At 67.8% G+C, this 56,423-nt stretch carries 49 protein-coding genes (2 of these 49 running past the window's edge); 26 read left to right on the top strand and 23 right to left on the bottom strand.

Translation table 11 applies throughout. The features are described 5' to 3' along the window. Both A37E_RS0119790 and A37E_RS0119785 read right to left on the bottom strand, forming a co-directional pair. Positions 1–414, bottom strand: partial view of an ABC transporter permease subunit gene (locus A37E_RS0119790; protein WP_038193425.1) — the 5' portion only. Its footprint begins 384 nt before the window's first position; 414 of the gene's 798 nt are visible here — the first part of the coding sequence; the start codon lies at positions 412–414; its stop codon lies off the left edge, out of view. 8 nt (positions 415–422) lie between these two features. Then, the gene (locus A37E_RS0119785; RefSeq protein ID WP_029558200.1) at positions 423–1,421 is read right to left on the bottom strand and encodes an ABC transporter substrate-binding protein; all 999 of its coding nucleotides are present in this window, start codon (positions 1,419–1,421) and stop codon (positions 423–425) included. Positions 1,422–1,701: 280 nt separating this feature from the next. Between A37E_RS0119785 and A37E_RS0119780 the strand changes: the two genes are divergently transcribed. The 4 genes from A37E_RS0119780 to A37E_RS0119765 all read left to right on the top strand — a co-directional run bounded on the left by A37E_RS0119780 (position 1,702) and on the right by A37E_RS0119765 (position 6,449). Then, entirely contained in the window at positions 1,702–2,601 is a 900-nt protein-coding gene (locus A37E_RS0119780) for an amino acid ABC transporter substrate-binding protein (protein ID WP_029558199.1), read from the top strand. A 91-nt stretch (positions 2,602–2,692) separates the two neighbouring features. Next, complete coding sequence (locus A37E_RS0119775; RefSeq protein ID WP_029558198.1) at positions 2,693–4,081, top strand: ethanolamine ammonia-lyase subunit EutB; 1,389 nt, start codon at positions 2,693–2,695, stop codon at positions 4,079–4,081. Next, complete coding sequence (gene eutC / locus A37E_RS0119770) at positions 4,078–4,854, top strand: ethanolamine ammonia-lyase subunit EutC (RefSeq protein WP_029558197.1); 777 nt, start codon at positions 4,078–4,080, stop codon at positions 4,852–4,854. The genes A37E_RS0119775 and eutC overlap by 4 nt, the downstream gene beginning before the upstream one ends. A gap of 92 nt (positions 4,855–4,946) precedes the next feature. Next, the gene (locus tag A37E_RS0119765) at positions 4,947–6,449 is read left to right on the top strand and encodes an amino acid permease (protein ID WP_029558196.1); all 1,503 of its coding nucleotides are present in this window, start codon (positions 4,947–4,949) and stop codon (positions 6,447–6,449) included. Positions 6,450–6,492: 43 nt separating this feature from the next. On the opposite strand, the gene A37E_RS0119760 is transcribed toward A37E_RS0119765, so the two are convergent. After that, positions 6,493–6,867: a hypothetical protein gene (locus A37E_RS0119760; protein ID WP_024279394.1), complete on the bottom strand. Its 375-nt coding sequence runs from the start codon at positions 6,865–6,867 to the stop codon at positions 6,493–6,495. Positions 6,868–7,178: 311 nt separating this feature from the next. Between A37E_RS0119760 and A37E_RS0119755 the strand changes: the two genes are divergently transcribed. The 4 genes from A37E_RS0119755 (at position 7,179) to A37E_RS0119740 (ending at position 10,468) form a co-directional block, all read left to right on the top strand. Then, positions 7,179–7,538 (top strand): hypothetical protein, encoded by a 360-nt coding sequence (locus A37E_RS0119755; protein ID WP_155982315.1) that lies wholly within the window; start codon positions 7,179–7,181, stop codon positions 7,536–7,538. Positions 7,539–7,711: 173 nt separating this feature from the next. Further along, a complete protein-coding gene (pabB, locus tag A37E_RS0119750) occupies positions 7,712–9,115 on the top strand; it encodes an aminodeoxychorismate synthase component I (RefSeq protein WP_038193421.1) in 1,404 nt (467 codons plus the stop codon). After that, positions 9,112–9,903 carry an aminotransferase class IV gene (locus A37E_RS0119745; protein WP_029558194.1) on the top strand — a complete coding sequence of 264 codons (792 nt, stop codon included), beginning with the start codon at positions 9,112–9,114 and terminating at the stop codon, positions 9,901–9,903. The genes pabB and A37E_RS0119745 overlap by 4 nt, the downstream gene beginning before the upstream one ends. A 10-nt stretch (positions 9,904–9,913) precedes the next feature. After that, the gene (locus tag A37E_RS0119740) at positions 9,914–10,468 is read left to right on the top strand and encodes a GNAT family N-acetyltransferase (RefSeq protein WP_029558193.1); all 555 of its coding nucleotides are present in this window, start codon (positions 9,914–9,916) and stop codon (positions 10,466–10,468) included. Here the strand turns inward: A37E_RS0119740 and A37E_RS0119735 are convergent. The 4 genes from A37E_RS0119735 to crtY are packed head-to-tail and all read right to left on the bottom strand — an operon-like array spanning position 10,443 to position 15,317. Further along, positions 10,443–11,708: a glycosyltransferase gene (locus tag A37E_RS0119735; RefSeq protein ID WP_029558192.1), complete on the bottom strand. Its 1,266-nt coding sequence runs from the start codon at positions 11,706–11,708 to the stop codon at positions 10,443–10,445. The genes A37E_RS0119740 and A37E_RS0119735 overlap by 26 nt on opposite strands. Further along, a complete protein-coding gene (locus tag A37E_RS0119730) occupies positions 11,705–12,646 on the bottom strand; it encodes a phytoene/squalene synthase family protein (RefSeq protein ID WP_029558191.1) in 942 nt (313 codons plus the stop codon). Before A37E_RS0119730 ends, A37E_RS0119735 begins: the two co-directional genes overlap by 4 nt. Beyond that, positions 12,643–14,160, bottom strand: a complete 1,518-nt coding sequence (locus A37E_RS0119725) for a phytoene desaturase (RefSeq protein ID WP_029558190.1) — start codon at positions 14,158–14,160, stop codon at positions 12,643–12,645. The genes A37E_RS0119730 and A37E_RS0119725 overlap by 4 nt, the downstream gene beginning before the upstream one ends. Continuing rightward, positions 14,160–15,317, bottom strand: a complete 1,158-nt coding sequence (gene crtY, locus A37E_RS0119720; RefSeq protein WP_029558189.1) for a lycopene beta-cyclase CrtY — start codon at positions 15,315–15,317, stop codon at positions 14,160–14,162. The genes A37E_RS0119725 and crtY overlap by 1 nt, the downstream gene beginning before the upstream one ends. A 242-nt stretch (positions 15,318–15,559) precedes the next feature. Between crtY and A37E_RS0119715 the strand changes: the two genes are divergently transcribed. Then, positions 15,560–15,967: a DUF983 domain-containing protein gene (locus A37E_RS0119715; RefSeq protein WP_029558188.1), complete on the top strand. Its 408-nt coding sequence runs from the start codon at positions 15,560–15,562 to the stop codon at positions 15,965–15,967. Positions 15,968–15,989: 22 nt separating this feature from the next. Here the strand turns inward: A37E_RS0119715 and A37E_RS0119710 are convergent, their stop codons facing one another. The 4 genes from A37E_RS0119710 to A37E_RS0119695 form a co-directional block, all read right to left on the bottom strand. After that, positions 15,990–17,396: a TRAP transporter large permease gene (locus tag A37E_RS0119710; protein WP_029558187.1), complete on the bottom strand. Its 1,407-nt coding sequence runs from the start codon at positions 17,394–17,396 to the stop codon at positions 15,990–15,992. 3 nt (positions 17,397–17,399) lie between these two features. Then, positions 17,400–17,981, bottom strand: coding sequence for a TRAP transporter small permease (locus tag A37E_RS0119705; protein WP_029558186.1), 582 nt, complete (start codon positions 17,979–17,981; stop codon positions 17,400–17,402). Between the two features lie 264 nt (positions 17,982–18,245). Then, on the bottom strand, positions 18,246–19,235 hold the full coding sequence (locus A37E_RS0119700; RefSeq protein ID WP_029558185.1) for a sialic acid TRAP transporter substrate-binding protein SiaP: 990 nt from the start codon (positions 19,233–19,235) through the stop codon (positions 18,246–18,248). A 200-nt stretch (positions 19,236–19,435) separates the two neighbouring features. Further along, positions 19,436–20,671 carry an N-acetylmuramoyl-L-alanine amidase gene (locus A37E_RS0119695; RefSeq protein WP_245279383.1) on the bottom strand — a complete coding sequence of 412 codons (1,236 nt, stop codon included), beginning with the start codon at positions 20,669–20,671 and terminating at the stop codon, positions 19,436–19,438. Between the two features lie 803 nt (positions 20,672–21,474). Here A37E_RS0119695 and A37E_RS0119690 point away from each other — a divergent pair. From A37E_RS0119690 to A37E_RS0119660, 7 genes are all read left to right on the top strand, one after another. After that, entirely contained in the window at positions 21,475–24,762 is a 3,288-nt protein-coding gene (locus A37E_RS0119690; RefSeq protein WP_029558183.1) for an Rne/Rng family ribonuclease, read from the top strand. Positions 24,763–25,189: 427 nt separating this feature from the next. Next, complete coding sequence (locus tag A37E_RS0119685; RefSeq protein ID WP_029558182.1) at positions 25,190–27,613, top strand: penicillin-binding protein 1A; 2,424 nt, start codon at positions 25,190–25,192, stop codon at positions 27,611–27,613. A gap of 359 nt (positions 27,614–27,972) precedes the next feature. Then, positions 27,973–30,465: an EAL domain-containing protein gene (locus tag A37E_RS0119680; RefSeq protein WP_029558181.1), complete on the top strand. Its 2,493-nt coding sequence runs from the start codon at positions 27,973–27,975 to the stop codon at positions 30,463–30,465. Between the two features lie 99 nt (positions 30,466–30,564). After that, positions 30,565–31,695, top strand: a complete 1,131-nt coding sequence (prfB, locus tag A37E_RS0119675; RefSeq protein ID WP_024279410.1) for a peptide chain release factor 2 — start codon at positions 30,565–30,567, stop codon at positions 31,693–31,695. A gap of 144 nt (positions 31,696–31,839) precedes the next feature. Beyond that, entirely contained in the window at positions 31,840–32,268 is a 429-nt protein-coding gene (locus A37E_RS0119670) for a Rieske 2Fe-2S domain-containing protein (RefSeq protein ID WP_029558179.1), read from the top strand. 155 nt (positions 32,269–32,423) lie between these two features. Continuing rightward, positions 32,424–32,963: a hypothetical protein gene (locus A37E_RS0119665; protein WP_029558178.1), complete on the top strand. Its 540-nt coding sequence runs from the start codon at positions 32,424–32,426 to the stop codon at positions 32,961–32,963. 304 nt (positions 32,964–33,267) lie between these two features. After that, a complete protein-coding gene (locus A37E_RS0119660; protein WP_156026388.1) occupies positions 33,268–33,759 on the top strand; it encodes a hypothetical protein in 492 nt (163 codons plus the stop codon). A 123-nt stretch (positions 33,760–33,882) separates the two neighbouring features. Here the strand turns inward: A37E_RS0119660 and A37E_RS0119655 are convergent, their stop codons facing one another. Next, positions 33,883–37,611 (bottom strand): vitamin B12-dependent ribonucleotide reductase, encoded by a 3,729-nt coding sequence (locus A37E_RS0119655; protein ID WP_029558176.1) that lies wholly within the window; start codon positions 37,609–37,611, stop codon positions 33,883–33,885. A gap of 626 nt (positions 37,612–38,237) precedes the next feature. Between A37E_RS0119655 and A37E_RS0119650 the strand changes: the two genes are divergently transcribed. The 6 genes from A37E_RS0119650 (at position 38,238) to A37E_RS0119625 (ending at position 45,182) form a co-directional block, all read left to right on the top strand. Further along, a complete protein-coding gene (locus A37E_RS0119650; RefSeq protein ID WP_029558175.1) occupies positions 38,238–39,584 on the top strand; it encodes an MFS transporter in 1,347 nt (448 codons plus the stop codon). Positions 39,585–39,675: 91 nt separating this feature from the next. Next, positions 39,676–41,151 (top strand): deoxyribodipyrimidine photo-lyase, encoded by a 1,476-nt coding sequence (locus A37E_RS0119645; protein WP_029558174.1) that lies wholly within the window; start codon positions 39,676–39,678, stop codon positions 41,149–41,151. 124 nt (positions 41,152–41,275) lie between these two features. Then, complete coding sequence (locus tag A37E_RS0119640; protein ID WP_029558173.1) at positions 41,276–42,304, top strand: cysteine synthase A; 1,029 nt, start codon at positions 41,276–41,278, stop codon at positions 42,302–42,304. A 67-nt stretch (positions 42,305–42,371) separates the two neighbouring features. Next, positions 42,372–43,244 (top strand): 3-mercaptopyruvate sulfurtransferase, encoded by an 873-nt coding sequence (sseA, locus tag A37E_RS0119635; RefSeq protein ID WP_051679195.1) that lies wholly within the window; start codon positions 42,372–42,374, stop codon positions 43,242–43,244. Between the two features lie 324 nt (positions 43,245–43,568). Then, entirely contained in the window at positions 43,569–44,132 is a 564-nt protein-coding gene (locus A37E_RS0119630; RefSeq protein WP_038194763.1) for an acetyltransferase, read from the top strand. A 39-nt stretch (positions 44,133–44,171) separates the two neighbouring features. After that, entirely contained in the window at positions 44,172–45,182 is a 1,011-nt protein-coding gene (locus A37E_RS0119625; RefSeq protein WP_156026387.1) for an NAD(P)-dependent oxidoreductase, read from the top strand. A 146-nt stretch (positions 45,183–45,328) separates the two neighbouring features. On the opposite strand, the gene A37E_RS0119620 is transcribed toward A37E_RS0119625, so the two are convergent. From A37E_RS0119620 to A37E_RS0119610, 3 genes are all read right to left on the bottom strand, one after another. Beyond that, positions 45,329–45,886 (bottom strand): HNH endonuclease, encoded by a 558-nt coding sequence (locus A37E_RS0119620; RefSeq protein WP_081837692.1) that lies wholly within the window; start codon positions 45,884–45,886, stop codon positions 45,329–45,331. A gap of 160 nt (positions 45,887–46,046) precedes the next feature. After that, positions 46,047–46,751 carry a prolyl oligopeptidase family serine peptidase gene (locus tag A37E_RS0119615; protein WP_051679464.1) on the bottom strand — a complete coding sequence of 235 codons (705 nt, stop codon included), beginning with the start codon at positions 46,749–46,751 and terminating at the stop codon, positions 46,047–46,049. A 13-nt stretch (positions 46,752–46,764) separates the two neighbouring features. Beyond that, entirely contained in the window at positions 46,765–47,415 is a 651-nt protein-coding gene (locus A37E_RS0119610; protein WP_038193417.1) for a DNA-3-methyladenine glycosylase, read from the bottom strand. A 57-nt stretch (positions 47,416–47,472) separates the two neighbouring features. Between A37E_RS0119610 and gluQRS the strand changes: the two genes are divergently transcribed. Continuing rightward, positions 47,473–48,393 carry a tRNA glutamyl-Q(34) synthetase GluQRS gene (gene gluQRS / locus A37E_RS0119605; protein WP_029558165.1) on the top strand — a complete coding sequence of 307 codons (921 nt, stop codon included), beginning with the start codon at positions 47,473–47,475 and terminating at the stop codon, positions 48,391–48,393. Here the strand turns inward: gluQRS and A37E_RS0119600 are convergent. From A37E_RS0119600 to rpoZ, 3 genes are all read right to left on the bottom strand, one after another. Next, a complete protein-coding gene (locus A37E_RS0119600; RefSeq protein ID WP_029558164.1) occupies positions 48,372–49,313 on the bottom strand; it encodes an AEC family transporter in 942 nt (313 codons plus the stop codon). The two genes, gluQRS and A37E_RS0119600, sit on opposite strands and share 22 nt — an antisense overlap. A gap of 11 nt (positions 49,314–49,324) precedes the next feature. Beyond that, positions 49,325–49,642 carry a hypothetical protein gene (locus A37E_RS0119595; RefSeq protein WP_051679194.1) on the bottom strand — a complete coding sequence of 106 codons (318 nt, stop codon included), beginning with the start codon at positions 49,640–49,642 and terminating at the stop codon, positions 49,325–49,327. Positions 49,643–49,989: 347 nt separating this feature from the next. Next, positions 49,990–50,379, bottom strand: a complete 390-nt coding sequence (rpoZ, locus tag A37E_RS0119590) for a DNA-directed RNA polymerase subunit omega (RefSeq protein WP_024279425.1) — start codon at positions 50,377–50,379, stop codon at positions 49,990–49,992. A gap of 215 nt (positions 50,380–50,594) precedes the next feature. Between rpoZ and A37E_RS0119585 the strand changes: the two genes are divergently transcribed. Further along, entirely contained in the window at positions 50,595–51,203 is a 609-nt protein-coding gene (locus tag A37E_RS0119585) for an NYN domain-containing protein (protein WP_029558161.1), read from the top strand. A gap of 20 nt (positions 51,204–51,223) precedes the next feature. Next, positions 51,224–51,880, top strand: coding sequence for a uracil-DNA glycosylase (locus A37E_RS0119580; protein WP_029558160.1), 657 nt, complete (start codon positions 51,224–51,226; stop codon positions 51,878–51,880). A gap of 18 nt (positions 51,881–51,898) precedes the next feature. On the opposite strand, the gene A37E_RS0119575 is transcribed toward A37E_RS0119580, so the two are convergent. The 5 genes from A37E_RS0119575 to dapA all read right to left on the bottom strand — a co-directional run bounded on the left by A37E_RS0119575 (position 51,899) and on the right by dapA (position 54,861). Beyond that, complete coding sequence (locus A37E_RS0119575; RefSeq protein WP_029558159.1) at positions 51,899–52,471, bottom strand: peroxiredoxin; 573 nt, start codon at positions 52,469–52,471, stop codon at positions 51,899–51,901. Beyond that, positions 52,468–52,872, bottom strand: a complete 405-nt coding sequence (locus A37E_RS0119570; RefSeq protein ID WP_038193415.1) for a VOC family protein — start codon at positions 52,870–52,872, stop codon at positions 52,468–52,470. Before A37E_RS0119570 ends, A37E_RS0119575 begins: the two co-directional genes overlap by 4 nt. A gap of 13 nt (positions 52,873–52,885) precedes the next feature. Further along, positions 52,886–53,362, bottom strand: a complete 477-nt coding sequence (gene smpB, locus A37E_RS0119565; RefSeq protein ID WP_024279430.1) for an SsrA-binding protein SmpB — start codon at positions 53,360–53,362, stop codon at positions 52,886–52,888. A 341-nt stretch (positions 53,363–53,703) separates the two neighbouring features. Beyond that, a complete protein-coding gene (locus tag A37E_RS0119560) occupies positions 53,704–53,946 on the bottom strand; it encodes a hypothetical protein (protein ID WP_029558157.1) in 243 nt (80 codons plus the stop codon). Between the two features lie 24 nt (positions 53,947–53,970). Further along, positions 53,971–54,861 (bottom strand): 4-hydroxy-tetrahydrodipicolinate synthase, encoded by an 891-nt coding sequence (dapA, locus tag A37E_RS0119555; protein ID WP_024279433.1) that lies wholly within the window; start codon positions 54,859–54,861, stop codon positions 53,971–53,973. 381 nt (positions 54,862–55,242) lie between these two features. Between dapA and A37E_RS0119550 the strand changes: the two genes are divergently transcribed. Further along, positions 55,243–56,423, top strand: partial view of a lytic transglycosylase domain-containing protein gene (locus A37E_RS0119550; protein WP_029558156.1) — the 5' portion only. 1,147 nt of this gene lie beyond the right edge of the window; the window shows 1,181 of its 2,328 coding nt (coding positions 1–1,181); its start codon is at positions 55,243–55,245; its stop codon lies beyond the right edge, outside the window.

The raw sequence follows: 56,423 nt of genomic DNA, 5'->3' as shown, positions 1-56,423 counted from the left end.
TGCAACGGTAATGGCCACGGTGAAGGTAGCGGCCGAGCCTCCGGGCCCGAACCAGAGCAGCGCCAGCACCACCCAGGCGATGGGCGGCGTGCCGAGGAGCGCGGTGAAGACGGGATAGGACATGGCGCCCACGGGCAGCACCAATCCCCCCGCCACGCCTAAAAAGAAGCCGGCCGCGCCCCCCGCGGCGCAGCCGGCCAGAGCGTGGACCAGTGTCGCCAGCAGCGCCGGCCCCGCCTTTCCGGTGGTCACGAGCCGGACGATGGCCTCCCCTGTCTCCGCAAGGCTCGGCAGCACGAACGGCCCGAAGGCCGTGGCCCCCCATTGCCACGCGCCGGCCAGAGCCAAGAGCCCCGCCGCCCCCCACAGCGTGGAGAGGAGCGCGGGAGAGAGCGTGCGTGCCGGAGCCGCCATCGCGGCGCTCAGAAGTCGAGATAGAAGCTATCGGGCGGCAGCTTCCCGGCCAGCGCCTCCGGCTGGAAGGAGAGCAGCGTCTCGTAGAAGGCGACGAGGCCCGGCTTCAGCTTTGCCGCCGGCTCCGCGACCACATTGAAATGGGAGAGCGCGCTGGCGAGGATGGGCGCCTTCATGTCCATCTTCTCCTCGCCCAGCTGGCCGGCGGCGGCGGGATCGGACAGCACCCAGTCGCGGGCGCCCGGCAGACCGGTAGCCATGGCCTTGAGGAGTTCCGGGCTCTCCTGGATCAGCCGCTCATGCACAGCGATGCCGGCCATGGGCAGGCCGAGGCCGCCGTGCTGCTTCTTCCAGTCGTCCTGAAGGCTGATGGCACGGTTGAGCGTGCGGCCTTCCTTCTTCGCCATCATGATGGCGGCGGTGGCCGGCGGTTCGGAGAGGATGGCCGTAGTGGCCCGCCCGGCGGCGAGCATCTGCGCCGCCTCCATGGGGGTGCGGACATAGGTGATGGTCATGTCCTTGTCCGGGTCCATGCCATAGCCGCGGGCGATGGAGCGGAAGACGAGGTCGGGCATGTCGTTCTTGAAGAAGCCGACCAGTTGCTTGCCGGCGAGATCCTTGAACGAGGTGATGCCCGCGTCGGACGAGATGACGAACAGATGGCCCATGGAAAGGATGGCGAACAGCTTCAGCGGCAGGCCGCGATTGGCGAGGTTCGCCGGAACATGGGTCGGGGTCGTGAACAGGCTGGTGCGGCCGGAGACGATGGCGGCGCGCAGTTCGTCGGTGTCGCGCCACAGGCGGAAGGTGGCGTCGGGTGCTGTCGCGGTGAGGGCACCGGACTGGAGCAGGCGCAGCAGCACGATGGTGGAGCCGTTCGGCGCGCCGAGAATCTCCAGCCCCTTCGCCGGAGCGGCGAGCGCCGCGCCCAGCGACGCGGTGGATGCCCCGGCCGCCGCCGCGGCGATGGCGCCCAACATGCGGCGCCGGTTGAGCAATACGGTCATGTCCAATTCCCCGGCAGAAAAAGCCGGCGCGGCCGGCCAAGCTATATCCATATCAATATAACAATTTCGCATCCGCACAAAGGCAAGTCGGCTGCGGCGGAACGGCCGCAGGTGGGAGTGCCGAGGTGGGCGCGAAGATCATCGGCAGGGCGGGAGGGTTGCTTTCGCGCCACAATGCGCGCCAGCTTCCTTCAGCAACCGCCGAAGTCCTTGGCCGCGCACGGCGAGCCGGGCAAGATCGGGCGAAATGGACCGCGGGGGGCGGCACAGGGGGGCGCGGATGGGTCGGGAGATCGGGCTGGAATTCAGCTCAAGCATCAGGTTCGCGGGACTGCGGGCGGCGATGATCGTCGCCGGGCTTGCCGCCCTCCTGCTCGCGTTCGGCGCCCCGGCCGGCGCGCAGACACTGGACCGCCTGGCAAAGGGCGACCCCTTCCGCATCGGCTATCGCCAGTTCGCCCCGCCCTATTCGTACGCTGCGAGCAACGGCCAGCCGGCGGGCTACATCGTCGATCTCTGCCGCGAGGTGGCGGACGCGCTCAAGCGCTCCCTCAAGCTGCCGAATCTTCCGGTTGAATACGTCAAGGTCTCGGCCGAAGACCGCTTCGAGGCGGTCCGCGACGGGCGCATCGACATCCTGTGCGAGCCCTCGTCCATGACCATGTCACGGCGGGCGCTGGTGGATTTTTCCCTCCCCACCTTCCTCGACGGTGCCGGCGTCGTCACGCGCGGTTCGGCTGTCAAAGGGCTGGAAGAGCTGCGCGGCAAGAAGGTCGGTGTTCTCAAGGGTACCACGACCGAGGAGACGCTGCGCTCCACCCTCGCGCAGATGGGCATCACCGCCACCATCGTCACCGTCACCGACCATCCGGACGGGCTGAAGCAGCTGGCGGACGGCAAGCTCGACGCCTATTTCGGCGACCGGGGTATCCTCAACTATCTGATCGCCAATACCGCGTTCGGCAATCGCCTCAGCCTGTCGGACCAGTATTTCACCTTCGAGACCTACGCGCTCGGCCTGCCGCGCGGCGACCAGACGTTCCGCCTTCTGGTGGACACCACCCTCGCCGACCTCTACCGCACTGACCGCATTCGCGACATCTATGCCAAGAGTTTCGGCAAGTTCCCGCCCGACCAGTTCCTGAACGCGCTGTTCGTCATCAACGGCGTGCCGAAATAGACAGGGCTTTTCCCCGAAGGCATATTTGTTGCTTATCGCGAGGGCCTGAGGACGCGGCAGATGCGCCGCGCCCGCCCCACCGGAGCGCGCCATGGCTCATGCCCATCGCATCGGAGCGAAGTCCTTCGTTTTCTCCGACCTCAAGGACCTGATGGCCAAGGCGACGCCGCCGCGGTCGGGCGACATGCTCGCCGGCATCGCCGCCGCCACGGCCGAGGAGAATGTGGCGGCGCGCATGTGCCTCGCCGACCTGCCGCTCAAGACCTTCCTCGCCGAGCCGCTCGTTCCCTATGAAGGGGACGAGGTGACGCGGCTCATCCTCGACAGCCACGACAGCCCGGCCTTCGCGCCGGTCTCGGCCATGACGGTGGGCGACTTCCGCGACTTCCTGCTCTCCCCCGCCGCAACGCCGGAGGTGCTGGCGGCGCTCGCGCCCGGCCTTATCCCGGAGATGGCGGCGGCGATCTCCAAGATCATGCGGAATCAGGATCTGATCCTCGCCGCGCGCAAGTGCCGGGTGGTGACGCGCTTCCGCAACACCATCGGCCTGCCCGGCACCATGGCGGTGCGCCTCCAGCCCAACCACCCCACCGACGAAGCGGCCGGCGTCTCCGCCGCCATCCTCGACGGCCTGCTCTACGGCTGCGGCGATGCGGTGATCGGCATCAATCCCGCCTCCGACAGCGTCCCGGTCATCGACCGGCTGCTGAAGCTGATGGACGAGATCATCTCGCGCTTCGAGATTCCCACCCAGAGCTGCGTGCTGACCCACATCACGACCTCGATCGCGCTCATGGAGCGCGGCGCGCCGGTGGACCTCGTGTTCCAGTCCATCGCCGGGACGGAGGGGGCCAACCGCTCCTTCGGCATCGACCTGAAGCTGCTCGCCGAGGGCACCGATGCGGCGCGCAGCCTCAAGCGCGGCACGGTGGGGCAGAACGCCATGTATTTCGAGACCGGCCAGGGCTCGGCCCTCTCCGCCGGCGCGCACCACGGGGTGGACCAGCAGACGCTGGAAGCGCGCGCCTACGGCGTCGCCCGCGCCTTCGATCCACTGCTGGTGAACACGGTAGTGGGCTTCATCGGCCCGGAATATCTCTATGACGGCAAGCAGATCATCCGCGCCGGTCTGGAGGACCATTTCTGCGGCAAGCTGCTCGGCGTGCCGCTTGGTGTGGACGTCTGCTACACCAACCACGCCGAGGCCGACCAGGACGACATGGACACGCTGCTGACCCTGCTCGGTGCAGCGGGCGTCACCTACATCATGGGCATTCCCGGCGCCGACGACGTGATGCTGAACTATCAGTCCACCTCCTTCCACGATGCGCTCTACATCCGCGAGGTGCTGGGGCTGAAGCGCGCGCCGGAATTCGAGGCGTGGCTGGAGAAGATGGAGATCACCGGCGCGGACGGCCGCCTGCTGCCTGCCGACGCCGGCAATCCGCTGCTCGGCTATGTGGCGGAGCGCGCGGCATGATCGCGCGCGATCCCTGGTCGAAACTCGCCCGCCACACCCCGGCGCGCATCGCGCTGGGCCGCACCGGCGCGAGCCTACCCACGGAGGAGGTGCTGCGCTTCGCCCTCGCCCATGCGCAGGCGCGCGATGCGGTACACACCCCGTTCGATGCGGCGCGGGTGGAAGAGGAGGTGCGCGGCCTCGGCTTTTCCACCCTGCGCGCCGAAAGCGCGGCGCAGGCGCGCGACGTCTATCTGCGCCGGCCGGACCTTGGGCGGCGGCTCTCTGACGAGAGCCGTGCCCGCCTTGCGGAGGCGGCGGGCGAGCCTGTGGACCTCGCGCTCGTGGTGGCCGACGGCCTGTCCTCGGCAGCCGTCCACGCCCACACGCTCCCCTTCCTGGCGGCGTTGAAGGCGCGCATCACGGATGCCGGCTGGACCACCGCGCCCGTGGTCATCGCCTCGCAGGCGCGGGTGGCGCTGGGGGACGAGGTGGGGCACCTGCTGAAGGCGCGCACGGTTGTGTTGCTTGTGGGCGAGCGGCCGGGCCTCTCCTCGCCGGACAGCCTCGGCCTCTACCTCACCTACAATCCCAAGCTCGGCCGGTCGGACGCCGAGCGCAATTGCATCTCTAACGTGCGTCCGGAGGGTCTTGCCTACGATCTGGCCGCCTTCAAGCTCGCCTGGCACATTCGCGAGGCATTCGCCCGCCAGATCACCGGCGTCGAGCTGAAGGACGAGAGCGATCTCCTGCTCGAAACCGGCCTGCCGCCGCTGCATCTGGGCGCGCGCTGACGGTTTTTGTCCGCGCCCTTGGGGAATGGCAACAAAGTTGCCTCTAGGGCAAGCGCGCCGGACCTTACCCCGGTGCAAGCGGAGGGCTGGGCATGGCCGAAGGCAGCAAATCCGGCGTCACCTACACCACGGTTGATGTTTCCTATTTCGAGCAGCGGGCCCTGAAGCGGCACGCGCGCGTCTGGTCGCTCTGGGCGCTGGGCGTCGGGGCGGTCATCTCCGGCCATTTCTCGGGCTGGAACCTCGGCATCGCCTCGGGCGGCTGGGGCGGCATGTTCATCGCGGCGGTCATCATCGCCATCATGTATCTCGGCCTCACCTTCTCCATCGCCGAGATGTCGCCGGCCCTGCCCCACACGGGCGCCGCCTATTCCTTCGCGCGCACCACCATGGGGCCGTGGGGCGGCTTCGTCACCGGCCTGTGCGAGAACGTGGAGTATGTCATCACCCCGGCGGTGGTGGTGTCCTTCATCGGCTCCTACATGGGCTCCATCTTCGGCACGCCGCCGGCGTTCCAGCCGGTCTACTGGATCTTCGGCTACATCATCTTCGTGGGCCTCAACATCGCCGGCGTGGAACTCTCCTTCCGCGTGACGCTGGTGGTGACGCTGGCGGCGCTGGCCTGCCTCGTGGCCTTCTGGGTCAGCGCGCTTCCGGTGGCCAATTTCTCCCGCTGGGCGCTGAACATCGGTGTCGGGCCGGACGGCACGGCGGTGGAACTGCCCAACGGTGGCGGGCCGTTCCTGCCGTTCGGCATCGGCGGCGCGCTCGCCGCCCTGCCCTTCGCCGTCTGGCTGTTCCTCGCCATCGAGCAATTGCCGCTGGCGGCGGAAGAATCGGTGGATCCGAAGACCGACATGCCCAAGGGCATCATGGCCGGCATGGCGACGCTCATCGTCTCCGCCTTCATGATCCTGTGGCTCAATTCCTCGGTGGCTAACGGCTCCTTCGGCCTCTCCACTTCCCTGGAGCCGCTGCTGGACGGCTTCAAGGCCATCTATGGCGACGGCCTCGCGCGGCTCCTCGCGCTGGTGGCGGTGATCGGGCTGATCGCCTCGTTCCACACCATCATCTATGCGCAGGGCCGGCAGATCTATTCGCTCTCACGGGCCGGCTACTTCCCGCGCGGCCTGTCCGTGACCCATGGCGGGCGCAAGACGCCGCATGTGGCCATGGTGGCGGGCGCGCTGGTCGGCCTCGTCATCATGCTCGGCATCTGGTTCGCGCTGGGGGCGGAGGCAGGGGCGGCGGCCATCGGCGGCACGCTTCTGAACATGGCGGTGTTCGGCGCCATGCTCTCCTACGTGATGCAGGCCATTTCCTTCATCCTGATGCGGAAGAACATGCCGCACATCGAACGGCCCTATAAGAGCCCCTTCGGCATCCCCGGCGCGGTGGCGACCATCGTGATCGCCATCGTCACCATCTGGTTCCAGCTCTCCGACCCGATCTACCGCAACGGCGTGATCGGCGTGGCCATCTGGTTCGCAGCCGGCATCGCCTATTTCGGCATCTGGGGCCGACACAAGCTGGTGCTCTCGCCGGAGGAGGAATTCGCCCTCTCCAAGGGCACGGCCGAATACAAGAGCTACTGAGGGGGCCGCGGTCCGCCTTTCCCGGCGGACCGCACTGCCCGGATCAGACCACCGAAACCACACGGAAGGTGTGCATCTCGTCGTCCTCATGGACGGAGACATACTCGCCCACCTCGAACCGCTCGTCGCCGAAGCGGTAGCCGGCCTCGTCATCGTCGGCGCCGGAAATGTCGTAGCGAAAAGCCCAGCTGCCGCCGGGCCGCCGCACCAGGTGGCCCACCTCGTCGGCCTCATCGGGGCGGAACTTCACCACCCGGCAGCTGTCGCGGTGCTTGGCCCACTCCGCCGCATCAATGCGGCCGGCGCTATCGAGGGGCGCCACGAAGCTGTAGCCGGAATTGCGGGCGCCGTCCGGATGCCCCTTCTCACGGGCAAGCTCCATGCGGATCTGACGGAAGCCGTGCGGCAACTGGGTCATGTTGTCTTCTCCCCGACCTTGCGGCCTGTGGCTCCGTCCCGAGCGCGGACATCACGATGCGTTGACGGAAGCCTGATTCTCGCCCCGCCTCCCGGTGCGGCCATAGGCAGCAAGGCGGCGGAGTGCGATGATGATGTCGCCCCGAAGGGCAACGGGTGGAAATGTGATTTTCCCCGATCCGGCACGCAAGGCATTTGACCTTCCGCAACGCCGAAGTCTCACATCCGTGAAACGGTATTTCCCAAGGGCACTAGGGTCTGCGCTGGGGGCTGCTCAGGTCCGGGGGTCATCGTCAGACGGGAGAAATGGACATGAACGACTCGGTGATGTTCCAGGGTCTCGCCCGCGCGCTGTCGCCCGCCACGCCGCCCATGGCTTGGCCGGTCGCCGCGTGGAAGAACCTGTTCCTAGATTGCCCGATCGCGGTCAGCACGCATCTGCAGCAGTTCGTCGGCCGGCAGATGCAGGAGCAGATGGAGTTGCTCAGCCAGCTCTCGCGCGAGCAGAACCCGTCCGCCTTCGTCACCCGCGAAGCAGCCTTCCTGCAACAGTCGGCTCTTGCGTGGAGCACCGAGCTGGTCGCGGTGGGCGAGATTGTCCAGTCCAAGCTGCTGAACGCCACCCAGGCCGAGCAGCCGGAAGACCAGCCGCCGTTCGCAAAGGCGGCGTGAGGTTTCCGGGTAAGCCGAATTTATCGTTTTCCCCCGGCCTGCCGGGGGAATTCGCGTGATGACCACCGGGCCGTCGGTCGCGGCGCAGCCTGCGGCCTCTCGCCCGTCCGGATTGCCCCAGCGGCGCCGTGGCGCCATGGTGGGACCGAAGCGTTCTGAATCGGTCGCCCCCTGTGCTTATCGTTGAAATCCCGTACCGCGACCCGTTCGCCGCGTTCCAGGCCTTCGCCGACGCCCCCCAATGCGCCTTTCTCGACAGCGCGGCGGAGGGCGACGTGCGGGCGCGCTGGTCCTATATCGGCGCGGATCCCTATGCCTTCATCACCTCCGGCCCGGACGGCGTCCGGCTGAATGGCACCCTTGTGCCCGGAACGCCGTTCGACGTTCTGGCGCGCGCGCTCAATCCCGGCGATCTGCCGCCCTGCCTCGGCCCCTCCTCCGCGCCGGTGCCGTTCCTCGGCGGCGCCATGGGCTATCTCGGCTATGAGCTGGGCCGGCATCTGGAGCGCCTGCCGCCGCCCCGGCCGGCGACGGCTTCCGTGCCTGAGATGGCCATGGGCCTCTACGACGCCATCCTTGCCTTCGACGGGTTGGAGAAGCGCGCCTTCATCGTCTCCAACGGCCGGCCCGAGACGGGCGATGCGGCCGAGGCCCGCGCCCAGCGCCGCGCGCAGGAGCTGTTCGACCGGCTGGCGACCGCGCCCACAGCGGCGCCCGCCCCCGATTTCAGCCGGACCGGGACATTCGCGCCCGACCAGCCCCGCGCGGACGTGGAAGCGGAAGTGGCGCGGGTGATCGAATACATCCGCGCGGGCGACATCTTCCAGGCCAACCTCACCCACCAGATGCGGGCGAAGGTGCCGGAGGGCCTGACCGACCTCGCCCTCTACACACGCCTGCGCGCATTGAGCCCCTCCCCCTTCGCCGCCTTCCTGCGTGCCGGCGACGATCTCGCCGTGCTGTCCGCCTCGCCGGAGCGCTTCCTCTCCCTGTCCTCGGACGGGCGGGTGGAGACGCGCCCCATCAAGGGCACCCGCCGCCGCAGCGCCGATCCCGTCGAGGACAAGGCGCTCGCCGACGCGCTCCTCGCCTCGGTGAAGGACCGGGCGGAAAACCTGATGATCGTGGACCTCATGCGCAACGACCTCTCGCGGGTCTCGCAGGTGGGCAGCGTGAAGGTGCCGGTGCTGTGCGGTCTGGAGACGTTCGCCAGCGTTCATCACCTCGTCTCGGTCATCGACAGCCGGCTGAAGCCCGGCCTTGGCCCGGTGGACCTGCTGAAGGCCTGCTTCCCCGGCGGCTCCATCACCGGCGCGCCGAAGATCCGCGCCATGGAGATCATCCACGAGCTGGAGCCCACCCCGCGCGGGGTCTATTGCGGCTCGGTGGCATGGATCGGCTTCGACGGAGCGATGGATTCCTCCATCGTCATCCGCACCATCACCCGCTCCGGCGACACGCTGCTGACCCAGGCGGGCGGCGGCATCGTCGCGGATTCTGATCCGGCGGACGAATATGAGGAGAGCCTGGTGAAGCTCTCGCCCATGCTGCGCGCGCTTTCGGGAGAGGGCGCATGAAGCTGTTCCTCGGCACAGGGCTGGTGGAGGAGGCAGAGGCGACCGTCTCTCCCTTCGATCGCGGCTTCACTCTGGGCGACGGGCTGTTCGAGACGCTTCGGGTGAAGGGGAGAAAGGTGCTGCGCGTGGACGCGCATCTCGCCCGTCTCGCGTCGGGCGCGGGCGTGCTGGGAATGCCCCTGCCGTCTCTCGACCTTGCCGCGGCGCTGGCACAGACCGCCGACGCCAATGGCCTCCGCGACGGCGTGCTGCGCCTCACCCTCACGCGCGGCACCGGCCCGCGCGGCGTGCTGCCTCCAGCAGAGCCGAAGCCCACCCTCGTCATCACCGCCGCGCTTCTCTCCCCGCCTTTGCCCGCCGCGCGCCTCGTGATCGCGCAGGGCACACGCCGCAACGACCGCTCGCCGCTCGCGCAGGTGAAGTCGCTGAACTATCTCGACGGCATCCTTGCCCGGCAGGAGGCCGCGCGGCGCGGCGCAGACGATGCCATCCTGCTCAACACGCGCGATGGTGTGGCGGAAACATCCATCGCCAACCTGTTCGCGGTCATCAATGGGGGGCTTGTCACGCCGCCCCTCTCCGAGGGTGTCCTGCCCGGCGTGATGCGGGCGGAGGTGATCGCCGCCGGGGCGCAGGAACGGCCGCTGACAGTGGACGACCTCGCATCGGCCGAAGAAATCCTGCTCACCTCGGCGCTCGGCATCCGCTCTGTCGCGTCGCTGGAGGGGCGCCCCCTCCCCTCCACCGCGGCTGCCGAGCGCCTGCGCGGCCTGATCGATGGCGCATGAGGCGCCGGCCATGACCGCCCCGACGCTCACCACCGCCCGCCTCACGCTGCGACCGTGGCAGCCCTCCGACCGCGAGGGCCTTTGGCGGATGCAGTCCGACCCGCGCGCCATGGAATTCCTCATGCCAGTGCTCGACCGCACCGCGAGCGATGCGGTCGCGGATCGCGCCGAGGCCCATTTCGCCCGCCACGGGTTCGGCCTGTGGGTGGTGGAGGCACCGGGCGTCACCGACTTCGCCGGCTATTGCGGGCTGGTGCATGTGCCCTATGCGGAGCATTTCACGCCGGCGGTGGAGATCGGCTGGCGCTTCGATCCCGCCTTCTGGGGCCGGGGCTATGCCACCGAGGCGGCGCGGGCGGCGCTGGATTTCGGGTTCGCGACGCTGGGGCTGGAGGAGATCGTCGCCATCACCGTTCCGGCCAACCTTCGCTCGCGGGCGGTGATGGAGCGGCTCGGCATGGTGCGGGACGAAGGCGGGGATTTCGATTTGCCGTCCACGCCGCCGGGCCACCCATTGCGGCGGCAGGTGCTCTATCGCCTCAGACGGCCACGGGCTCCAGCCTGACCACCGCCGCCTCGATGAAATCGGCGGCATCGGTCACGCCGCGCCCGTGCGCCATCTCGGCCGCGATACGCCGTGCCTTCTCGCCATAGCCCGGTTGTTCCAGCACCGCCCGGAGCGCTGTCGTGAGGCGCTTCTGGCTGGCCCGGCCGGCGGGCACGACTTCGGCGACGCCGGCATAGGCGAGGCGGGCGGCCGTGGCCGGCTGCTCAAAGGCGATGGGCATGGCGACGAGCGGCACGCCCTCGGCCATGGCATCGAGCACCGTATTCATGCCGCAATGCAGCACGGCCGCCGCACAGCGCTTCAGCACCTCCTGCTGGGGCACGAAGGCGCGCACCTCGGCGAGATCGCTCAGGCGGCCAACCTCGGCCTGCGAAAGAAGCCCGCCATGGGCGATCAGCAGACGCACACCCACCTCCCGCGCCGCCAGCGCCACCTTGCGGAAGAGGTCGACCCGCGCCCCCTGCAATGTGCCCAGCGAGCAGAAGACGAGGGGCTTGCCCTCCCCGTCCGGCAGCGGCGCCGTTGTGGCCGGGATGGCGGCGGCATCGCGCCAAGGGGAGCCGTAGTGGAAGGTGGCGGGCAGTTCGGTGCGGGGAAAGTCCAGCCCCTTCGGCATCTGCGCAACCGCCAGCAGCGGCGAGAACCCACCGTCGGCGAACGGATCGAGGCCAAAGGCTTCACCATGCCGCGCCAGCACCTTGCGCATGGACGACATCAGGAAATCAGTGACGCGATAGCCGCCCTTGTTGCGGACGAGCGCCTTCTCCCCCGCCTCATAGGGCCACGGCACGAACGGCGGCGGCACGCCAACCTCGCGGTTCAGCAGCAGCGCCGTCGCGGTGGAGACCACCGGCAGGCCGAGATGGCGCGCCACGAGCGTGCCGGCGGCCTCCGTCTGGTCGGCGATCACCGCGTCCGCACCGATGTCGCGCAGCACGCCGGGTAGGTCTCGGCAGAGCATGTCCGTCTGCGCGGCGGTCGCGCGCAGCGTACCGAGAAGGCCGAACAGGCCGGTGGGCTTGGCGAGGCGGTTCACATAGGTGTCGAGGGCGTCAGCGGGATAATCGCGCGCGCCGACTGCAGCGAAGCCCGCGCCCTTGCCCTTCACCAGCCGCTCCGCATCGGCCATGTGAACGAAGGTGACGCGATGGCCCCGCGCGCCCAGTTCACGCGCCAGCACCAGCAAGGGGTTGTAGTGCCCCGGCAGCGGCGGGGCGACGACGGCGAAATGGGTCATCGCGGCCGGGTCCACAAATGCTTCGGGCGCGGCGGCTGGGGGCCGCTGCGCCGGGTGGCGAAGGCGAGGCCGATGCCCTGCATGAGATAGCCGATCTTCTGCGCCTTGGTGGTGGAGACGCGCGCATCCCACGCCTGCGCTCCGCGCCGGCGCACCTCGGTCCCGATGGCGCGGTAGACGCAGCGTGCGGCGCCCACGGCGGCGGCGGCGCGGAATGGCAGGGCGCCCATGCCGATCACCGCCTGTTCGTAATAGGGCTCGGCCACGTCGAGCAGGCGCGCGACGGCGGCAGCCACGTTGGCGCGGTGCTCGGGGTCGGCGATCCCGGCCTCGGGCACGCCTTCCATGTCGAGGAAGGTGCCCGGCACGTAGATGCGGCCGATGCCGGCATCCTCGATCACGTCGCGGGAGATATTGGTGAGCTGGAAGCCGAGGCCGAGATCGCTCGCCCGGTCCAGCACCACCTCGTCCCGCGCCCCCATGATCAGCGCCATCATCACCCCCACCACGCCGGCCACGTGGTAGCAGTAGGTGAGCGTGTCATCGAGGGTGTCGTAGCGGCGGCCTTCCACATCCATGCGGAAGCCCTCGAGCAGGTCGAGGGGGTGGCGCTCGGGAATGTCGTTGCGGCGGACCACCTCGGCGAAGGCCGCGAAGGCGGGGTGGGAGGACGGGACGCCGCGATAGGCCCGGCGGGTCTCCTCGAACAGCGCGTCCAGCCGCTCGGCGGGCGTCTCAGCGCTCGCGATGCGGCCGTGGCCCAGCTCCTGCCCGTCCACCACATCGTCGCAGTGGCGGCACCAGGCATAGAGCATCACCGCGTCTTCCCGCATGCGCGGGGCGAACAGCCGGGCGGCGGCGGCGAAGCTCTTGGAGCCTTTGGCGATGGCCTCCTCGCTCGCGCCCACCACGTCCGGAGCGGCATCCGCCCCGCTCATGCCGGCGACCGGGCGGGGATGCCGAGATCGGCGAGAATGAGGCCCGCCGTCGCCTTGGCCGAGCCAACCACCCCCGGCACGCCCGCGCCCGGATGGGTACCGGCACCGGCGAAATAGAGGTTGGCGATCTTGTCGTCGCGATTGTGCGGGCGGAACCAGGCCGACTGGGTCAGGATCGGCTCCACCGAGAAGGCGGAACCGAGATGGGCGGAGAGCTCATCGCGGAAGCCGAAGGGCGTGAGGATGCGCGTCGTCACGAGACTTTCCTTGAGCCCCGGCAGCAGGCGCTGCTCCAGATGGCCGAGGATGCGGTCGCGATACTTCGGCCCCTCCACCTCCCAGTCGATGTCCGCCTTGCCGAGATGCGGCACGGGGGAGAGCACATAGAAGGCGGTGGAGCCCTCCGGCGCCAGCGACTTGTCGGTCACGGTGGGCGCGTGGAGATAGAGCGAGAAATCGTCCGGCAGGCGCGGGCCCTTGAAGATCTCGTCCACAAGGCCGCGATAGCGCGGGCCGAACAGCACCGTGTGGTGCTGGAGATGGTCCCAGGTGCGGTTGGCGCCGAAATAGATGACGAAGAGCGACATGGAATGCCGCTTCTTCGCGAGCTTGGCGCCCTCCGCCCTCCCGCGCACGCTGTTGCGCATGAGGTGGGCATAGGTGTGCACCACGTCCGCGTTGGAGGCGACGAGGTCGAACGGGAGCATCTCCCCGCCGACGCGCACGCCGGTGGCCCGGTCGCCCTCCACGACGATCTCATCGACCTTGGCGGAGAGGTGGATGGTGCCGCCGAGGTCGGTGAACAGCTTCACCATGCCGCGCACCAGCGCACCGGTGCCGCCGCGGGGGAAGAACACGCCCCATTTGCGCTCCAGCGCATGGATCAGGGCGTAGATGGAGGAGGTGGAGAAGGGATTTCCCCCCACCAGCAGCGAGTGGAAGGAGAAAGCCTCCCGCAGGTGCTCGTCCTGGATGAAGCTCGACACCATGGAATAGACCGAGCGCCACGCCTGGAGCTTGGCCAGCTGCGGCCCGGCCTTCATCATGTCCGAGAAATTCAGGAACGGCACGGCGCCGAGCTTGAGGTACCCCTCCTCGAACACCGCCTTGGAATAGGCGAAGAAGCGCCGGTAGCCTTCCACATCAGCCGGGTTGAAGGCCGCGATCTGGGCATCGAGGGCGGTCTGCTCGTTCACATAGTCGAACTGCCGCCCGTCCGACCACAGCAGCCGGTAGAAGGGCGAGACCGAGATCAGGTCCACATAGTCGCTGAGGCGCCGGCCGGCCGCCTCAGCGACCTCTTCCAGGCAGGAGGGATCGGTGATGACAGTCGGCCCGCCATCGAAGGTGAAGCCCTTGTCCTCGTAGACATAGGCCCGGCCACCGGGCTTGTCCCGCTGCTCGAAGATGGTGGTGGCGATGCCGGCCGCCTGCAGGCGGATGGCGAGAGCGAGCCCGCCGAAGCCGGACCCGATGACGGCGGCGCGGCGGGGAGACTTGGTGACGTCGAGCATTATCTGGGACCGGTCGCGGATTTCGTCTCGGGGAGGCAGGAAAGCGCCTTCAGCACCGATACGGGCGGACGGCCCGTAAGGATGCGTGCCTTGTCCTTGAAGGTGAGGCGATCCCCGTAGAAGCGTTGGATCAGGTCCTCGGGCAAGCGGTAAAAGCGCTCGAGGATGGCATAGCGGCGATCCGGCGCGGCCGCGCGGAACAGCATTCGATTGAGCAGCCGGAAGAACCCGCGGCTCTCCCAGCGTCGGGCCGCGTGCTGGCGCACGAAGGCTGCGATCGCGGGGCCTGAGATATCCGGCAGCTCGCTCACGAGGTCCGCGAGCTCCAGTGCATCCGGCAGCGAATAGCCGGTGGTGGGGTGGAACAGCGCGGCGCGCAACCCGACCCGCGCGACCCCCTGGGGCGCCTCGGCCAGGAAAGCGCCGATATCGCCGCCAAGGGCGATGGGCAGAACGCCTTCCTCTTCGCGCACCACGTGGTCGATCTCCCAGCCCTGCCCGGCGGCGTAGGCGGCGATGCGCCCGCGCAGGGTCTCGATGGGAAGCTCGGCGCCGCTGGAATAATAGGTGTCCTCGATCAGCACCGTCTGCGGATCGAGCGGCAGCACATAGACGAAGCGATAGCCGTCGATCTGCTCCACCCGCGCATCCATGATGAAAGGCCGATGCAGACCGTGCGGACGGGTGAGCTGAACCTCCTGGCCGAGGAACTTCTGAAAGCCGAGGTCAAGATGACGCGACGAAACCGGCCCGCGTCCGTCGATCACCGCTCCCGCATCGATGCGCTCGCCGCCGGCGAGGACCACATGATCGGCCGCCACATGGGCCACCTTGGCATTGAGGCGGATGGACGGATTGAGGCGCTCGTGCATCACCTGCGACATGCGCTCGGAGGTGATGGTGCCGTAATGGCCCTTGAGGATGCGCGAGTAGGCCGGGAAGTGCACGTCGTGCCCCATCCACACATGGGCGCGGAACGGGCTGAGGAAGGCGTGCTGCATGCGGCCGAAATCGCTGGAATGATAGGACCAGCTGTGGTTCCCGCCGACGCTTTCGCCGGCCTCCAGCAACAGCACCCGCACGCGGCTGCGCCGTTCGGCGATGCGGGCGGCGATCAGGCAATTGGCGAGCCCGGCACCGACAAAAACGATATCCATGCCCGCCCCGTTCCGTTGCCCAATTCCCTTGGGTTGCGCCTCCTGCAACCCGAATAAAGGGCGGCCGGCCGTGTGTCACCCCCTGCGTCAGCATGGATGCGGCCTGGTGCCGCTGCGACTCGGTCTCACTTGCGGGTGGCACGGCCGAGACTTACCTCACGGGAGCACACTGCGCCGGCGAACAATCGCCCGACCCGCGTGACGCCGGACGGGCAGATGCCCCCACCGGCCCGGGAGAAGACATGAACGAACAACATTGGCCGAGGCTCTCGCCCCTTTCCACGGGCGTGAGAGGCCGTTGCCCCCGCTGCGGCGAGGGCCACCTCTTCAATGGCTTCCTCACCATCGCTCCGGCCTGCGAGGTCTGCGGGCTCGACTATTCCTTCGCCGATCCGGCGGACGGCCCGGCCTTCTTCGTCATGTGCTTCGCCTGCGTGCCGGCGGTTCTCTTCGCCATCTGGCTGGAGGTGGCCTTCCAGGCGCCCTACTGGGTCCACCTCGTGACCACGCTGCCCCTCTTGCTGCTCACCTGCATCCCGCCCCTGCGACCGTTGAAGGGCTGGCTGGTGGCGAGCCAATACTATTACAAGGCCGAGGAAGGCCGCCGCGTTATCGCCCCGTCCGCCCCCGAGGGACGGCCGGGCGCCTGATTCTTCTTCGCGTTCCCCTGCCTCAGCGGCCGAGCCCCATGGCGTGGGGCAGCCAGAGGGTGAGGCCAGGAATGTAGGTGATCGCGAGCAACGCGATCATCAACGGCACCAGCCAGGGCAGGATGGCCATGGTGGTGCGTTCCACCGAGAGCCGCGCCACCCGCGCCAGCACGAACAGCACCATGCCCAGCGGCGGGTGCAGCAGCCCGATCATCAGGTTCAGCGTCATGATGAGCCCGAAGTGGATCGGATCGATGCCGAGCTTGAGCACGATGGGCAAGAGGATCGGCACCAGGATCGTGATGGCCGCGATGGTGTCGATGAAGCAGCCCACGAACAGGATGAGCAGGTTGGCCAGCGCCAGGAACACCCATTTGTTCTGGGTGAAGCCGAGGATGGCGTCCGACAGCATCTGCGCCGCCTGACTCGCCGTGAGCAACCACGCGAAGATGGACGCCGCGGTGACGATGAACAGCACCGAGGCCGTCGTCTCGATGGTGTCGAAGGTCGCCTTCGCCAACGTCTTCAGCGTCATGGAGCGGTAGCGCACCAGCCCCAGGAACAGCGACCAGATCACCGCCGCCACTGCCGCCTCGGTGGGCGTGAACCAGCCGAGGGTCATGCCGCCGATGAGGATGACCGGCGTCATTAGCGCCATGACGGCGGAGAAATCGAAATACCAGTCGAGGGCGACGAGCACCGCCAGCGCGATGAGCACCGCCTGGTTGGTGGAGAGCCCGAGGGCCATCATCACATAGACCGCCGCCGGGAACGCCAGCACGATCACCACCTCGACGCCGGCCGAGAGCAGCTTCCCCCACTCGAACGCCGCATCCGAGCCCCAGCCGTTGCGCCGGGCGAAATAGGCGACCGTCGCCATCATGAGCAGCGTCATCACCGCGCCGGGCACCACCCCGCCGAGGAAGAGCGCGCCGATGGAGACGTTGGCGAGCATGCCATAGATGACGAACGGCAGGCTGGGCGGAATGATCGGCCCGAGCGTCGCCGAGGCGGCGGTGACGCCGACCGAGAACTCGGTGGAATAGCCATGATCCTTCATGGCCTTGATCTCGATGGTGCCGAGCCCGGCAGCATCCGCGATGGCGGTGCCGGACATGCCGGAGAAGATCACCGAGCCGATGATGTTCACCTGCCCCAGGCCGCCCCGCATCCAGCCCACCAGCGCCACCGCGAAGGCATAGATGCGCCCGGTGACGCCGGCGATGTTCATGAGGTTGCCGGCAAGGATGAAGAACGGCACCGCCAGAAGCGGAAAGCTCTCCACGCCGGCTATCATCCGCTGGGCGATGACCACGTCCGGCACGGTGCCGCTGACGAGAATGTAGACGAGCGACGCCCCGGCCATGGCGATGGCCACAGGCACGCCGCAAAGCATCAGGAAGAGGAACCCGCCGATGAGCAGCCACATGGCTCAGTCCCCCTTGTGATCGTAGGTGCCTTCGAACGCCTCGGGGCGTTCAAGCACGCTGTAGCCGCGGCGGATGTTGCCGACGGCGACCTGGACCGAGCGGATCAGCATCATCACGAAGCCGAACAGGACCGCGTAGTAGACGACGCTCTTCGGCGCATCGACCATCACCATGGGCTCGTCGCCGACGAGGGCGATGTAGCGCACCATCAGCCACACCCCGTAGGCGATGAAGCTGGTGCGCACGAGGTCCACGAACAGCGAGAGCACCCGCCCCGCCGGCTCCGGAATGAAGCGGTAGATGAGGTCCACCTGGATGTGCCGGGAGAGCCGCACGCACATGGCCGCGCCGATGAACACCACCGCCACGAGGCAATAGGTGGCGAGTTCCTCGGTCCACGAAAAGCTGTCGTTCAGCACGTAGCGGGTGAAGAACTGGGTGAAGACCAGCCCCGCCATGATCCAGAAGATGGCGAGGGTGATCCAGTCCTCGAAAGCGTAGCCGGAGAGGTCCACCTCCTCCTGCTGCTCGAACGTATGGGCGAGTTCCTCGCCGGTGACGCGGGTGTGGACTTCTTGGGCCATGAAGGGGTCCGGGCTGAGGGAACGGGAAGAAGAGGGAGCGCTACCGCAAGCGCGGACGACAGTCAGACCCTACCAGCCAGCCCGTTCGCCTCCCCTCTCCCCTTGCGGGAGAGGGGCCGGGGGTGAGGGGTAGCGGTGCCGGAGTGGTCAGGGACCTCGGCGGTTGGGACGAGCGGAAACATCCCCCTCACCCCAGCCCTCTCCCGCAAGGGGAGAGGGAGCACTGCGGGACCACGGCGGGAGCAGGTGCCCCCGCCTGAGCCCTCACATGTTGCCCTTGATGGCCTGGATGCGGTCCCAGTCGGCCTTGCGATAGCCGAAGCTCTCGAAGGTGATGTTCTTCATCACGGTGTTGCGGAAGTCGTCCGTGTCCACCTCGATGATGGTGAGGCCCTTCTGCTTGAAGATGTCGAGCAGTTCCTTCTCCCGCTGCGCCACCTCGGCCGTGGCCTTGGCGGCCGCCTCCTGCGTGACCTCGGTGAAGATCTTCTGGTCCTCCGGCGAGAGCTTCTTCCACAGGCTGCCGGAGATGATCGTGTTGAGGTGGTCCACGATGTGGCCAGTCAGCACGATGTTCTTCTGCACCTCGTAGAATTTCTTCGCCTCGATGGTGGTGAGCGGATTTTCCTGCGCATCCACCGTGCCGTTCTGGAGGGCGAGATAGACCTCGGCGAAGGCAATGGGGGTAATGTTCGCGCCGCAGGCCTTGGGCATGGCGAGATAGGCGGGGGCATCCGGCACCCGGATCTTGAGGCCCTTCATCTCGGCGCAGGTCTTGAACGGCCTGTTCGAGGTGGACTGGCGCACGCCGTAATAGGTGACGGCGACGATGTGGTTGCCGGTCTTGTCCTCGTAGCCCTTGGCGAGATCCTTGAACACGTCGCTCTTGGCGTAAGTGAGCAGGTGGTTCGCATCGCGGAAGGTGTAGGGGTAGTACGTGACGCCGATAGGCGGGTAGGCCTTTCCGGCGAAGCTCGAGCCGGAGATGATCATGTCCACGGTGCCGAGCGTCAGACCCTGGTTGATGTCGCTTTCCTTGCCGAGCTGCGAGGAGGGATAGACATCGATCTGGTAGCGCCCGTTGGTGCGCTTGGCGATCTCGCCCGCAGCCCAGACGGAGGCGGTGTGGAAGGGCTCGGACGGCTCGTAGACATGCGCCCACTTGAGCTTGGTCTGGGCGCTGGCCGGCCCGCCGAGCGTGAAGGCAGCCGCAAGGGCGAGCGCGGCCGCAAGGCCACGGCGACGGTCGATCATCAATTTCCTCCCACACGGAATGCGGCGTCTTTGTCCGCTTTGTGCTTGATGCAGCGTGGTTGCCGGCCGAGGACTAAATCGTTTTGAATCTCGGCCGGACGCCGCTCTTCCCCATGGTACTCGGTCCAAGGCGCGGGGCAAGGCTCATGTCGACACGAGTCACACTTGCGCGTCTGACGCGCACACGGAGCGTCACTCGCCTAGCGGCCGGGAGCCGGCCCGCCGTCGTCCACCGCCTGATGCCCCGCCGCACCCTTGTGCGCGAAGAACTGCGTGACACCTGCGGCGATGGCGTCGGCCATGCGGTCGCGGCCGGCTTCGGAGGTGAGTTGCTTCAGGTCGTCGGGGCTCGACATGTAGCCGAGTTCCACCAGCACGGAGGGCACGTCGTGGGCCCGCAACACGCGGAAGCCGGCGGATTTCAAGGGCGTGCCGTGCATCCGCGTCGCCGCCCTCATGCTGCCGACCAGCGTGCGGGCGAACAAGGCGGAGAAATTGCGCGTCTCCCGCTGGGCGAGGTCCACCAGAATGCCCGCCACCTCGTCGGTCTCGTCGGAGAGATCGACGCCGGCGATGAGGTCCGCCTTGTTCTCCTTGTCGGCCAGATGGGCGGATTCCGTGTCGCTGGCGGTCTCCGACAGGGTGTAGACGCTGGCGCCGCGCGCCCTGCCATCACCCCGGGCCAGCGCATCGGCATGGATGGAGATGAACAGGTCGGCCCGGTTGGCGCGGGCGATGCGCACCCGGTCGGCGAGCGGGATGAAGGTGTCGGTGGAGCGGGTCAGCACCACCCGGTAGCCGCCCGCTTTCTCCAGGCGGTCGCGCACGGCGAGGGCTGTTTCCAGCACGATGGTCTTTTCGACAAAGGCCGAATAGCCGGACGTGCCGGAATCGATGCCGCCGTGGCCGGGATCGATGACGATGACCGGACGCGTGTCGCCGGCCGGCGGCGCGGCAACGGGCGCAGCCGGTAACGCGGTGCGCTGCTCGGCCTCGGTGGCGATAGAGCGGGCGAAGGCGGCGGGATCGGCCTTCACCAGATCCACCACGAGGCGGGCCGGCTGGTCATCCACCGCATCCAGCACGAACGCCTTGTCGATGGCGACCGGTCCGGACACCTCCAGCACCATGCGCGCCTTGCCCGGGGCGAAGACGCCGAATCGGTAGGCCGTCACCAGCCCCCGCCGCAATTGGCTGGCGTCGGGCCTCAGGGCGAAGGTGACGTCGGAGAGGTCGAGAATCACCCGGGGCGGGTTTGCGAGGGTGAAGGCCCGGAAGGCCGGGGCACGGTCGAGGTCGACGATCAGGCGGGTGCGCTTGGCGTCGCCGGCGAGCCGCGCCTCACGCGCCAAAGCCGGTGCCGGTGCCGCTGCGCCCCCCTCCCCCTGCGCCCGGGCGGGGCCGGTGGCGAGTGCCACAAAAGTGAACAGGAACAAGAAAGCGGCAGCGCCGCGCAGCCCCCGTGGCGGGACAACGGACAAGGCGGCGGGGCCGGGCCGGCGTCGCATCATCGCAATCTCACCCTCGTTGGGGCTGCCCTTCGGCAGCGTCCGGAGCGGGCCACAAGAGAGGGGCAGGCATAAGGCGGGGCGTGTAAACGAGCCGTTGACGGAGCGTTATAGCCGTCCGGCGCGAGGTTCAGGACGCATGATCCTTGCCAAGCGGGAAGTCGGGCGGGTAAGAAGGGAACCGTACACAGTTCGCGTTCCGGAACAGGCTCTTCGGCCCCGGTTGCCGCGGCTGCCGCAGGGTGTGTCGAGAATCCGGGCGGGTCGCTGCGCATGCGATAGCCCGGGATCAAGGCAACGCCCATTGCCGATGGCGGCACCCTCAGGGACGATCCCCCGTCACCGAGGACCCTTTAGGCAAGCGCCGGACCGGCGCGGGCGGCATGCCTCGAAGCCAGCTTTGCCGATGGTCCGCGAGGGGACGATCTGGGGAATCGGGCGAGTGTGTACCGTGGTCGGAACGAGGCGCCCGCCTCCGCCCCGGCCTGAACCCTTCATCGAGGAGCGGGTAGCCGAGGGCATGGAATTTTTTCCGCACGACATGCGCGCTGAGCGCGCTTCCGTGTGCCCCGCCCCCGAGCGTGCGAGCGACGCGCTTGGGCGTACCTGTGCCTCCCCTTCTTCCTCACGTCATCACATCCGGCGCCAGAACGGCGTCGCGGCAGCGCCCGCAGGGGTCGAGCCGCGGCCGTCGCGGAGCATTGCTCCCGGCGCCGTGAAGAGAGATTTCCATGGCCAACAAGATGCTCATCGATGCGACCCACCCGGAGGAGACCCGGGTCGTGGTCGTGCGCGGGAACCGGGTCGAAGAATTCGACTATGAGTCCGCATCCCGCAAGCAGTTGCGGGGCAACATCTATCTCGCCAAGGTGACGCGCGTTGAGCCGTCGCTCCAGGCGGCTTTCATCGAGTACGGCGGCAACCGCCACGGCTTCCTCGCCTTCAGCGAGATCCATCCCGACTATTACCAGATCCCGGTCGCCGACCGTCTCGCCCTGATCGAGGAGGAGGAGCGCGCGGCGCGCCTTGCCGAGGACGAGGCCGACCTCAAGGACCGCCGCCGCGAGCGCAGCCGCGCCAGGCGCTCCCAGCCGGATCAGAGCATCAGCACCGCCGTTGAGCCGGCGGAGCACCCGGCCCCCGAGGCCGGCGAGACGCTTGCCGCCGATGGGTTTGAAGCCGCTGAAGACGCGGCGCCCGCGCACGACGCCGTGACCGAGGCCTCCGCCGAGGCCGTGTCGGCTCCGTCCGAGCACCATGCCGAGCCGATGAGCGCGCTGGTCGCCCCCGCCGAGGCCGCGGAAGCCGCTGCCGCCGTGGTCGAGGCCGCCATGGACGCGCCGCTGGGCACTCCCCTCCCCGCCCCGCAGGAGCAGGCGGCGGATGACGAGGACGCCCTGCGTCGCCGCGAGGCCGCCGAGGGCGAGAGCGATCCCGCGCCGATCCTCGAAGGCGAAGCGGTGATCCGCGAGGAGGTCGCCTTTACCTCCGCGCCCGGCGAGGATGAGGCGCCCCAGTCGGAGACCGACGAGGACGACGACGCCGAAGAGGACGAAGACGAGGACGATGACGAAGAGGACTCGGACGAGGCTTCGGAAGAGAAGGCCCCTGAGGAGTCCGCGCGCGAGGAGCGCTCCGACGACGAGGAGCAGCCCCGCTCCCGCCGCCACCGCGGCCGCCGGCATGATCGCAAGCGTGACAAGGACGAGGACGAAGACGAGGACGACAGCGATGTCGACCAGATCGACGAGGAAGAGGAAATCGAGCACCTCGGCGCTGACGAGGACGCCCTCGAAGAGGTGCCGGAGCGCGCGCCGCAGCGCCGCGCCCGCAGCTACAAGATCCAGGAAGTCATCCGTCGCCGTCAGGTGATGCTGGTGCAGGTGGTCAAGGAAGAGCGCGGCAACAAGGGCGCGGCCCTCACCACCTACCTCTCCCTCGCCGGCCGCTATTCCGTGCTGATGCCGAACACCGCCCGTGGCGGCGGCATCTCCCGCAAGATCACCAATGCCGTTGACCGGAAGCGCCTGAAGGAAGTTGTGCAGGATCTGGAGGTGCCGGAAGGGATGGGCATCATCCTGCGCACCGCAGGCGCCAACCGCACCAAGACCGAGATCAAGCGAGACTTCGAATATCTCCTGCGGCTGTGGGAGACGGTGCGGGAGATGACGCTCTCCTCCACCGCGCCCAGCCTCGTTTACGAGGAAGGCTCGCTCATCAAGCGCGCCATCCGCGACCTCTACAACAAGGACATCGACGACATCCATGTCGCCGGCGAGGAGGGTTTCCGCGAGGCCCGCGACTTCATGCGCATGCTCATGCCGAGCCACGCGAAGTCGGTGATGCCCTATCGCGAGCCGCAGCCCATCTTCGCCCGCTATGGCGTGGAGCAGCAGCTCGATGCCATGTTCTCCCCCGTGGTGCAGCTGAAGAGCGGCGGCTACATCGTCATCAATCCCACCGAGGCGCTCGTCTCCATCGACGTGAACTCGGGCCGGGCGACCCGCGAGCACCATATCGAGGACACCGCCCTCAAGACGAACCTCGAAGCTTCCGAGGAAATCGCCCGCCAGCTGCGCCTGCGCGACCTTGCCGGCCTCATCGTGATCGATTTCATCGACATGGAGGAGAAGCGCAACAACCGGTCGGTGGAGCGCAAGCTCAAGGATTGCCTCAAGAACGACCGCGCCCGCATCCAGATCGGCCGCATCTCGCACTTCGGCCTGCTGGAGATGTCGCGCCAGCGCATCCGCACCGGCGTGCTGGAAAGCTCCATCGAGGTGTGCCCGCACTGCGGCGGCACCGGACACGTGCGCTCGGCGGCCTCCGTCTCGCTCCAGCTGCTGCGCGCGCTGGAAGAGCAGTTGCTGCGCTCGCAGACCCACAATCTCGTCGCCCGCACCCGCACCGAGGTGGCGCTCTACGTTCTGAACCAGAAGCGCGCTCATCTGCGCGAGCTGGAGGAGCGCTTCAGCGTCACCCTCTCCGTCGCGGCGGACGAGAGCGTCACCGGCCACCAGCCCTTCATCATCGAGAAGGGCGATCTCGCCGCCCCCGCGCCCGCCGCCCCGCGGCCGAGCACCGTGGTGCAGCCCGACTCCATCCTGCCCGACGAGGATTTCGTCGAGGAGGACGAGGAGGAGATCGTCGAGGAAGCCGAGATTGAAGCCGAGGCTGAGGCCGAGGCGTCCGAAGGCAATGGCGAGCGCTCCGACGAAGCCGGCCGCAAGCGCCGCCGCCGCCGCCGGCGGCGGCGGGGCGATCGCGAGGAAGGCCGCGAGAGCGCCGAGGGAGCCGAGGGCGAGGAGGAGGATGACACCTCCGCCGAAGGTGCCGAGGCTCAGGATCATGCCGCCGATGGCGCGCGCGACGACAGCGCCCGCGAGGATGACGAGCGTGACGACGAGGAGCGCGGCGAGGACGACCGCGCCGATGGCGAGCGCTCCGACGACGAGAACGGCGACCGTCGTCGCCGTCGCCGCGGTCGCCGGGGCGGACGTCGCAACCGCCGCGAGCGCGACGATGACGCTCCGGGAAGCGCTGACGGCGAGAGCGATGGCTCCGACGAGACCGACGACGAGCAGCCGGTGGCTGCAGAGTCTGAGGTCGCGGCAGCCCCCATCACCTCGTCCACCTTTGCCGAAGCCCCCGCAGAAGCCCGGGCCGAGCCTGTCGCCGAAGTCCCCGCCACGCCGGTCGCTGCGCCCGAGCCGGTGGCGGAGAACGCCGAGGCGGCCCCCCGCCGTCGTCGCTCCACCATTCGCGAGAAGGCGCCGGTGATCCTGTCCGAGGGCGGCATCGCCACCCCTGCCGCGCCCGTTGCAGCGGAAGCCCCTTCTGAGCCGGCCGTCGAGCCTGCCCCTGAGGTGGCAGCTTCCGAGGCTGCGGCGCCCGAGGCGGAAGCGCCCGCTGCCGAGCCGGCCCCGGCGCCCGAGACGCCCGCCGCGCCGGCCGAAGAGACAGCGCCCCCCGCCAAGCCCCGCTCGGGCTGGTGGCAGCGCAAGCTGTTCGGCGGCTGACGGCCATCCGGCCTGACTTGTCCTGAATGTGAAAGGGCCTCCTCCGGGAGGCCCTTTTCATGTCGGGTGTCCGGTTCGGAGGGAGCCTTGCGTCCCTCAGCACCCTTCCGTCGCGAAGAGGCCACGTTTCGCCCCCATAGCGGTGGCCGTGCGAGTCCATGAGGGCGGACGCGGTGGGGGTCCGTGCAGACCCCTTTACCGTGACGGAGCGTCAAGGTCTGAGCGGGTGTGGTGAGCGGTTGCCTTGGGACTTCGCGTTTCCCAATGTAGTCGCTTCGCATCGACGCCAAGTCGGGTTATGGCAAGTCGCGCTCAGGCAGATCGCGGCCATGACGGGGTTGGCTGTCGTTGGTGGTCGGCGTGGACAGCGTGCGGTCAGTGCCCGGCTTAGGGCGTCCCTCGGGTTGCGGCGGGAGGAAGCTGCGAGATGCGGGTGATTTTGAGGTTCCTGGGTTTCCTGTTCGCGCTCGCGACGCTGGTGCTGCTGGCAGGCGCGGCGGGAGCAACCTATCAGGTCTGGAAATATTCCCAGGACCTGCCCGACTACTCCCAGTTGCAGAATTACGAGCCGCCCGTGATGACGCGCGTCCATGCGGCGGACGGCGCGCTGGTGGCGGAATATGCCAAGCAGCGGCGCCTCTATATTCCCATCCAGTCCGTGCCGCGCCTCGTGATCGAGGCGTTCCTCTCGGCCGAGGACAAGAATTTCTATGAGCACGGGGGCATCGATCCCACCGGCATCTTCCGTGCGGCCCTGACCGCCGCGCAGAATTACGGCAAGAACGTCCGCGCCCAGGGCGCCTCCACCATCACCCAGCAGGTGGCCAAGAACTTCCTGCTGACCAACGAGCGCAGCCTCGACCGCAAGATCAAGGAGGCCCTCCTCGCCCTGCGCATCGAGCGGGCCTATTCCAAGGACCGCATCCTCGAGCTGTACCTGAACGAGATCTATCTCGGCATGGGCGCCTACGGCATCGCCGCGGCGGCGCTGGTCTATTTCGACAAGTCCGTGGACGAGCTGAACGTGCAGGAGGCGGCCTATCTCGCCGCTTTGCCGAAGGCGCCGTCCAACTACAACCCCTTCCGCGAGCGCAGCCGCGCCACCGACCGCCGCAACTGGGTGATCGATCGCATGGTGGAGAACGGCTTCGTCTCCCCGCAGGAGGGCGAGGCGGCCAAGAAGGCGCCGCTGGAGGTCACGCCCCGTGCCACGGGCGCGCAGATCTTCGCCGCGGAATATTACGCGGAAGAGGTGCGTCGGCAGATCTATGAGCGCTACGGCGAGCGCAAGCTCTACGAAGGCGGCCTCTCCGTGCGCACGCCGCTCGATCCCAAGCTGCAGGTGCTGGCGAAGAAGACCCTCACCGACGGCATGGTGCGCTATGACGAGGAGCGTGGCTGGCGCAAGCCCGTTACCCACATCGAGCTCGTGCCCGGCGACGACTGGGGCGTGAAGTTGGGCGAAATCAGGGAATGGACCGACATTCCCTGGCGCCTCGCCATCGTGCTCGACGTGAGCAAGGACAATGCCCGCATTGGTCTCCAGCCGTCGCGCACCAAGTCCGGCCAGCGCTCCATCGAGCGCGAGATCGGCCTGATCCCGGCCGAGGGCGCCAAGTGGACGCGCAAGCCCATCAGCCAGGTGCTGAAGCCCGGAGACGTGGTCTATGTGGAGCCGCTCGGCGGCGCCGGTGGACAATGGCGCCTGCGCCAGCCGCCCGGCGTCGAGGGCGCCATGGTGGTGATGGAGCCCACCACCGGCCGCGTGCTGGCCCTTTCCGGTGGCTTCTCCTACGACGAGAGCCAGTTCAACCGCGCCACCCAAGCCATGCGGCAGCCGGGCTCCTCGTTCAAGCCCATCGTCTATTCGGCCGCGCTCGACAACGGCTACACGCCGTCGACCATCGTCATCGACGCCCCGTTCGAGCTTGAGCAGCAGGGCCAGGAAACCTGGCGGCCGGAGAACTACTCCAAGAAATATTACGGCCCGCAGACGCTGCGCTTCGGCCTTGAGCAGTCGCGCAACGTGATGACGGTGCGCCTCGCCAACGACGTGGGCATGCCCATCATCGCCGAATACGCCAAGCGCTTCGGCATCTATGACGACATGCCGCCCTACCTCGCCATGGCGCTCGGCTCCGGCGAGACCACGCTGATGCGCATGACCGGTGCCTACGCCATGATCGCCAACGGCGGCCGCAAGGTGACGCCGTCGCTGATCGACCGCATCCAGGACCGCTATGGCCACACCATCTATCGCCACGACGAGCGCGAGTGCCGCGGCTGCGAGGCGACCAAGTGGGAGAACCAGCCCGAGCCGTCCCTGATCGACCGGCGCCCGGTGGTGCTCGATCCCATGACCGCCTACCAGATCACCTCCATGATGGAGGGCGTGGTGCAGCGCGGCACGGGCACGGCGCTCAAGGAACTGGGCAAGCCCATCGCCGGCAAGACCGGCACGACCAACGACGAGAAGGACGCCTGGTTCATCGGCTTCACGCCGGAAATCGTGGTCGGTATCTATCTCGGCTACGACAAGCCCAGGCCCATGGGCAAGGGCTCCACCGGCGGCCTCCTCTCCGCGCCCATCGCGCGCGACTTCATGAAGGTGGCCATCGCCGATCGTCCGGCCATCCCGTTCCGGGTGCCGGCCGGCATCAAGCTGGTTCGCATCGACCGCAAGAGCGGACAGCGCACCAGCGCGGGCGACGGCAATGCCATCCTCGAAGCCTTCAAGCCGGGCACTGCCCCGCCGGACGGCTATTCGGTGGCTGGCTATGCGGGCACCGACGGGTCAAATCCCGAGCCCGTCACCCCGGTGGCCCGAAGCGGCACGGGCGGCCTCTACTGAGGCTCTTATCGTACTCCTGATGCTCCGCTGCCCCCTCCTTCGCGGCGGCAGCGGAGCCATAGGCCGGCCCTTGAGCGTGGCCGTGCGTCAGTATGCTGCAACGCTGGTGATGGCGGTCCTGCGGGCACGCGCCTGCAAGGATTCTCGGCGGATACGGTGCCATGGCGACCGCGTCCCGGGACGCCGCTGCGAGCCCGGATTTTGACGCAGATTAACCTCATTCTTGTACCGTTCCTGTACAAGCGCCCAGAGATAGGTAAGCTAGTCACGCATGCCACTGGGTAAGCTGAAGATGTTGCGGGCGGACGGCCCGATGGCGTCCTCTTGACGCTTGGGGCCCACGGCCGGGAGCTTCAGCCATGGACGGGAAAATGGCGGATCGCCCAGCAGCTGCCCGCGCCCAAGGCCGCGAGGCCGTTGTCTTCTTCGACACGAACAACCTCGTCACCTTCATCAACACGGCGGCCGAGCGCCTGTGGGGATTGAGTCAGGCCGAGGCGATCGGGCGCGACGTGGGCGAACTCATCCCCGGCGCAAGCGAGGAACGGGGGGGTGAACTTCCCCTCTCCATCGTGCGTAACGATGGCTCGCTCCTGGAGGGCGTCGTCTCCGTCACCCGCGCCCAGCACAAGCGCGAGACCTATTACATCGCATTCGTGCGCCCCGCGCTGAGCCCCGTGGCGCCGCAGATGAGCCTTGGAATCCTGGCCGCGGTCGCCGAAAAGACCGACCGGGGCGTCCTCGTCGCCGACGCGCACGGCAAGGTGATCTACGCCAACTCCGCGTTCCATGACATGCTGGACGCCGGTATTGAAGGGCCGACCGGCCTCACCCTCGCCGAGCTGTTCTGCGGACGGCTCGGAAACGGCGGGTTCGCCGAACACATCAAAGACGCCATGGAACGGCGCATCTCCCTTGCGGAGGATGTCTCGCTCAAGGGCAAATCCGGAATGGAGGTCTGGGTGTCGGCAAACGTCACTCCGGTCATGGACCGCCAGACGGGCGAACTGGAGCAGGTGGTCGCCGTCATCGCCGACATCACCCACACCCGGCTCGTGGAAGACTTGCAGCGCCAGGTGCTCGGCGCGCTGGCCGCCGATGCGCCCATGGCCGACATCATGGACATCCTGTGCCGCAAGGTGCAGGGCCTCGCGCCCGACGCGCTCTGCTCCATCCTCGGCGTCACCGCGGACGAGCGCCTCACCGTGCTCGCCGCCCCGAGCCTTCCAGCGGAGTTTTCCGCTGCGGTGGAGGGGGTCGCCATCGGCCCCAGGAGCGGCAGCTGCGGCACGGCCGCCTTCCGCGGGGTGCCGGTGCTGGTGGAGGACATCGCCACCAGTCCCCTCTGGGAGGACTTCCAGGACCTGCCCGTCCCGCCCGGCATCACCGGCTGTTGGTCCATCCCGGTGAAGCTGCGCGGCGGCAAGGTGGCGGCCACCTTCGCCTTCTATTTCAAGACCGCGCGCGGCCCCACGCCGTGGCTCGAGAACGTCGTCGCCGCCTGCTCCGATCTCTGCGCGCTGGCGCTGGAGCGCTTCGAGGCCAAGAAGCGCATCGAGATGCTGGCCAACGTGGACACGCTGACCGGCCTCGCCAACCGGCGCCAGCTCCATGCGATCCTTGAGGAATTGCTGGTGGAGGCCCGCACGCTCGAGCAGCCGCTCGCCGTGCTCTACCTCGACATCGACCACTTCAAGGATGTGAACGAGACGCTCGGCCATTCCACCGGCGACGAGCTCCTGGTGGAGGTGTCGCGCCGGCTCAAGGCGCAGCTTCGCACCGGCGACGTGGTCGGACGGACCGGCGGCGACGAGTTCCTCATCATCGTGCACGACTGCACCGCGGAGGAGGCGGCCCGCATCGCCCGGCGGCTGCTGGAATATGTGGCGGCGCCCATCACCGCGCAGGCGCTCCACCTCACCATGTCCGCGTCGGTCGGCATCGCGCTCTTTCCCGAGCACGGAGCCGATGCGGAAACACTGCTCAAGCACGCTGATACCGCCGTGCATGAGGCCAAGCGCAAGGGGCGCGGCAAGTTCCATTTCTTCACCGAGGAACTGAACCGGCGGGTGCTGGACCGGCTCGTGCTTTCGGTGGCGCTGCGCGAGGCGATCCAGAACCGCGCCCTGCGCCTCGTCTACCAGCCGCAGGTGCTGCTTGCGTCCGGCGCGCTCCATGGCGTCGAGGCGCTCTCGCGCTGGACGGACCCGATCTACGGCGATGTGCCCGCCACCCGCTTCATTCCGCTCGCCGAGGAATACGGCCTCATCGAGAGCATCGACGAATGGGCGGTGGAAACCGCCTGCCAGCGCATCGCCGCCTGGCGCGCGGAGGGCGTGGACGTCCCGCACGTCTCGGTGAACCTCTCGCCGCTCAGCTTTCGCGGCGGCGATATCGTCGGCTTCATCTCCGGGGCGCTGCGCGAGTACGACCTGAAGCCGTCGGACCTCAGGGTCGAGATCACCGAACGGGTGATGATGGACCAGCACCCGAACTCCTTCGCCACGGCGCGGGCCATCGAGGCGCTCGGCGTGCGCATCGCCATGGACGATTTCGGCACCGGCTATTCCAGCCTCAGCGCCCTCTCGCGCCTCCCCATCGCCGAGCTGAAGATCGACCGCTCCTTCATGCTCTCCATCGAACAGGACCAGAATGCCCAGGCGCTGGCCACGGCGGTGATCCGCATCGGCCACAGCCTCGGCATGACGGTGGTGGCGGAGGGCGTGGAGACGCAGGCGCAGGCCGATCTCCTGCGATTCCTCGGTTGCCACGCGGCGCAGGGCTTCCTTTTCGCCCGTCCCATCGAAGCGGCGGACGTCGGCACCTGGCTCGCCGCGCAGCGAGCCCGGTGAGCCATTTCTTCGCCTGATCCCCTTCCCCGCCGGCCCGGCGTTTACACCCGCGCGCCCCGCCGCTATTTTCCGCGGCCCTCAGCCGGAGAAAGATGAGCCATGCGCGCGGAACTCGCCGCAAAAGTCGACGAGATCAAAGCCTCCCTCGACCTGTTGCGGTCCCACCTCGACGTGGACCGCTCGCGCCGGCGCCTGGCCGAACTCAACGCCATCGTTGAAGATCCCAAGCTCTGGGACGATCCCGAGCGGGCGCAGAAGCTGATGCAGGAACGCACCAGCCTGGAGGACGGTCTCGGCGCCATCGATCGGGTGGAGCGCGACCTTGCCGACAACATCGAGCTGATCGATCTCGGCGAGTCGGAAGGCGACGAGGGCGTGATCTCCGAGGCCGCAGCATCCCTCGACGGGCTGAAGGCGGAACTCGCGCGGCGCGAGCTGGAGGCCCTGCTGTCCGGCGAGGCCGATTCCAACGACAGCTATCTCGAAGTCCATGCCGGTGCCGGCGGCACCGACAGCCAGGACTGGGCGGAGATGCTCCTGCGCATGTACCGTCGCTGGTGCGAACGCCACGGCTTCAAGGTGGAGCTGATGGACGAGAGCCAGGGCGAGCAGGCCGGGTTGAAGTCCGCCACCATCCAGGTGAAGGGCCACAATGCCTATGGCTGGCTGAAGACCGAGGCGGGCGTCCACCGCCTGGTGCGCATCTCGCCCTTCGATTCCAACGCGCGGCGGCAGACCTCCTTCGCCTCTGTGGATGTCTATCCCGTGGTGGACGACCGCATCGTGGTGGACATCAAGGAAGCCGACGTGCGGGTGGACACCATGCGCTCGGGCGGCGCGGGCGGCCAGCACGTGAACAAGACGGAATCGGCGGTGCGCCTCACCCACATTCCCACCGGCATCGCCGTGGTGAGCGAGGGCGACCGCTCCCAGCACAAGAACCGCGCCACGGCCTGGAACATGCTGCGCGCCAAGCTCTACGACCTCGAGCTGAAGAAGCGCGAGGCGGAGGCCATGGCCGAGCAGGCGGCAAAGACCGACATCGGCTGGGGCCACCAGATCCGCTCCTACGTGCTCCAGCCCTACCAGCTGGTGAAGGACCTGCGCACCGGCGTCACCTCCGGCACGCCGCAGGAGGTGCTGGACGGCGATCTCGATCCCTTCATGCAGGCCGCCCTCGCCCAGCGCGCCTATGGCGGCGGGCCGGAGAGCGTCGACGACGTGGACTGATCCCCCGGGGAAATCAGTCCGGCCACCGGCCATTCCGCCCTCCGACGGGTAATGTCGGAGACGCGACAATTGGGGCCGCCTGAGCAGCGGCCCCGTTTTTGCTTCAGCTTTCCCGCCCCGTCCGGGCCTGGGAAAGCTGTTGTGATGACCGAACTCTTCGCCATCTGCGCCACCTACGAAATTCAGGATGGCGACGCCCGCGGCTTCGTGCTCGCGCGGCTCGACGCGGACGGCAACAAGAAGGCGTGGCCGATCTTCATCGCCCGCCGCGGCAACAGCTTCCACGGCTACGAGAATGTCTGCCCGCACGAGGGCAAGCGGCTCGATGCCTATCCCGGCGAGTTCCTGGACCGCGAAGCCAATTTCCTCGCCTGCGGGCGACACCAGGCGAAGTTCGACCCCGACACCGGCGTCTGCTTCATCGGCCCCTGCAAGGGCAAGTCTCTCACCCCCATCGAGATCGTCGTGGATGACGGCGACGTCTGCCTCGTCAACGTTCCCCTCGCCGAGGAGGACGGCCTGGACGTGGAGGACCCCAACGAGATGCCCGAGGTATTGATTGCCGGCGATTGAGGCACACGCCTCCGCTGGACAAGAGGTCGTGTCCGAAGGGCACGGCAGACCGGGGCCTCGTGCCCGGTCCGGCCATCCACGGCCGGCGCACACGAGGGTCTCCACGGCACGCCTTTTGGGGCACGCCCATAACGACCTCACCCAAGGACTTTCCCATGACCGCTGTTGCTGACACGCCTTTTGCCAAGCTGAGCACCGAGGGCCGCCTGCTGAAGCCGACCCTGAATGCCGACACCCACGTCGCCGGCCGCTTCGGCTTCCGCGGCGAGATTGCCTATGACGGGCCGGAGACGGTGCTGAAGGAGGTGTTCTCGGTCGCGGAAGACGGCAAGCCCGCCATCGGCTTCCTCGCCGGCTCCATCACCAGCTACGAGAACCTGCCCAAGCTGGTGGAAACGCTCGGCGCCGCGCTGGACGGTGACGGCAAGTATTTCGTCTATATCTCGGACCTGCCCCAGGGTAACCGCCTGCTGATCCGCTTCGGCGACGTGAAGATCTTCGCCATCTTCCTCGATGAGACCTCGGTCTACAACGAGCTGATCGACACCTTCTACGTGGACAAGGTGAAGCTCAAGAAGTTCGACACCGCCGCCAAGCTCGACGCCCTCGCCGACGTGGGGCTGAAATATGCGGAAGTCGCGCACTACAAGGAAGTGTCCTACGAGGACGGCCTCGCCATCAAGAACGCCGCCTGATCAGGCATTGTCCGGGGACGGAGGGCTGCCCCGCCTCCGTCTGCCCGCCACCGACATTGCCCCGAGCCGTTCGCGCAAAGTTGTCTTCCTGCAATTTCAGCCGGACAGATAAATTTTGCATCCGATTGACGGTAAAATAGTCCGACACACAGCCTGCCTTTCTGGCCTCGTCCGAATATCGCGACGAAGTTTTTGTCTTGTGCCTGCAAAATCAACCCCATAGCTTGGCCGCGTTTTGGCTATCCGCGCGAAACGTCGGCGGACCATCGGGGGCACTCGAATGGCGAGGTTTTTTTCAGGGAGAATGCTGACGACAGCAATTCTCGGTTTCGCTCTTGCCGGGTTCACGTCAGGCGCGGCGCGCGCCTTCGGTGGGGGCGACTGCAACATGTTCGCTCAGTCGAACATCGCGCGGGTGCAGGAGATATCCATCGATACCGGAGGCGCGGATTTCGGCGACTTCCCCCACCTGTTCGGGTCCCCCCTCGGCAAGGCGATCATCTGCTGGGCGAGCGATGGCCGCGTGGCGGTCCGAGGCACCCTGTTCGCCGATAACTTCCGCGAACCCATCCAGGCCATTCTGAAGGTGCGCTTCCGCAGCAACAGCGGTACCTGGACGCCCTTCGCGCAGGGTGACGTGTCCGGCAACGGCGGCCTGGTCGCCTTCCAGAGATTCTTTCGCACCTCGCCGCGCGGGCAGTTCAACCGCGTCCAGATTCGGTTGGAGACCTTCCGGGATTCCGCCCTCCCCAACGACCGGGCGATTACGGTCGCGGACGAGATCTTCCGGCGCTGAGCCGGTCCCGCAGATCTGACCTGAAGCAGTGGGTTGGTCCGGAAGGATTTGGGTCCGGCCCAAAACGCAAAATGCCCGGGACCGTGGTCCCGGGCATTGTTTTTACCGAAGAAGCGAACCCCCTCAGCTGCAGCCGGTCGTCCCGCCGCAGGTATCGCACTTCAGGCAGGTGCCGTTGCGCACCATGGTGAAGTTCATGCACTCGGGGCAGGCTTCACCCTCATAGCCCTTGGCCTTGGCCTCGGCGCGGGCTTCGGCCTTGCGGGCGGTGGCGGACCAAGGGAGCGACTTCTCCATCAGGCTCTCCACCGCCGCTTCCAGATGCTCCACCTCGGGCGAGGCCTCGGCGAGTTCAGCGGTGTCGGTCTTCAGCGCGGTCGCGCCGACGGTGGTCGCACGGAGCATGGTCACGTTGTCGGTGCCCGAACGCGGCTCGGGGGCCACCGGCTGGGACACCAGCAGGTTGACCGTCTTGCCGCGCACAAGACCCTTGGAGACGATGCGGGCCGACGGATTGGTCGGCGCCTTGCCCTCGTCCACGCCCTTGCCGAGGGCGTCGAAGCCGGTCTCGGAGAGGTCCACGTGGCCGAGATCGTTGCGGCCGAGATAGCTCACCGCCAGCTCGCGGAACACGTAGTCGAGCATGGAAGTGGCGTACTTGATGGTGTCGTTGCCCTGCACCGGGCCGGCTGGCTCGAAGCGGGTGAAGGTGAAGGCGTCCACATATTCATCGAGCGGCACGCCGTACTGGAGGCCGAGCGAGATGGCGATGGCGAAGTTGTTGAGGAGCGAGCGGAGCGCTGCGCCCTCCTTGTGCATGTCGATGAAGATCTCGCCGAGGCGGCCGTCATCATATTCGCCGGTGCGCAGATAGACCTTGTGGCCACCCACCACCGCCTTCTGGGTGTAGCCCTTGCGGCGGTCGGGCATCTTCTCCCGCTCGCGCACGCGGTGCTCGACGATGCGCTCCACAACCCGTTCGACGATCTTCTCGGTGACCGACGCGGTGCGGGCCGCGTTGGGCTGGGCGAGCACGGCGTCCAGCGCGTCGTCCTCCTCCTCGTCGTCCGCCACCAGCTGGGCATTGAGCGGCTGGGACAGCTTGGAGCCGTCGCGATAGAGCGCGTTCGCCTTCAGCGCGAGGCGCCAGGAGAGCAGGTAGGCCGCCTTGCAATCCTCGACGCTGGCGTCGTTGGGCATGTTGATGGTCTTGGAGATAGCGCCCGTGATGAAGGGCTGCGCCGCCGCCATCATGCGGATGTGGCTCTCCACCGAGAGGTAACGCTTGCCGATGCGGCCGCACGGGGAGGCGCAGTCGAACACCGGCAGGTGCTGGGCCTTAAGGAAGGGCGCGCCCTCCAGCGTCATCGCCCCGCAGACATGCACATTGGCGGCGTCGATATCGGCCTTGGAGAAGCCGAGGAAGGCGAGCAGGTCGAACTTCGGGTCGGCAAGCTGGGCCGCCGGCACCTTCAGGCTGTTGGCGAGGAATTCCTCACCGAACGTCCAGCGGTTGAAGGCGAACTTGATGTCGAACGCGGTCTTCACCGCGGCCTCGGCCTTGGCGATGGCCGCGTCGTCGAAGCCCTTGGCCCGCAGAGAACCATGGTTGATGGCCGGCGCGTTGGCGAGCGAGCCGTGGCCCACCGCATAGGCCTCGATCTCGGCGATCTCGGCTTCCTTGTAGCCGAGGGTGCGCAGCGCCTCGGGCACGGCGCGATTGATGATCTTGAAGTAGCCGCCGCCGGCCAGCTTCTTGAACTTCACCAGCGCGAAGTCGGGCTCGATGCCGGTGGTGTCGCAGTCCATCACCAGGCCGATGGTGCCGGTGGGGGCGATCACCGAGACCTGCGCGTTGCGGTAGCCGTGCTTCTCGCCCAGCTCCAGCGCCTTGTCCCAGGCCGCGGTGGCATGGGCGACGAGGCGGGTGTCCGGGCAGGACAGGTGATCGAGCGGCACCGGGGCGATGGAGAGGCCCTCATAACCCTCGGCGATGCCGTGGGCGGCGCGGCGGTGGTTGCGGATCACCCGCAGCATGGACTGGGCATTGGCCGAATAGGCCGCGAACGTGCCCAGCTCCTTCGCCATCTCGGCGGAGGTGGCGTAGCAGACGCCGGTCATGATGGCCGAGAGCGCGCCGCAGATGGCACGGCCCTGCGGCGAGTCATAGGGAATGCCGCTCGACATGAGCAGGCCGCCGATATTGGCATAGCCGAGGCCCAGCGTGCGGTACTCGTAGGAGAGCTCGGCGATGCGGCGCGAGGGGAACTGCGCCATCAGCACGGAGATTTCCAGCACCACGGTCCACAGCCGCACGGCGTGCTCGTAGCTCTCGACGTCGAACCGCTTCTCGGCGTCGCGGAACTGCAGCAGGTTCAGCGAGGCGAGGTTGCAGGCCGTGTCGTCGAGGAACATGTATTCCGAGCACGGGTTGGAGGCGCGGATTTCGCCGGCCGCCGGGCAGGTGTGCCAGTCGTTCACCGCGGTGTGGAATTGGATGCCGGGATCGGCGCAGTGCCACGCGGCCGAGCCGATCTTCTCCCACAGCTCGCGGGCCTTGATGGTCTTCGCCACCTTGCCGTCGGTGCGGCGGATGAGCTTCCAGTCCTCGTCGGCCTCGACGGCGCGCAGGAAGTCGTCGGTGACGCGGACGGAATTGTTGGAGTTCTGGCCGGCGACGGTGATGTACGCCTCACCGTCCCAATCGGTGTCGTAGATGGCGACATCGATGTCCTTGTAGCCCTGGCGGGCATACTGGATCACCCGGCGGATGGCAGCGTCGGCCACCGCCGCCTTGCGGGCGGCCTTGATCTCGCGCTTGAGGGCCGGGTTCTTCTCCGGGTCGAAGCAGTCGTCGCCATTGCCCTCGCAGTTCACGCAGGCCTTGAGCACGGCCTTGAGGTGCTTGGCATTGAGCTTGGAGCCGGTGACGAGGGAGGCGACCTTCTGCTCCTCGATCACCTTCCAGTCCACATAGGCCTCGATATCCGGATGGTCGGCATCGACCACCACCATCTTGGCGGCGCGGCGGGTGGTGCCGCCGGACTTGATGGCGCCCGCCGCGCGGTCGCCGATCTTGAGGAAGCTCATGAGGCCGGACGAGCGGCCGCCGCCGGACAGCTTCTCGCCCTCGCCGCGCAGCGCGGAGAAGTTGGAGCCGGTGCCGGAGCCGTACTTGAACAGGCGCGCCTCGCGCACCCACAGGTCCATGATGCCGCCGTCACTCACCAGATCGTCGCTGACAGACTGGATGAAGCAGGCATGCGGCTGGGGATGCTCATAGGCCGAGGTGGAGGCCGTCAGCTCGCCGGTCTGGTAATCCACATAATAGTGGCCCTGCCCCGGCCCATCGATGCCGTAGGCCCAGAACAGGCCGGTGTTGAACCACTGCGGCGAGTTGGGCGCGGCCATCTGCATGGCGAGCATGTAGCAATGCTCATCGAAGAAGGCCTGCGCGTCGGCCTCGCTGTCGAAATAGCCACCCTTCCAGCCCCAGTAGGTCCAGGTGCCGGCCAGACGATCGAACACCTGCTTGGCCGAGGTCTCGCCGACAAGGCGCTCCTTCTCGGGCAGGCCGGCAAGCGCCTCGTGGTCGGCCACGGAACGCCACAGGAAGGAGGGGATGGAATTCTCCTCCACCTTCTTCAGGCGCGCGGGCACACCGGCCTTGCGGAAATATTTCTGGGCGAGGATATCGGACGCGACCTGCGAGAACTGCGCAGGCACCTCGATGCCCTCCTGGCGGAAGACCACGGAGCCGTCGGGGTTGCGGATCTCGCTCACGGTCTCGCGGAACGGAATGTCCGCGTAAGGGGAACGACCCTCTTGCGTGTAGCGGCGTTCGACGCGCATGACCGGTGCTCCTTCGGCTCGGCCCCGCTCGGGCCGATCATTCTACAGGACGAATATGGCGGACGTGACAAACCGACGGGCATGGCGCAGCGCGCCGCGCCAGGCGGGTTGGAAATTCGCGGGTTCCGGGAGGCCCGCCAGCATTCACCGATACGTACCCGTGGGATGCCGGCTGCCGAGGACCGAACGCTAGTGCGAGTCTGGCCTGCCGGTCAAACCCCTCTTTGCCACCAATTGGGGCCATCCAACCCCTCTTCCTACTATATATGGTGCCTACCCGCAGGTTATCAAATTCCTAACGAGCCTTGCGCCGGCTCGATTTTCACGTGCCCGTGACAGACGCGAGCCCGGTGGCGGGAGCGGAGAAGTCATCACCGTCATCCACAGCTTGCGGTCGGGGATGGGGACGATCGGCGCCGATCCGCCATGCGCTGCCCGCAGGGCGGCCTCTCGCCGGCTCAGGACGCCAGCACTGGCGAAGGTGGACGCAATAAACTATCAGAACCCGCAAACAGCCTGCGCGCCGGCCTTCTCTGCCCCCTGCCGTCGCGACAGAAAATTGCCGGACCCTTCAGCCGCCGCCAACGGCTCCCGGCCTTTACGGGGCGCAGTTGGAAAGTACCGGCATGTCCACCACCTTCGCCGCAGACGCGGCGCCAGCAGCCAATCCCCGCTCCCGCGTCATCCTCGCGAGCCTGATCGGCACCACCATCGAGTTCTACGACTTTTACGTCTATGCCACGGCGGCGGTGCTGGTGTTTCCGCACCTGTTCTTCCCGGCCGGCAATGACACGACGGCGCTCCTCGCCTCGTTCGCCATCTTCGGCGCGGCCATGGTGGCGCGTCCGCTGGGCGCCATCTTCTTCGGCCACCTCGGCGACAAGAAGGGCCGCAAGATCACTCTGGTGGGCGCGCTGCTCACCATGGGCATAGCTACCTTCCTCATCGGCCTGCTGCCCACCTTCCAGACGGCCGGCTGGTTCGCGCCCCTGCTTCTGGTGATCCTGCGCCTTGCGCAGGGCTTCGCGCTGGGTGGCGAGTGGAGCGGCGCGGCGCTGGTCGCCACCGAGAATGCGCCGGCCGGCAAGCGCGCCGTCTACGGCACCTTCCCCCAGCTCGGTGCGCCCATCGGCTTCATCATCGCCAACGGCCTGTTCCTCGCCATCGCGGCGCTCATGCCGTCGAGCGATCCCTCCCGCCCGTCCGACGCCTTCCTGTCCTGGGGTTGGCGCCTGCCCTTCCTGTTCTCGGCGGTGATGGTGATCGTGGGCCTGTGGGTGCGCATGTCGCTGGTGGAGAGCCCGGCCTTCGCCAAGGCGCTCGAGCACGGCCGCATCCAGAAGCTGCCGCTGGCCGCAGCGTTCAAGACCCACTGGCGCGAGCTGATCCTCGGCACCTTCTACATGCTCGCGACCTACGTGCTGTTCTACCTGATGACCACCTTCTCGCTCAGCTACGGCCGAGCCCCGACCACGGCGGCGGTGCCGGGGCTCGGCTATGACTACCGCACCTTCGTGCTGATGATGATCGGCGGCGTGGTGTTCTTCGGCATCTTCACCTTGGTGTCCGGCCCCTGGGCCGACCGCTGGGGCCGCCGCCGCACGCTGATCGGCATCACCGCCGCCATCGTGCTGTTCGGCCTTTTGTGGGTGCCGATCCTCTCCGCCGGCCCGGTGGGCGTGATGGCGTGGCTCATCATCGGCTTCACGCTGATGGGCCTCACCTTCGGCCCCATGGGCGCGCTGCTGCCGGAGCTGTTCCCGGCCAACGTGCGCTACACGGGCTCGGGCATTTCCTACAATGTCTCGTCCATCCTCGGCGCGGCGGTGGCCCCGTTCATCGCGGTGGCGCTGTGGAGCTATGGCGGCGGCAGCCCGTTCTGGGTTGGCGTCTATCTCTCGGTCATGGCGCTGCTCACGCTCACAGCCCTGCTCATCGGCAAGGAAACCCGCGACGTGAACATGGACCACTGAGGGCCTGACGCGCCGCACGTCGCACGCCACTTGCGCCGGACGGGAAAAGGGAGTGAACCTCCCGGGTCCCGTCCGCGTAGGAAGGTGCGTCATGACAGCCGCTCCATCCCTCCTGTGGTTCCGCGACGATCTGCGCCTCGCCGATAACCCGGCGCTGAACGCCCTCGCCGAGGCCGGCGCGCCCATCGCTGCGCTCTATGTCCTGGATGAGGACAGCCCGCACATCCGCCCGCTCGGCGGCGCCGCCCGCTGGTGGCTCGCCCAATCCCTGCGGGCGCTCAGGGCCGACCTCTCCCATCATGGCATTCCCCTGATCCTGCGGCAGGGGCCGGCCACCCGCATCGTGCCGGAGGTGGCGGCCGCGCTGGGCGCCGCCACCGTCGCCTTCAACGACCGGGCGGGCGAGGCCGAGGGCAAGCTGGACCGCGCCATCACCGCCCGGCTCAACGCCGAGGATCGCCGCGTGCTGCGCTTCTGCGCCCACCTGCTGCATCCACCCGGAACGGTGCTGGGCGGATCGGGGCGCATGCCGCGCACCTTCTCCTCTTTCCATCGCGCGGCCCTGCGCGAGCGCGATCTCTCCCCGCCCCTTCCCGCCCCGAAGCGCCTCAAGGGCGTCACCCGTGCGCCGGATGGCGACACGCTGGAGAGCTTCGCGCTGGAGCCGGAAAAGCCCGACTGGGCCGGCGGCCTGCGGGCCGACTGGAGTGTCGGGGAGGCGGCAGCGCGCGCGCGCCTGTCGGCCTTTATCGCCGAGGGCCTGAAGGGCTACGCCGTCGGCCGCGACCGGCCGGACCTCGATCACGTCTCCCGGCTCTCGCCGCACCTGCGGTTCGGCGAGATATCCCCGCGGCAAATCCTCTTCGCCGTCCGCCACGCGGTGGACGCGGGCGATGTGCCCGCCAGCGACGCGGCCAAGTTCGAGGCCGAACTCTACTGGCGGGAGTTTTCCTACCATCTCCTCGCCGAGGAGCCGGACATCGCCCGGCGCAATATCCAGCCCAGCTTCGACGCCTTCCCCTGGCGGGAGTGCTCCGGCGAATTGAAGGCGTGGCGGCGCGGCCTCACCGGCTATCCGCTGGTGGACGCGGGCATGCGCCAGCTCTGGCAGACGGGCTGGATGCACAACCGGGTGCGGATGGTGGTGGCCTCCTTCCTCGCCAAGCACCTGCTCATCGACTGGCGCTCGGGGGAGGACTGGTTCTGGGACACGCTGGTGGATGCGGACGCCGCCAACAATGCCGCGTCCTGGCAATGGGTGGCCGGCTCCGGCCTCGACGCCGCGCCCTACTTCCGCATCTTCAATCCGGTGATGCAGGGCGAGAAGTTTGATCCCGAGGGCACCTATGTGCGCACCTATGTGCCCGAGCTGAAGCGCCTGCCGGCCAAGCTCATCCACCACCCGTGGACCGCCCCGCAGGATACCCTCGCCGCCGCAGGCATCAGGCTGGGCCACACCTATCCCAAGCCCCTCGTGGACCACGCCGCCGCCCGCGACCGCGCCCTGCGGGCCTTCGAGCATCTGCGGCACGCGGCCCCCGCCGAAGCGCGCACGGCTGCCCGCTGACGCCTCGTCCCGGCGCAATCCCATGCGTTTGCGCCGGCCTTGCAACGCCGCTATTGAGGGGAGACGCGCGCCGAGGCAGCATAAGGCCCATTAAATTTCACATTGCGATGAAGGTATTTCTTCCATGATCCGTAACGGCCTTGTGGACTCCATCGGAAACACACCCCTTATCCGTCTGAAACGGGCCTCCGAGGAGACCGGCTGCGACATCCTCGGCAAGGCGGAGTTCCTCAATCCCGGCCAGTCGGTGAAGGACCGCGCGGCGCTCGGCATCATCCAGGATGCGGTGGCCCGCGGCGAGCTGAAGCCCGGCGGGGTGATCGTGGAAGGCACGGCCGGCAATACGGGCATCGGCCTCGCCCTGGTGGCCGCGCCGCTCGGCTTCCGCACCGTGATCGTCATTCCCGAGACCCAGTCCCAGGAAAAGAAGGACATGCTGCGGCTCGCCGGCGCCACGCTGGTGGAAGTGCCGGCCGTGGCCTACGCCAACCCGAACAATTACGTGAAGGTCTCCGGCCGCCTCGCCGAGGCGCTGGCCAAGACCGAGCCCAACGGTGCCATATGGGCCAACCAGTTCGACAACGTGGCCAACCGGCAGGCCCATATCGACACCACCGGCCCGGAAATCTGGGAGCAGACGCAGGGCAAGGTAGACGGCTTCATCTGCGCCGTCGGCACCGGCGGCACGCTGGCCGGCATCGGCATGGCGCTGAAGGCCCGCAACAAGGACATCAAGATCGGCCTCGCCGATCCCATGGGCGCCGCGCTCTATTCTTACTACACCACCGGCGAACTGAAGGCCGAGGGCTCCTCCATCACCGAGGGCATCGGGCAGGGGCGCATCACCGCCAACCTAGTCGACGCGCCGGTGGATGCCGCCTTCCAGATCCCGGACGAGGAGGCGTTGCCCGTGGTGTTCGACCTGCTGGAGCACGAGGGCCTGTGCCTCGGCGGCTCGTCGGGCGTGAACGTCGCCGGCGCCATCCGCCTCGCGAAGGAGCTGGGGCCGGGCCACACCATCGTGACCATCCTCTGCGACTACGGCACGCGCTACCAGTCGAAGCTGTTCAACCCCGAGTTCCTGCGCTCCAAGAACCTGCCGGTGCCCGAATGGCTGGAACGCAAGGCCGAGGTGCCGAACGTCCTCGTCTGATGGCTTGACGCGGGGCACGTTCCAGCCGAGGAAACCGCGCCCCCGCCCGAACGCGAGCGAGATCGTCATGAGCACTGCGTCCGAGACTACCCTGCCGGTGGACACACCTGAGAGCCCGTTCGTCTCCACCGAATGGCTCGCGGCCAATCTCGGTGCGCCGGACCTCGTGGTGGTGGACGCCTCCTGGCACATGCCGGCCTCGGGCCGCAGCGGGGCGAAGGAATATCTCGCCGAGCACATTCCCGGCGCGGTGCATTTCGACATCGACACCATCGCCGACCACTCCACCCCCCTGCCCCACATGCTGCCGGACGCGCACAGCTTCGCGGTGGCCGTGGGGGCGCTGGGCATCGGCGATGGCCTGCGCATCGTGGTCTATGATTCCGTCGGCCTGTTCTCCGCGCCGCGCGTGTGGTGGACCTTCCGCGCCTTCGGCGCGGGCGACGTGAAGCTGCTGGATGGCGGCCTGCCCAAGTGGAAGGCCGAAGGCCGCCCGCTGGAGGATGGCCCGGTGCGCCGCCTGCCGGCGAGCTTCACCCCGCGCTTCGACCATTCCCTCGTCGCCGACATCGAGCGGGTCGACCAGGCACTCAAGACCGGTTCGGCGCAGGTGCTCGACGCCCGCCAGGACACCCGCTTCCGCGGCGAGGCGCCGGAGCCGCGCGAGGGCCTGCCCTCCGGGCACATGCCGGGAAGCTTCAACCTGCCGCACGGCCTGCTCGTGAAGGACGGACGCCTCGTGCCGCCGGCCGAACTGCGCAAGGCCATCGACGGCTCCGGCCTCGATCTCGCCCGCCCGGTCATCACCTCGTGCGGCTCCGGCGTCTCCGCCGCCATCCTCTGGGTGGCGCTGGAAATGGTCGGAAAGCAGCCCCTCGCCCTCTATGACGGCTCGTGGACCGAATGGGGCGCGAGCGGCAAGGAGATCGCCGTCGGCTGACGGCGCGCAACCTGGAGCGGGGCCGCGCCTGCGGCAGCGTGGGCACTGCAAAAGGATTTGCTGTGCAGCGCAAAAATGGTATCTCATCTCATACGTTTGAATGAGGTGAGCTGCCTTGGCGTCCGCAGGAACCGAGGATCGTGAGCGCCGGTTTCGGCGCCGGCCCTCCTTGTCACGTGTCGTCGGCGGATCGTCTCAGGATGATCGACGTCGCTTCGAAACGATCAGCAGCGCCTCAGGCTCCGCCTCGATATCCGTGACGCCGTAATGCGCGGCAAAGCCGCGGCACCCGAGATTGGCTCCCTGTCGGAAGATTTCCCCGCCATGTCGATTCTTGATGCGAAGCAGTCGTCGTCGGTCTTCGGCAAACCGAGCTTCTCGCTCTCGCACCGCATCCACCGGGCGGTATGGAATGTGACGTGGCTCCTTCTGGCCTCGTGGACGCCGCCACCGCTCCATGCCTGGCGTCGTTTCCTGCTGCGGCTGTTCGGCGCCAAGATCGCGCCGGGCGCGCGCATCTACGGCTCGACCAAGGTCTGGTATCCGCCCAACCTCACCATGGGGCGGCACTCCGTCATCGGCTGGGGCACCCTCGTCTACACTCAGGACAAGGTGGAGCTTGAGGAGTTCGCCAACGTGGCCCAGCGCTGCCACCTGTGCACCGGCTCCCACGACATCGACGATCCCGACTTCCAGCTCATCACGCGCCCGATCCTGATCCGCCGCCACGCCTGGGTCGCCTCCGACGCCTTCGTCGGACCGGGGGTCACCATGGAGGAAGGCGCGGTTCTCGGCGGGCGGGGCGTCGCCTTCAAGTCGCTCGCCGCCTGGACCGTCTACGGCGGCAACCCGGCCCGCGAAATCCGCAAGCGCAGGCCGGTCGCCTGAGGCCCCGTCTCCCGAAATATCCGGTTGGAGTTCATTGCGATGTCGAATGATCGCCGTCTGCTAATTACGGGTGGATCCGGGTTCATCGGGTCTGAACTGGCACGCCTCGCCGGCGAGGCTGGCTTCGAGATCGTCAACCTCGACATCAAGCCGCCCGTTGCCGCCTCACAGAAGCCGATGTGGCGCCAGCTCGACGTGCGCGACGCGGACGCGGTCCGCCGCGCGGTCCTGGAGGCTCAGCCGAGCCACATCGCTCACCTCGCCAGCGACATCGACGTCAACATCAAGCACCTGCACGAATTCAAGACCACCATCGACGGCACCCGCAACGTGCTGGCCGCGGCCGAGGCCCTGCCCGGCCTCAAGCGCTTCCTGCACACGTCCACCCAGTATGTGGTGCGCCCCGGCGTGGTGCCGAAGTCGGAAACCGACTACGTGCCCTACACCGTCTACGGCGAGGCGAAGACCGAGACCGAGCGGCTGGTGCGTGCGAGCAAGGTCGGCGATTGGATCATCGCCCGTCCGACCGTGATCTGGGGTCCCGGCCATCCGTCCTTCGCCCAGCAGATCTGGCGCCGCATGGCCGAGGGGCGCTATCGCCACCCGGCGACGGCCAAGCCGCTTATGCGCGGCTACGGCTATGTCACCAACACCGCCTGGCAGATGCTCAAGCTGCTGGAGGCGCCGCGCCCGAACCTGTCCCACACCGTCTATTATCTCGGCGACGGCATGATCGAGTACGGCGCCTGGGCCGATGCCTTCTGCGTGCCGCTCACCGGACGCCCGGCCAAGCGCCTGCGCACGGAAGGGCTCTGGGCACTGGGCGCCATCGGCTCGGCCATGCGCGCTGCGGGACTGCCGGCCCCTTACGACATGGGCCGCTATTTCCGCATGACCACCCCCGGCCCGACCGACTTCGGGCCCATCAACGGGGTGGCAAACCCGCTCCAGGTCTCCTTCGACGAGGGCGTCGCTCGCACGCTGGTCTGGTTGCGCCAGGTGGATCCGGTGCTGTTCGCCGGCAACAAGGCGGCACGGCAGGCGGCCTGACCGCGCGGAAGACCCGGCGGAGTGGCATCGTCTCCGCCGGCCGTGGACGGAGCGCCCAGCTGCCCGGCGCGGGTTTCGGCATGGCCGTATCCGCGTTCGCGGTATCTCAGTCAGGCGCGCTGATGTGAGGGGCAAGGCGATATCGCCTAGGGATCGAGCTCGGTATCCCAGTAGAGATAATCCAGCCAGCTCTCATGCAGGTAGTTCGGCGGGAAGTGCCGGCCGTTCTGATGGAGATCGTGGACGGACGGCTGGAAGGGCGTCTGCGCGGGCCACATCCCCGCATCCGCCGGCATATGGCCGCCCTTGCGCAGATTGCACGGGGAGCAGGCCGCGACCACGTTCTCCCAGGTCGTCTGCCCTCCCTTCGAGCGTGGGATCACGTGGTCGAAGGTGAGATCCTCGCGGGAGCCACAATATTGGCAGGAGAAGCGGTCGCGCAGGAAGACGTTGAAGCGGGTGAAGGCGGGCTGCCGGGTCGGCTTCACGAAGGTGCGCAGTGAAACGACGCTGGGCAGCCGGATTTCAAAGCCCGGACTTCGCACCGCCTTGTCGTAATATTCGACGATGTTCACCCGGTCGAGAAAGACCGCCTTGATGGCATCCTGCCAACTCCAGACCGACAGCGGGTAATAGCTCAACGGGCGGTAGTCCGCGTTGAGCACGAGCGCTGGCCAGGCACCTGGTGACAAAGCAGTGGTCAAGGACCGAACTCCTCGTCTTCGCACCCGAATCGCGCCTGACGATCCCGGTACGCGGCGGATACTCTATATGCTCCGTGTCACTGTTGTGAAGCCGAGGCCAAACCACGGCCATTTCCGGGCATTTACTCGCGCCACCACCGCGCGTGCTTCCGTTACCGTCTCAGCGCGGCTTCGCTGCGAGGAACTCGGCGAGGAAGGCACCGCCATGGGCGAGGCCGCCATCGTCGATGCCGTGCCCGAGCCCCTGACTGAGGTGCCACTCCACCGGCACGCCGGCATCGGCGAGGCCGCGGGCGGAGGCAAACAGGGCCTGGGCCGGTATCACCTCGTCCTCCGTGCCGTGCACCAGAAGGATGGGCGGGCGCGTGCGGAGTTGCAGGTCGCGCGGCACCCCACCCGCCGCCTCCACCCACAGACCCGAATAGGAGACAACGGCGGCCGGTGCCACGGCGGCGGTGGTCGCGATCTTCAGCGCCATCATCGCGCCCTGGCTGAAACCGACCAGCGCCAGCCGCGACGGCGGCAGATCGTATTTCGCCAGTTCAACTTCCAGGAACGCCGCCAGCACGGGCGCCGCAGCCTCGGCACCGCGGGCCAGTTCGTGGGGATCACGGAAGCTCAGCGGGAACCACTGCCGCCCCACCGGCGCCTCCCCGCAGGGGTCGGGGGCGTGGGGCGAGATGAAAGCCGTTCCCGGCAGGAGGTCGGCCCAGGCGTTGCCGAGGTCGATGAGGTCGCGCCCGTCCGCGCCATAGCCGTGCAGCAGCACGACGAGGCTGTCAGGCGCGCCGCCGTGGCGCGGGCGCAGGCGCGGGCCGTCGAGAATGGGCTCGTCGAGGGAAACGCCGTCGAGGGGAAAGGACATGGGCACGCTCTTCTCAGGCCGGGGCGCCGAGGCGGGCGCGCCGCGCACCATAATACGCCCACAGCAGATGAGCCGCCACGCCACGCAGCGGCCGCCAATCCTCGGCGATGGCGCGCAGGCCGAGGGGCGTGCAGCGGCCGCCCAGCTCGAACGCATCGCCCATCGCCACCTGGAGCGCGAGGTCGCCGTGGGGAAAGGCATCGGCGCGACCGAGACAGAACAGAAGATAGATGTCGGCGGTCCAAAGCCCGATGCCGGGCAGCCGCGTCATCACCTCAGCCGCGGCATCCGCCTCCATGCGCGCCACGGCCTCAAGGTCCACCTCGCCTTCCGCCAGAGCGCGGGCGATGCCGGTGAGGGTGCGGATCTTCGGTGCGGACAGGCCGGCCCCGCGCAATGTCTCCACCGGCGCGGCCAGCATGGCCTCCACCGTGGGCGTCCCGCCCATCGCGGCCTCGAACCGGGCGGAGATGGCCCGTGCCGAGGCCACCGACAATTGCTGCGCGATCACCACCGCGCACAGGCCGGCAAATCCGGGCGGCCGGCGGCGCAGGGCCGGGCGCCCGGCCACCTCCGCCACAGGAACGAGGCGATCATCAAGCTCCAGCAGTTGCGCGAAGGCGCGGTCGAACACGCCCTGGTCGGTGAGCAGCGGCTCCTTCATTCCGCAAACCCACAGGCTTGTCTGTCACACCGGGATATCGCTCTAATAGCGGACGCCATGCCCCAGCCTCCCCTTCCCTTCGTCTGCCGCTTCGCACCGAGCCCCAACGGCCGGCTGCATCTCGGCCACGCCTTTTCGGCGCTGGTGAATGCCGAGGCGGCGGCCCGCACGGGCGGCACCTTCCTGCTGCGCATGGAGGACATCGACACCACCCGCTGTCGACCCGAATTCGAACAGGGCGTCCTCGATGACCTCGCCTGGCTCGGCATCGTGCCCGCCGCACCGCCGCGGCGCCAGTCCGAGCACTTCGCGGATTATGCCGAAGCAATGGCGCGGCTGGAGGCCATGGGCCTCGTCTATCCCGCCTTCGAGAGCCGCTCCGACATCGCGCGCGCCGTGATCGAAAGCGAGGCGAAGCTCGGACGCGCGGCCCCGCGGGATCCGGATGGAGCGCCGCTCTATCCCTTCCAGCGCTCAGGGCTGTCCGACGGGGAGCGCGCACAGCGGCGGGCGGCGGGCGAGCCTTATGTGCTGCGGCTGGACATGGAAGCAGCGCTCACGGCTATCGGCAGTGGGCCGCTCTTCTGGCCCGAAGCCCGGGATCTGCCGGAAGGCCCGGCCGCCCCGGCGCCGGCCGATCCCGCACAGTGGGGCGACGTGGTGCTGGCGCGGCGGGACGTGCCGACGTCCTATCACCTGTCAGTGGTGGTGGACGACGCGCTGCAGGGGATCACCCGCGTCATCCGCGGCATGGACCTGTTCCACGCCACCTCGGTCCACGTGCTCCTGCAGCGGTTGCTGGGCCTTGCGACGCCGGTCTATCACCACCACCGGCTGATCCTCGACGGCAGCGGCCACAAACTCTCCAAGAGCAATTCGGCCACCAGCCTGCTGGCGCTCAGGAATTGCGGCGCGACGCCAGACGACATCCGCGCGCGGCTGGGGCTCGATGCGCTTCAGCCGACCCCGAGGATGTAGAGCCAGAACGCCACGGTGACCACCGCAAGCCCGGTGGAGAGCGAGACTGCGCTGGTGGAGGTGGCCACCCCCACACCATAGCGCTGCGCCAAAAGATAGCCGTTGACGCCGCTCGGCATGGCCGCGAACAGCACCGCCACGCCGGCCCACACCGGCGGCATGCTGAAGACCATGGTGAGCGCGAACACCGCCGCCGGATGGACGATGAGCTTCAGGAAGCTGATGAGCGCCGAGGGCAGGAGATCGCCCCCCGCCATGCCGTAGCGCTTCAGCGACAGACCGAGGGAGATGAGCGCGCAGGGCGTCGCGGCGGCGGAGAGAAGGTCGATCATCTGCTTCGGCACGCCCACGGCCTGGATGCCCACCACCTTGGCCAGCGCCCCGGCATAGATGCCGAGCAGAATGGGGTTGAAGGCGAGCGCCTTGCCGAGCCGCATCATGGTCGCGCGGGAAAAGCCGTGGCTGCCCTCCAGCATCACGGTAGCGGCCACCAGCATCACCGGCAGGTGGATGGCGATGAGCAGGAACAGCGGCACCGCTCCCGCTTCGCCATAGGCCTTCAGGATCAACGGCACGCCGACGAACACAGTGTTGGCCTGGCCCGCGGCGAAGCCGTGGATGACCGCTTCCTGCCGCCCCCGCCCGAACAGCCGCTCCGCCGCCACCATGGCGATGGCGAACACGAAGAAGGCGCCGGCGAAATAGGCGATCCAGTAGCCCCACGGCTGGGCCTCGGGCAGCTTCGATTCGGTCAGCGTCTTGAAGATGAGGACCGGCACAGACAGGCTGAACACGAACTCCGCCAGCCCATCCGTCGCCCGTTCGCTGACGAGGCCGATCCGGGCGGAGATGTAGCCCACCAGCACCATGCCGAACACCGGCAGGACGATGACGGAAATGTCCGCAAGCGTGTTGAGCATGGCCGTTTCCGTCAGGCCGCCCGCATCTGCGCCGTCTGCTCGGCGGTCGTGAGGTCCGCCGTGCGGACGCCCACCATGACGCCGAGCCTCTGGCTGAGGCGCACGGCGACGGCCTCCTCCGCGGCGAATGCGATGGTGACGCTGAGGGTGTCTGCGTCCGTCCGGCAGTCGACGCGGCTGGGCAGGACGTCGTGGATCACGAACGGCTCCAGCAGGCGCAGCAGCAGGTTGGTTTCCGGCTCGGCCGCGACGGCGAGGCGAAACGAGGACTGTTGCGGACGGACAGGGGAGGAGCCGTCGCGATGAGCGGCGGGTTCACGGCTGGACATGGGGGACGATCCGGACTGATGCGGGCCTTGCCGCGCAATTCTCTGGGCAGTCACCTTAATGGGCCTGCCCCGGCGGAGGATCGCGCCGCGGCCGTCGAAGGCCTCAGGCGCGCAAGTCTACCCGGCCGACAGGGTCGACCGGGCGAGGAATTCGCCGAAGGGCCGGAAGGTGGGCCGGCATATGGCATCCGGAACGAAGCATGACGCGGACGTTAGGCTCCTCGGAAGGGACCGTCAACCGATGGGCAAATCGTTTTAGCCGTAAAATGCCAGCGAACGGAGATCCAAAACGCAAACGGCCGGGCAGTGCCCGGCCGCGAACGCTGGGTCCGTCGCCGAAGCGGCGATCAGCCCTCGTCGTCGTCGTTGTGCTCGGGCGGCACGAGGCCCTGGAGGCCGGCGAGCAGCTCTTCCTCGGTCATGCGGTCGAGCATGACATCGCTGTCCTCGCCACCGGAGCTGTCGCTGGACGCGATGAGCGGCACGGCCTCGGGCTCGGGCTCATCCACCTCGGTGTACTTCTGCAGCGAGTGGATGAGGTCTTCCTTGAGATCCTCGGGGCTCACGGTCTCGTCGGCGATCTCGCGCAGGGCGACGACAGGGTTCTTGTCGTTATCCCGGTCGATGGTGATCTGCTGGCCGGACGAGATCATGCGCGCGCGGTGGGCGGCGAGCAGAACCAGCTCGAACCGGTTGTCCACCTTGTCGATGCAGTCTTCTACGGTGACACGGGCCATCGGCTCGTCACTCCCTTATGCGCGATGCGCACAGAATACAGGCCTTGAGAAGAGGGCGTCGATACAGCAATTCGGCCAAAGGGGCAACCCCGCCGGCCAAGCGCCGCGCCTTTTTCGCTTGCCTTGAACGGTTCTTCGTCGGAGAAAGGCGACAGGACGACGTGGTTTGCAGCCGTTCCCGTTCTGCCCTTCCCATTCCATCGGCGGACCTTTGTATGCAGGGCCAGGAAAAGATCGCTCTTCTCATTGATGGCGCCAACCTTTATTCCGCGACCAAGGCGTTGGGCTTCGATATCGACTACAAGCGGCTCCTCAAGGAGTTCCAGAGCCGCGGATACCTCCTTCGCGCGTTCTACTACACGACGCTGATCGAGGATCAGGAATATTCCTCCATCCGGCCGCTGCTCGATTGGCTGGACTACAACGGCTATTCGGTGGTCACCAAGCTTGCCCGCGAGTTCACGGACGCGCAGGGCCGGCGTCGCGTGCGCGGCAACATGGACATCGAGATCGCCGTGGACGCCATGGAGCTCGCCGAGCACGTGGACCACATCGTGCTGTTCTCCGGCGACGGCGACTTCCGCTCGCTGGTGGAGGCGCTGCAGCGCAAGGGTGTGCGGGTCTCGGTGGTCTCCACCATCTCCACCCAGCCGCCGCTGATCGCGGATGACCTGCGCCGTCAGGCGGACGTCTTCATCGATCTGGTGGACCTCCAGCCCAAGATCGGCCGCGACCCGTCCGAGCGGCAGGGCCGGATGCAGGAGACGCCCCGCTTCCTCGAGCGGCGCAGCGCCACGACCGCGGCCGGCGACGGCAACGACTGACGCCGCCGGTGTCCGCCAAGATGGCTGCCAAAACAGCCGCCGCTCCCCCGGCCTCCGAGCCGGGGCGCGACTGCCCGCTGTGCCCGCGCCTCGTGGACTTCCGCGAGGAATGGCGGGCGAATGAACCCGCATGGCACAATGCGCCCGTGCCCGCATTCGGGCCGGTCGACGCGCCGCTGCTGATCGTCGGCCTCGCGCCGGGCCTGCGGGGCGCCAATCGCACGGGCCGCCCGTTCACCGGCGACTATGCCGGCGATCTGCTCTACGCGACGCTGATCGAATATGGCTTCGCGCGTGGCCCCTATGCGGCGCACCCGGAAGATGGCCTGACCCTCACCGGCGCGCGCATCGTCAATGCCGTGCGCTGCGTGCCGCCCCAGAACAAGCCGACGCCCGAGGAAATCCGCACCTGCCGGCCCTTCCTCTCCGCCGCCATGGCCGAAATGCCGGCGCTCCGGGCCATCGTCACGCTGGGCAAGATCGCCCACGATTCGACCCTTGCCGCGCTCGGCCAGAAGGCCTCGCGGCTCAAGTTCGGCCACGGCGTTTCGGACGAGGTGGGCAGCGTGCGGTTGTTCGCGAGCTACCACTGCTCGCGCTACAACACGAACACCGGCGTGCTGACGCCCGAGATGTTCCGCTCCGTCTTTTCCGCCGTCCGCGCGAATCTGGGCTGAGCTGCCCGGGCTGAGCGCTCAGCCCTGCCGCCCCCGGCGCAAATGGGCCAGCACGTCCGCCGCGTTCCGGTCCGGCGGGAACACCGGATAGAAGACGTGGCTGATGGCGCCCTCCTCGATGATGAGGGTGATGCGCTTCAGCAGCTTCGCGCCCTCCACCTCGAAGGTCGGCAGGCGGATGGCCGTCGTCAGCTCATGCCGATGATCGGACAGCAGCGGGAACGGCAAATGGAGTCGCTCCACCGCCTCGCGCTGATAGTCGCTGTCCTGCAGCGACAGGCCGAACACATGCTCCACGCCGGCGTCGCGCAGATCGGCGAAGTGGTCGCGGAAGGCGCAGGATTGGGGCGTGCAGCCGCGCGCGCCGGGAATGGCGTCCCAGCCCTCCGGCAAGGGCTGGCCGGGCACGCCCGTACGCGGATAGGCATAGACCACCGTCAGGCCGGAAAGGCCGGACAGATCGATGTGCCGGCCGTCCGTCGCGGGAAGGTTGATGATGGGCAGTTCCAGCCCCGGCAGGTGCGCGGCGAGGCCGTCATCTTCCGGCGACGGGAGGTCATCGGGCAGGCTGGTGTAGCCGGAAGTGCTCATGACGCGTCCCCCTGAGAGGTTTCGTAGGAGATGAATTCGAGCAGCGACCCGTCCGGATCGCGGAAATAGACGCTGGTGCCGTGGCCACGGGCGCCGAAGCGACGCACCGGGCCGAGTTCGGGCGTGATGCCATGGGCGGCGAGGTGCGCCACGGCCTCCGCGATCGGGCCATCCCAGCGGAAGCACAGATCGGAATTGCCCGGCTGCACCGGCAGACGCGCCACAGGCACCGGATCGACGCCCGGCCCATGCAGGTTCAGCTGGCGGTCCCCGAAGCGGTAGGCGAAGCCCGTGCCCACCGTCACCACCTCCGCGCCGAGGACGGCCGCATAGAAGGCGTTGGAGCGGGCGAAATCGCTCACATGGACGACGCAATGGTCGAAGGCGATCTTGCCCGGCATGACGCCCCTTCCCTCACCCGCGCTCGCGCATCAGGCGCGCCTTGTCGCGCGCCCAGTCGCGTTCCTTGGAGGCCTCGCGCTTGTCGTGCGCCTTGCGGCCCTTGGCCAGCGCCAGCTCCACCTTGGCGCGACCGCGATCGTTGAAATAGATCTTGGTCGCCACCACCGTCATGCCCTCGCGCTCCACGGCCTGCCCGAGCTTGGCGATCTGCCGCTTGTGCAGCAGCAGCTTCCGCGGCCTGCGGGTCTCGTGGTTGAAGCGGTTGGCTTCCAGATATTCGGGGATATAGGCGTTGTAGAGCCACATCTCGCCCTCCTTCTGGGCGGCGTAGCTCTCGCCGATGGTCGCCTTGCCGTTGCGCAGGCTCTTCACCTCGGTGCCGGTGAGGGAGATGCCGGCCTCGAACGTCTCGCCCAGCTCGAAATCGAAGCGGGCGCGCCGGTTGTCGGCGGCGATCTTGCGGGGGGCTTCGGTCTTCTTGGATGTCATGATGGGGGAATGTGGTCGCAGCGCACCGCCGAAGCAAGCGGCTAGGGAATGGGCAGCCAGCCGTCAGGGGCGTCGGCGAGCGGTGTGGTAGATGCCGAGCACGGTGAGAAGGTCTTCCGCTGGTTCGATACAATAGACGATGACGTAAGGCCGCTGGCGGACAACCCATTCGCGGGTGCGATCTACCTCTCCACGCCGTCCGACGTTGGGAGCGATCTGCAACAACGTAACCGCTTTTCGGATATCGCCCAGGACTCGGGAGGCCGCAGCGGGATTATCCGCTGCGATGAAACTGTGAATCTCGTCGAGATGACGCAGCGCGGGTGCCGCAAACCGGACCCTCACAGCCCGAAGCGAGCCCACACGGCAGCCATCTCCTGCTCACTGACAAATTCCATCGTGCCCGCCTCGATGGCGCGGAGCGTCGCCTCGATCTGCGTCACCTGCTCCGGCGTCAGCCGGTAGTTCGCGGCGTCGTCATCCTGCTCGTGCGCGAGAGCGAGAAGCAGGGCCGCGGCGCGGTCCTGCTCGGCGTCGGGCAGCTTGCGGATTTCCGCTATGGCTTCATCCAGCAACTTGGTCATGGGCGAAGCATAGCAGATGCCGCCTCAGTTGATGAGGCCGGCCTGCACCATGGCGCTGCGCACCACGGCGCGGGTGGTCTCGGAAACCGGCACCATGGGGAGGCGCGCCTCCTCGCTCATCTTGCCGAGGAGCGAGAGGGCATACTTGGTGGGCGCCGGGTTGGTCTCCACGAACAGCGCCGTGTGCAGCGGCATCAGCTTGTCCTGGATCGCCAGCGCCGCCTTGAAGTCGCCCGCGAGGCAGGCCAGCTGGAACTCCGAGCACAGGCGCGGCGCGACGTTGGAGGCAACCGAGATGCAGCCGTGGCCGCCATGGGCCATGAAGCCGAGGGCGGTCGCATCCTCGCCCGAGAGCTGGATGAAGTCCGGCCCCAGCACCTGCCGCTGCAGTGACACGCGGGTCATGGAAGCGGTGGCGTCCTTCACGCCGGCGATGTTCTTGATCTCGAACAGCCGGGCCATGGTCTCGACCGACATGTCGATCACCGAGCGGCTCGGGATGTTGTAGATGAAGATCGGCAGGTCCACGGCGTCGGCGATCGCCTTGAAGTGGCGATAGAGGCCTTCCTGCGTGGGCTTGTTGTAGTAGGGCGTCACCACGAGGAGCGCGTCGGCGCCGACCTTCTGGGCGTGCTCGGCCAGCGCGACCGCCTCGGCGGTGTTGTTGGAACCCGCGCCGGCCATGACCGGAACGCGGCCGGCGGCCTGCTCCACGGTCCATTCCACCACGCGGTTGTGCTCCTCATGGGAGACGGTGGGGCTTTCGCCCGTGGTGCCGACCGGGACGAGACCGTGCGTCCCCTCGGATATCTGCCAGTCCACGAAGGCACGGAACGCCTTCTCGTCCAGCGCGCCGTCGCGGAACGGAGTGACGAGGGCGGTGAACGAGCCGCGGAAACGGGACGCAGACGGGATGGGCGACATGGCGAACGCCTTGGGTTCCTGGGAGCTTGTGGTTGGCCGGGACCTGCCGCGAACGACCGGCCCGGCGCCGCGCCGGCTCGGGAGAGCGGCGGGTGCGGACCTTGACCCTTATCCTTTTGCCGCCCGGCCGGAAAGGGGGATGCGCTGCTACGATCGTTGCCATGAGGGCAAAATGCCCTTCGGGAATGGTAGCAAACTGCCGCAAGGGGGTAGCCTGCGGCAGATTTGCCCCGGAACAACCGCCAAGGTCCCGAAAGCCGTGGTTTCGCCCGGTTTTCGGACTTCATTGAGGTTAGGGTTTCGTCAACGCCGGTGGCCGAACATGCGGGTGGGGGAATACGCCACCACAGCCCGCGCCCGCGAGGAAGCTTCATGTCGTCTGTCTCGAGCCTGATGTCCGTGAGCGCGCTTGCGCTCGCCCTCGCCTGGAGCGGGGCGATGCCGGCGGTCGCGGAATCCGCGCCGACACCCCCGGCCAAGCCGTCCGCGTCCGCCTCCAAGGATTCGAAGTCGACCGACGCCAAGTCGAAGGATGCCCACGCCAAGGACGCGAAATCCAAGGACAGCAAGGCGGCTGATTCCAAGGCCAAGGATGCCAAGGCGAAGGACGCCAAGGCCAAGGACACGAAGTCCAAGGACGCGAAGTCGTCCACGCCGGCCAAGCCCGCTACGGCCGCGAAGCCCGCGGCGAGCAAGAGCGCGTCCACCAAACCGTCCGCCGGCAAACCCACTGCGGCACGCGTCGCGCCCACTGTGCATCAGCCTGCGCCGACGGTCGGCGCGTCGTCCAGCATCCCCGGCGGCGATCTCGCCGCGTTGAAGGTCGCGGTGAACGCCGCCCGCAACGGACGCGCCGCCGAGGCCATGGGGGCGGCCCAGCAGCTCGACGATCCGGTGGCGCGCACGCTGGTGACGTGGCTCGTCATCCGGCACGCGCCGAACGATCTCGGCTTCAACGCCATCAACGAATTCATCCAGGAAAAGCCAGGCTGGCCCACGCAGTCCACCCTGCGCCGTCGCGCCGAGCGCGTGCTGTTCCAGGAAAACAAGGACCCGGCGAAGGCGCAGGCGTTCTTCGCCGATCAGGCGCCCCTGTCCGGCGAGGGCAAGGTGGCGCTCGCCCGCTATCTCGTCTCCATCGGCAAAAGGCAGGATGCGGCCGAGTGGGTGCGCGACGCCTGGCGCAACGACGAGCTGAACGAGCTCTTCGAGAGCAAGATCATCGACGAGTTCTCCGGCTTCCTCACCCGCGCCGATCACAAGCTGAGGGCCGACCACTTCAGCTACAAGCCGGACACGGACCGCGCCCTGCGCGCCGCCGCGCGCGCCGGCAGCGATATCGTGGCGCTCACCAAGGCGCGCATGGCGATCGCACGCAAGGAGGCGAACGGCGAGAAGCTGCTCGGCCTCGTGCCGTTCACGCTGTCGAGCGACCCCGCCTATCTGTTCGCCAAGTCCCAGCTGCTGCGCCGGGCCGACAAGCCTCAGGAAGCGGCGCGGGCCCTGCTCGCCGGCTCCAGCTCCGATCAGGTGCTGGCCGACCCGGACGAATG

The sequence above is a fragment of the Xanthobacter sp. 91 genome (genome assembly GCF_000702385.1).
GTDB lineage: Bacteria > Pseudomonadota > Alphaproteobacteria > Rhizobiales > Xanthobacteraceae > Xanthobacter > Xanthobacter aminoxidans.
This window is presented reverse-complemented; position numbering and strand designations above follow the sequence as displayed.

What these genes read in the sequence shown, in the direction of transcription:
- A37E_RS0119785 (WP_029558200.1), bottom strand. Translation starts at nt 1,421, where the DNA reads ATGACCGTATTGCTCAACCGGCGCCGCATGTTGGGCGCCATCGCCGCG.
- A37E_RS0119780 (WP_029558199.1), top strand. Translation starts at nt 1,702, where the DNA reads ATGGGTCGGGAGATCGGGCTGGAATTCAGCTCAAGCATCAGGTTCGCG.
- A37E_RS0119775 (WP_029558198.1), top strand. Translation starts at nt 2,693, where the DNA reads ATGGCTCATGCCCATCGCATCGGAGCGAAGTCCTTCGTTTTCTCCGAC.
- eutC (WP_029558197.1), top strand. Translation starts at nt 4,078, where the DNA reads ATGATCGCGCGCGATCCCTGGTCGAAACTCGCCCGCCACACCCCGGCG.
- A37E_RS0119765 (WP_029558196.1), top strand. Translation starts at nt 4,947, where the DNA reads ATGGCCGAAGGCAGCAAATCCGGCGTCACCTACACCACGGTTGATGTT.
- A37E_RS0119760 (WP_024279394.1), bottom strand. Translation starts at nt 6,867, where the DNA reads ATGACCCAGTTGCCGCACGGCTTCCGTCAGATCCGCATGGAGCTTGCC.
- A37E_RS0119755 (WP_155982315.1), top strand. Translation starts at nt 7,179, where the DNA reads ATGAACGACTCGGTGATGTTCCAGGGTCTCGCCCGCGCGCTGTCGCCC.
- A37E_RS0119745 (WP_029558194.1), top strand. Translation starts at nt 9,112, where the DNA reads ATGAAGCTGTTCCTCGGCACAGGGCTGGTGGAGGAGGCAGAGGCGACC.
- A37E_RS0119740 (WP_029558193.1), top strand. Translation starts at nt 9,914, where the DNA reads ATGACCGCCCCGACGCTCACCACCGCCCGCCTCACGCTGCGACCGTGG.
- A37E_RS0119735 (WP_029558192.1), bottom strand. Translation starts at nt 11,708, where the DNA reads ATGACCCATTTCGCCGTCGTCGCCCCGCCGCTGCCGGGGCACTACAAC.
- A37E_RS0119730 (WP_029558191.1), bottom strand. Translation starts at nt 12,646, where the DNA reads ATGAGCGGGGCGGATGCCGCTCCGGACGTGGTGGGCGCGAGCGAGGAG.
- A37E_RS0119725 (WP_029558190.1), bottom strand. Translation starts at nt 14,160, where the DNA reads ATGCTCGACGTCACCAAGTCTCCCCGCCGCGCCGCCGTCATCGGGTCC.
- crtY (WP_029558189.1), bottom strand. Translation starts at nt 15,317, where the DNA reads ATGGATATCGTTTTTGTCGGTGCCGGGCTCGCCAATTGCCTGATCGCC.
- A37E_RS0119715 (WP_029558188.1), top strand. Translation starts at nt 15,560, where the DNA reads ATGAACGAACAACATTGGCCGAGGCTCTCGCCCCTTTCCACGGGCGTG.
- A37E_RS0119710 (WP_029558187.1), bottom strand. Translation starts at nt 17,396, where the DNA reads ATGTGGCTGCTCATCGGCGGGTTCCTCTTCCTGATGCTTTGCGGCGTG.
- A37E_RS0119705 (WP_029558186.1), bottom strand. Translation starts at nt 17,981, where the DNA reads ATGGCCCAAGAAGTCCACACCCGCGTCACCGGCGAGGAACTCGCCCAT.
- A37E_RS0119700 (WP_029558185.1), bottom strand. Translation starts at nt 19,235, where the DNA reads ATGATCGACCGTCGCCGTGGCCTTGCGGCCGCGCTCGCCCTTGCGGCT.
- A37E_RS0119690 (WP_029558183.1), top strand. Translation starts at nt 21,475, where the DNA reads ATGGCCAACAAGATGCTCATCGATGCGACCCACCCGGAGGAGACCCGG.
- A37E_RS0119685 (WP_029558182.1), top strand. Translation starts at nt 25,190, where the DNA reads ATGCGGGTGATTTTGAGGTTCCTGGGTTTCCTGTTCGCGCTCGCGACG.
- A37E_RS0119680 (WP_029558181.1), top strand. Translation starts at nt 27,973, where the DNA reads ATGGACGGGAAAATGGCGGATCGCCCAGCAGCTGCCCGCGCCCAAGGC.
- prfB (WP_024279410.1), top strand. Translation starts at nt 30,565, where the DNA reads ATGCGCGCGGAACTCGCCGCAAAAGTCGACGAGATCAAAGCCTCCCTC.
- A37E_RS0119670 (WP_029558179.1), top strand. Translation starts at nt 31,840, where the DNA reads ATGACCGAACTCTTCGCCATCTGCGCCACCTACGAAATTCAGGATGGC.
- A37E_RS0119665 (WP_029558178.1), top strand. Translation starts at nt 32,424, where the DNA reads ATGACCGCTGTTGCTGACACGCCTTTTGCCAAGCTGAGCACCGAGGGC.
- A37E_RS0119660 (WP_156026388.1), top strand. Translation starts at nt 33,268, where the DNA reads ATGCTGACGACAGCAATTCTCGGTTTCGCTCTTGCCGGGTTCACGTCA.
- A37E_RS0119655 (WP_029558176.1), bottom strand. Translation starts at nt 37,611, where the DNA reads ATGCGCGTCGAACGCCGCTACACGCAAGAGGGTCGTTCCCCTTACGCG.
- A37E_RS0119650 (WP_029558175.1), top strand. Translation starts at nt 38,238, where the DNA reads ATGTCCACCACCTTCGCCGCAGACGCGGCGCCAGCAGCCAATCCCCGC.
- A37E_RS0119645 (WP_029558174.1), top strand. Translation starts at nt 39,676, where the DNA reads ATGACAGCCGCTCCATCCCTCCTGTGGTTCCGCGACGATCTGCGCCTC.
- A37E_RS0119640 (WP_029558173.1), top strand. Translation starts at nt 41,276, where the DNA reads ATGATCCGTAACGGCCTTGTGGACTCCATCGGAAACACACCCCTTATC.
- sseA (WP_051679195.1), top strand. Translation starts at nt 42,372, where the DNA reads ATGAGCACTGCGTCCGAGACTACCCTGCCGGTGGACACACCTGAGAGC.
- A37E_RS0119630 (WP_038194763.1), top strand. Translation starts at nt 43,569, where the DNA reads ATGTCGATTCTTGATGCGAAGCAGTCGTCGTCGGTCTTCGGCAAACCG.
- A37E_RS0119625 (WP_156026387.1), top strand. Translation starts at nt 44,172, where the DNA reads ATGTCGAATGATCGCCGTCTGCTAATTACGGGTGGATCCGGGTTCATC.
- A37E_RS0119615 (WP_051679464.1), bottom strand. Translation starts at nt 46,751, where the DNA reads ATGTCCTTTCCCCTCGACGGCGTTTCCCTCGACGAGCCCATTCTCGAC.
- A37E_RS0119610 (WP_038193417.1), bottom strand. Translation starts at nt 47,415, where the DNA reads ATGAAGGAGCCGCTGCTCACCGACCAGGGCGTGTTCGACCGCGCCTTC.
- gluQRS (WP_029558165.1), top strand. Translation starts at nt 47,473, where the DNA reads ATGCCCCAGCCTCCCCTTCCCTTCGTCTGCCGCTTCGCACCGAGCCCC.
- A37E_RS0119600 (WP_029558164.1), bottom strand. Translation starts at nt 49,313, where the DNA reads ATGCTCAACACGCTTGCGGACATTTCCGTCATCGTCCTGCCGGTGTTC.
- A37E_RS0119595 (WP_051679194.1), bottom strand. Translation starts at nt 49,642, where the DNA reads ATGTCCAGCCGTGAACCCGCCGCTCATCGCGACGGCTCCTCCCCTGTC.
- rpoZ (WP_024279425.1), bottom strand. Translation starts at nt 50,379, where the DNA reads ATGGCCCGTGTCACCGTAGAAGACTGCATCGACAAGGTGGACAACCGG.
- A37E_RS0119585 (WP_029558161.1), top strand. Translation starts at nt 50,595, where the DNA reads ATGCAGGGCCAGGAAAAGATCGCTCTTCTCATTGATGGCGCCAACCTT.
- A37E_RS0119580 (WP_029558160.1), top strand. Translation starts at nt 51,224, where the DNA reads ATGGCTGCCAAAACAGCCGCCGCTCCCCCGGCCTCCGAGCCGGGGCGC.
- A37E_RS0119575 (WP_029558159.1), bottom strand. Translation starts at nt 52,471, where the DNA reads ATGAGCACTTCCGGCTACACCAGCCTGCCCGATGACCTCCCGTCGCCG.
- A37E_RS0119570 (WP_038193415.1), bottom strand. Translation starts at nt 52,872, where the DNA reads ATGCCGGGCAAGATCGCCTTCGACCATTGCGTCGTCCATGTGAGCGAT.
- smpB (WP_024279430.1), bottom strand. Translation starts at nt 53,362, where the DNA reads ATGACATCCAAGAAGACCGAAGCCCCCCGCAAGATCGCCGCCGACAAC.
- A37E_RS0119560 (WP_029558157.1), bottom strand. Translation starts at nt 53,946, where the DNA reads ATGACCAAGTTGCTGGATGAAGCCATAGCGGAAATCCGCAAGCTGCCC.